At 72.8% G+C, this 56,983-nt stretch carries 50 protein-coding genes (1 of these 50 cut by a window edge); 12 read left to right on the plus strand and 38 right to left on the minus strand.

Annotation, left to right across the window (positions count from 1 at the left end; translation table 11 throughout):
• Window positions 1–289, minus strand: a 289-nt coding sequence (locus tag NYZ98_RS14450) for an endo-1,4-beta-xylanase (RefSeq protein WP_262843268.1), incomplete at its 3' end; no start/stop codon positions are given.
• A gap of 498 nt (window positions 290–787) precedes the next feature.
• Between NYZ98_RS14450 and NYZ98_RS14455 the strand changes: the two genes are divergently transcribed.
• Together NYZ98_RS14455 and NYZ98_RS14460 are read left to right on the plus strand one after the other, a co-directional pair.
• The gene (locus NYZ98_RS14455) at window positions 788–1,120 is read left to right on the plus strand and encodes a YciI family protein (RefSeq protein ID WP_262843269.1); all 333 of its coding nucleotides are present in this window, start codon (window positions 788–790) and stop codon (window positions 1,118–1,120) included.
• A gap of 170 nt (window positions 1,121–1,290) precedes the next feature.
• Window positions 1,291–2,274, plus strand: coding sequence for an NAD(P)H-dependent flavin oxidoreductase (locus NYZ98_RS14460; RefSeq protein ID WP_262843270.1), 984 nt, complete (start codon window positions 1,291–1,293; stop codon window positions 2,272–2,274).
• Window positions 2,275–2,287: 13 nt separating this feature from the next.
• On the opposite strand, the gene NYZ98_RS14465 is transcribed toward NYZ98_RS14460, so the two are convergent.
• Together NYZ98_RS14465 and NYZ98_RS14470 are read right to left on the minus strand one after the other, a co-directional pair.
• On the minus strand, window positions 2,288–3,781 hold the full coding sequence (locus NYZ98_RS14465; RefSeq protein WP_262843271.1) for an arabinofuranosidase catalytic domain-containing protein: 1,494 nt from the start codon (window positions 3,779–3,781) through the stop codon (window positions 2,288–2,290).
• A 181-nt stretch (window positions 3,782–3,962) separates the two neighbouring features.
• Window positions 3,963–4,274 carry a hypothetical protein gene (locus NYZ98_RS14470; RefSeq protein WP_262843272.1) on the minus strand — a complete coding sequence of 104 codons (312 nt, stop codon included), beginning with the start codon at window positions 4,272–4,274 and terminating at the stop codon, window positions 3,963–3,965.
• Between the two features lie 111 nt (window positions 4,275–4,385).
• Between NYZ98_RS14470 and NYZ98_RS14475 the strand changes: the two genes are divergently transcribed.
• Window positions 4,386–5,759, plus strand: a complete 1,374-nt coding sequence (locus NYZ98_RS14475; protein ID WP_262843273.1) for a ricin-type beta-trefoil lectin domain protein — start codon at window positions 4,386–4,388, stop codon at window positions 5,757–5,759.
• A gap of 53 nt (window positions 5,760–5,812) precedes the next feature.
• Entirely contained in the window at window positions 5,813–7,246 is a 1,434-nt protein-coding gene (locus NYZ98_RS14480; protein WP_262843274.1) for an RICIN domain-containing protein, read from the plus strand.
• A 34-nt stretch (window positions 7,247–7,280) separates the two neighbouring features.
• On the opposite strand, the gene NYZ98_RS14485 is transcribed toward NYZ98_RS14480, so the two are convergent.
• Entirely contained in the window at window positions 7,281–9,971 is a 2,691-nt protein-coding gene (locus NYZ98_RS14485; protein WP_262843275.1) for an ATP-binding protein, read from the minus strand.
• Between the two features lie 124 nt (window positions 9,972–10,095).
• On the opposite strand from NYZ98_RS14485, the gene NYZ98_RS14490 reads away from it, so the two are divergent.
• On the plus strand, window positions 10,096–10,515 hold the full coding sequence (locus NYZ98_RS14490) for a hypothetical protein (protein ID WP_262843276.1): 420 nt from the start codon (window positions 10,096–10,098) through the stop codon (window positions 10,513–10,515).
• Window positions 10,516–10,639: 124 nt separating this feature from the next.
• Here NYZ98_RS14490 and NYZ98_RS14495 read toward each other — a convergent pair whose 3' ends face one another.
• From NYZ98_RS14495 to NYZ98_RS14525, 7 genes are all read right to left on the minus strand, one after another.
• Entirely contained in the window at window positions 10,640–11,287 is a 648-nt protein-coding gene (locus tag NYZ98_RS14495; RefSeq protein WP_262843277.1) for a hypothetical protein, read from the minus strand.
• A 128-nt stretch (window positions 11,288–11,415) separates the two neighbouring features.
• Complete coding sequence (locus tag NYZ98_RS14500; protein WP_262843278.1) at window positions 11,416–12,438, minus strand: 2-oxoglutarate and iron-dependent oxygenase domain-containing protein; 1,023 nt, start codon at window positions 12,436–12,438, stop codon at window positions 11,416–11,418.
• The gene (locus NYZ98_RS14505) at window positions 12,435–13,316 is read right to left on the minus strand and encodes an alpha/beta fold hydrolase (RefSeq protein ID WP_262843279.1); all 882 of its coding nucleotides are present in this window, start codon (window positions 13,314–13,316) and stop codon (window positions 12,435–12,437) included. The genes NYZ98_RS14500 and NYZ98_RS14505 overlap by 4 nt, the downstream gene beginning before the upstream one ends.
• Window positions 13,317–13,353: 37 nt before the next feature.
• Window positions 13,354–15,525, minus strand: a complete 2,172-nt coding sequence (locus NYZ98_RS14510; protein WP_262843280.1) for a dipeptide ABC transporter ATP-binding protein — start codon at window positions 15,523–15,525, stop codon at window positions 13,354–13,356.
• Window positions 15,522–16,364 (minus strand): ABC transporter permease, encoded by an 843-nt coding sequence (locus NYZ98_RS14515; RefSeq protein WP_262843281.1) that lies wholly within the window; start codon window positions 16,362–16,364, stop codon window positions 15,522–15,524. Before NYZ98_RS14515 ends, NYZ98_RS14510 begins: the two co-directional genes overlap by 4 nt.
• Window positions 16,361–17,317: an ABC transporter permease gene (locus tag NYZ98_RS14520; protein WP_262843282.1), complete on the minus strand. Its 957-nt coding sequence runs from the start codon at window positions 17,315–17,317 to the stop codon at window positions 16,361–16,363. The genes NYZ98_RS14515 and NYZ98_RS14520 overlap by 4 nt, the downstream gene beginning before the upstream one ends.
• 6 nt (window positions 17,318–17,323) lie before the next feature.
• Window positions 17,324–18,958, minus strand: a complete 1,635-nt coding sequence (locus tag NYZ98_RS14525) for an ABC transporter substrate-binding protein (protein WP_262843283.1) — start codon at window positions 18,956–18,958, stop codon at window positions 17,324–17,326.
• A gap of 521 nt (window positions 18,959–19,479) precedes the next feature.
• Here NYZ98_RS14525 and NYZ98_RS14530 point away from each other — a divergent pair.
• The 3 genes from NYZ98_RS14530 to NYZ98_RS14540 are packed head-to-tail and all read left to right on the plus strand — an operon-like array spanning window position 19,480 to window position 21,745.
• Complete coding sequence (locus NYZ98_RS14530) at window positions 19,480–20,091, plus strand: class I SAM-dependent methyltransferase (RefSeq protein ID WP_262843284.1); 612 nt, start codon at window positions 19,480–19,482, stop codon at window positions 20,089–20,091.
• A complete protein-coding gene (locus NYZ98_RS14535) occupies window positions 20,070–21,236 on the plus strand; it encodes a molybdopterin-dependent oxidoreductase (protein WP_262843285.1) in 1,167 nt (388 codons plus the stop codon). Before NYZ98_RS14530 ends, NYZ98_RS14535 begins: the two co-directional genes overlap by 22 nt.
• Complete coding sequence (locus tag NYZ98_RS14540; RefSeq protein WP_262843286.1) at window positions 21,233–21,745, plus strand: hypothetical protein; 513 nt, start codon at window positions 21,233–21,235, stop codon at window positions 21,743–21,745. Before NYZ98_RS14535 ends, NYZ98_RS14540 begins: the two co-directional genes overlap by 4 nt.
• On the opposite strand, the gene NYZ98_RS14545 is transcribed toward NYZ98_RS14540, so the two are convergent.
• Both NYZ98_RS14545 and NYZ98_RS14550 read right to left on the minus strand, forming a co-directional pair.
• Window positions 21,684–22,451, minus strand: a complete 768-nt coding sequence (locus tag NYZ98_RS14545) for a TIGR04282 family arsenosugar biosynthesis glycosyltransferase (RefSeq protein ID WP_262843287.1) — start codon at window positions 22,449–22,451, stop codon at window positions 21,684–21,686. The genes NYZ98_RS14540 and NYZ98_RS14545 overlap by 62 nt on opposite strands.
• Entirely contained in the window at window positions 22,448–23,104 is a 657-nt protein-coding gene (locus NYZ98_RS14550) for a glycosyltransferase family 2 protein (protein ID WP_262843288.1), read from the minus strand. Before NYZ98_RS14550 ends, NYZ98_RS14545 begins: the two co-directional genes overlap by 4 nt.
• 91 nt (window positions 23,105–23,195) lie before the next feature.
• Here NYZ98_RS14550 and NYZ98_RS14555 point away from each other — a divergent pair, with 91 nt between their 5' ends.
• Window positions 23,196–24,581 carry a hypothetical protein gene (locus NYZ98_RS14555; protein WP_262843289.1) on the plus strand — a complete coding sequence of 462 codons (1,386 nt, stop codon included), beginning with the start codon at window positions 23,196–23,198 and terminating at the stop codon, window positions 24,579–24,581.
• A gap of 106 nt (window positions 24,582–24,687) precedes the next feature.
• Here the strand turns inward: NYZ98_RS14555 and NYZ98_RS14560 are convergent, their stop codons facing one another.
• Both NYZ98_RS14560 and NYZ98_RS14565 read right to left on the minus strand, forming a co-directional pair.
• On the minus strand, window positions 24,688–25,674 hold the full coding sequence (locus tag NYZ98_RS14560; RefSeq protein ID WP_262843290.1) for an NAD-dependent epimerase/dehydratase family protein: 987 nt from the start codon (window positions 25,672–25,674) through the stop codon (window positions 24,688–24,690).
• A 130-nt stretch (window positions 25,675–25,804) separates the two neighbouring features.
• Window positions 25,805–26,806 (minus strand): NAD(P)/FAD-dependent oxidoreductase, encoded by a 1,002-nt coding sequence (locus tag NYZ98_RS14565; RefSeq protein ID WP_262843291.1) that lies wholly within the window; start codon window positions 26,804–26,806, stop codon window positions 25,805–25,807.
• Between the two features lie 263 nt (window positions 26,807–27,069).
• Here NYZ98_RS14565 and NYZ98_RS14570 point away from each other — a divergent pair, with 263 nt between their 5' ends.
• Complete coding sequence (locus NYZ98_RS14570; protein ID WP_262843292.1) at window positions 27,070–28,362, plus strand: ArsB/NhaD family transporter; 1,293 nt, start codon at window positions 27,070–27,072, stop codon at window positions 28,360–28,362.
• A 118-nt stretch (window positions 28,363–28,480) separates the two neighbouring features.
• On the opposite strand, the gene NYZ98_RS14575 is transcribed toward NYZ98_RS14570, so the two are convergent.
• Window positions 28,481–28,879, minus strand: coding sequence for a VOC family protein (locus NYZ98_RS14575; protein WP_262843293.1), 399 nt, complete (start codon window positions 28,877–28,879; stop codon window positions 28,481–28,483).
• Window positions 28,880–28,972: 93 nt separating this feature from the next.
• Here NYZ98_RS14575 and NYZ98_RS14580 point away from each other — a divergent pair, with 93 nt between their 5' ends.
• The gene (locus NYZ98_RS14580; RefSeq protein ID WP_262843294.1) at window positions 28,973–29,965 is read left to right on the plus strand and encodes a helix-turn-helix transcriptional regulator; all 993 of its coding nucleotides are present in this window, start codon (window positions 28,973–28,975) and stop codon (window positions 29,963–29,965) included.
• A 74-nt stretch (window positions 29,966–30,039) separates the two neighbouring features.
• Here the strand turns inward: NYZ98_RS14580 and NYZ98_RS14585 are convergent, their stop codons facing one another.
• From NYZ98_RS14585 to NYZ98_RS14665, 17 genes are all read right to left on the minus strand, one after another.
• Window positions 30,040–31,674, minus strand: coding sequence for a PucR family transcriptional regulator (locus tag NYZ98_RS14585; protein ID WP_262843295.1), 1,635 nt, complete (start codon window positions 31,672–31,674; stop codon window positions 30,040–30,042).
• A 119-nt stretch (window positions 31,675–31,793) separates the two neighbouring features.
• Window positions 31,794–32,918, minus strand: a complete 1,125-nt coding sequence (menC, locus tag NYZ98_RS14590; RefSeq protein ID WP_262843296.1) for an o-succinylbenzoate synthase — start codon at window positions 32,916–32,918, stop codon at window positions 31,794–31,796.
• Window positions 32,919–32,943: 25 nt separating this feature from the next.
• Window positions 32,944–33,735, minus strand: coding sequence for a GNAT family N-acetyltransferase (locus NYZ98_RS14595; protein ID WP_262843297.1), 792 nt, complete (start codon window positions 33,733–33,735; stop codon window positions 32,944–32,946).
• Window positions 33,732–34,856: a M20 family metallopeptidase gene (locus tag NYZ98_RS14600; RefSeq protein ID WP_262843298.1), complete on the minus strand. Its 1,125-nt coding sequence runs from the start codon at window positions 34,854–34,856 to the stop codon at window positions 33,732–33,734. Before NYZ98_RS14600 ends, NYZ98_RS14595 begins: the two co-directional genes overlap by 4 nt.
• Before the next feature lie 2 nt (window positions 34,857–34,858).
• The gene (locus tag NYZ98_RS14605) at window positions 34,859–36,250 is read right to left on the minus strand and encodes a serine hydrolase domain-containing protein (RefSeq protein ID WP_262843299.1); all 1,392 of its coding nucleotides are present in this window, start codon (window positions 36,248–36,250) and stop codon (window positions 34,859–34,861) included.
• On the minus strand, window positions 36,247–37,035 hold the full coding sequence (locus NYZ98_RS14610) for an ABC transporter ATP-binding protein (RefSeq protein ID WP_262843300.1): 789 nt from the start codon (window positions 37,033–37,035) through the stop codon (window positions 36,247–36,249). Before NYZ98_RS14610 ends, NYZ98_RS14605 begins: the two co-directional genes overlap by 4 nt.
• The gene (locus NYZ98_RS14615; protein WP_262843301.1) at window positions 37,032–38,936 is read right to left on the minus strand and encodes a dipeptide/oligopeptide/nickel ABC transporter permease/ATP-binding protein; all 1,905 of its coding nucleotides are present in this window, start codon (window positions 38,934–38,936) and stop codon (window positions 37,032–37,034) included. Before NYZ98_RS14615 ends, NYZ98_RS14610 begins: the two co-directional genes overlap by 4 nt.
• A gap of 1 nt (window position 38,937) precedes the next feature.
• Complete coding sequence (locus NYZ98_RS14620) at window positions 38,938–39,960, minus strand: ABC transporter permease (protein ID WP_262843391.1); 1,023 nt, start codon at window positions 39,958–39,960, stop codon at window positions 38,938–38,940.
• A 2-nt stretch (window positions 39,961–39,962) separates the two neighbouring features.
• Entirely contained in the window at window positions 39,963–41,564 is a 1,602-nt protein-coding gene (locus NYZ98_RS14625) for an ABC transporter substrate-binding protein (RefSeq protein ID WP_262843302.1), read from the minus strand.
• 69 nt (window positions 41,565–41,633) lie between these two features.
• Complete coding sequence (locus tag NYZ98_RS14630; RefSeq protein WP_262843303.1) at window positions 41,634–43,013, minus strand: serine hydrolase domain-containing protein; 1,380 nt, start codon at window positions 43,011–43,013, stop codon at window positions 41,634–41,636.
• Window positions 43,014–43,134: 121 nt separating this feature from the next.
• A complete protein-coding gene (locus NYZ98_RS14635) occupies window positions 43,135–44,097 on the minus strand; it encodes a dipeptidase (RefSeq protein ID WP_262843304.1) in 963 nt (320 codons plus the stop codon).
• A 34-nt stretch (window positions 44,098–44,131) separates the two neighbouring features.
• On the minus strand, window positions 44,132–45,640 hold the full coding sequence (locus NYZ98_RS14640) for an alpha/beta fold hydrolase (protein ID WP_262843305.1): 1,509 nt from the start codon (window positions 45,638–45,640) through the stop codon (window positions 44,132–44,134).
• A 124-nt stretch (window positions 45,641–45,764) separates the two neighbouring features.
• Window positions 45,765–46,124 (minus strand): zinc-binding dehydrogenase, encoded by a 360-nt coding sequence (locus NYZ98_RS14645; RefSeq protein WP_262843306.1) that lies wholly within the window; start codon window positions 46,122–46,124, stop codon window positions 45,765–45,767.
• A 68-nt stretch (window positions 46,125–46,192) separates the two neighbouring features.
• Complete coding sequence (locus tag NYZ98_RS14650) at window positions 46,193–46,705, minus strand: TetR/AcrR family transcriptional regulator (RefSeq protein WP_262843307.1); 513 nt, start codon at window positions 46,703–46,705, stop codon at window positions 46,193–46,195.
• 173 nt (window positions 46,706–46,878) lie between these two features.
• A complete protein-coding gene (locus tag NYZ98_RS14655) occupies window positions 46,879–48,054 on the minus strand; it encodes an epoxide hydrolase family protein (RefSeq protein ID WP_262843308.1) in 1,176 nt (391 codons plus the stop codon).
• 43 nt (window positions 48,055–48,097) lie between these two features.
• Window positions 48,098–50,917, minus strand: coding sequence for a helix-turn-helix transcriptional regulator (locus tag NYZ98_RS14660; RefSeq protein ID WP_262843309.1), 2,820 nt, complete (start codon window positions 50,915–50,917; stop codon window positions 48,098–48,100).
• A gap of 107 nt (window positions 50,918–51,024) precedes the next feature.
• Window positions 51,025–51,729 (minus strand): alpha/beta hydrolase, encoded by a 705-nt coding sequence (locus NYZ98_RS14665; protein ID WP_262843310.1) that lies wholly within the window; start codon window positions 51,727–51,729, stop codon window positions 51,025–51,027.
• A gap of 335 nt (window positions 51,730–52,064) precedes the next feature.
• On the opposite strand from NYZ98_RS14665, the gene NYZ98_RS14670 reads away from it, so the two are divergent.
• The gene (locus tag NYZ98_RS14670) at window positions 52,065–52,481 is read left to right on the plus strand and encodes a nuclear transport factor 2 family protein (protein ID WP_262843311.1); all 417 of its coding nucleotides are present in this window, start codon (window positions 52,065–52,067) and stop codon (window positions 52,479–52,481) included.
• Window positions 52,482–52,507: 26 nt separating this feature from the next.
• On the opposite strand, the gene NYZ98_RS14675 is transcribed toward NYZ98_RS14670, so the two are convergent.
• The 5 genes from NYZ98_RS14675 to NYZ98_RS14695 form a co-directional block, all read right to left on the minus strand.
• A complete protein-coding gene (locus NYZ98_RS14675) occupies window positions 52,508–53,638 on the minus strand; it encodes a low temperature requirement protein A (protein WP_262843312.1) in 1,131 nt (376 codons plus the stop codon).
• A gap of 128 nt (window positions 53,639–53,766) precedes the next feature.
• A complete protein-coding gene (locus NYZ98_RS14680; RefSeq protein WP_262843313.1) occupies window positions 53,767–54,120 on the minus strand; it encodes a spore germination protein GerW family protein in 354 nt (117 codons plus the stop codon).
• Between the two features lie 98 nt (window positions 54,121–54,218).
• Window positions 54,219–55,220, minus strand: a complete 1,002-nt coding sequence (locus tag NYZ98_RS14685) for a LacI family DNA-binding transcriptional regulator (protein ID WP_262843314.1) — start codon at window positions 55,218–55,220, stop codon at window positions 54,219–54,221.
• Between the two features lie 56 nt (window positions 55,221–55,276).
• The gene (locus NYZ98_RS14690) at window positions 55,277–56,161 is read right to left on the minus strand and encodes a carbohydrate ABC transporter permease (RefSeq protein WP_262843315.1); all 885 of its coding nucleotides are present in this window, start codon (window positions 56,159–56,161) and stop codon (window positions 55,277–55,279) included.
• Window positions 56,158–56,983, minus strand: the 3' portion of a protein-coding gene (locus tag NYZ98_RS14695) for a carbohydrate ABC transporter permease (RefSeq protein ID WP_262843392.1). 56 nt of this gene lie beyond the right edge of the window; 826 of the gene's 882 nt are visible here — the last part of the coding sequence; its start codon lies off the right edge, out of view — the gene reads right to left on this strand; it ends in the stop codon at window positions 56,158–56,160. Before NYZ98_RS14695 ends, NYZ98_RS14690 begins: the two co-directional genes overlap by 4 nt.

A 56,983-nucleotide genomic window follows, 5' to 3' on the forward strand; every position in this document is an offset into this window, starting at 1 on the left:
GGCCCCGGTTGGGTTCGGTGGCGTCGATCTTCATCTCGTTCTCGGGCGTCACCATGTTGAACTCACGGTTCGCGATCGTGGTGTACGCCGAATCACCGAGCTTGCCGGCGGAGATCGCGGTGCCGAAGTATCGGCCGCTTTGTGCGGCCGCGGCGCCGAGCGTGCTTTCGGCGGCGGTCGCGGAGTCCGGCGCCGTCAGGACGGTGATCGTGGCCAGGACACCGACGGCGCCGGCGAGCAGGGCCGTGAAGCGCCGCATTCCGGGCGGGCGTTTGACATTCGCGCTCATGAGGGAGCCTCCAACATCTGATCGTGGGACAGCGGAGGAAACGCGAGGGAACGTCCAGCGGGTACGCGGACGTCACGGCAGGCCACCACCTCCGGATGAGGCGGCGGTCGGTCGTTCACCGGCGAAGCGGGTGCGTCGGGCCGTCTGGGGATTCAGTGTGAGAAAGTCGGCGAAATGTGTCAAGCATATGGCCGATATGTTTCGTTGGAGGGGATGTCAATGGCGCTGCTGACGTGCGTGTATCAGATCCGAATATCAAAAACTATCGGAGTGTCCGCTGTTGAGGCCGCGCTTCGCGCCGTTCGGAGGGTCTGGATCGAAAGGTTTCGGAAACATTCGCGGCTCGCGCGGGATGAATGTTTCATCGGCCGGGCCGCCTTGAGGCGCGTCGGCGCGGCCTGAGGCGGCGTACGGATTTCAGGCGCGACGATGAGTTCGGGCACGGTCGGGAGTCGGTATCGGTGAGAACTCCGTACGAACGAGAGGAAGGGTCCTGTCGTGGCGAAATTCGTGACCATCGGATATGGAGACCAGGACGGCTACGACCGCACCGACGCGGCGGTACGTAACCAGGCACACGCGCATGACGCCCGTCTGGTCGAGGGCGGGGCGGTCGCCGGCATCGCCGGTTCGCCTGTGCGGGTGCGCAACCACGACGCGGCCGGCGTGAGTGTGGAGAACGGTCCCTTCATGTCCTCGGCACTCCCGGTGGCCGGGTTCGGGATCATCGAAGCCGCGACCATCGAGGAGGCCGTCGAACTCGTGTCGAAGACCCCATGCGCGGTCGCGCAGGGGGTGGTCGAGGTCTGGCCGTTGCGGGAGTCGTCGTAGACGGTGGCGCGTTCGTGTCGCCGGGCGGGCCAGGGAGCCGGCGGGTTCCCGTCGGAGGCGGCGTTCAGGTGGACCACGGAACGCACCCGCCGACGGGCTCCGCGCCTGTCCGGCGGTCGTGAGGGGACGCGCTCACCCCGACGGCCCGGACATCGGCGATGATGGCGATCATGGCATTCTCGACGGCGTTCACGAAGTTGTTCGGTGTGCGGTACCCGATCGCCCTGGCGCCGATGGGCGGGTCGGCCGGGGGCGCCCTGGCGGCGGCGGTGTCCCTCGGGGGAGGGCTCGGGCTGGTGGGCGGTGGCAACGGGGACCGGGAGTGGCTGGCCCGCGAGCTGCCGCTCGTCGCGGAGGGCATCGATGGTCCGGAAGGCACCGGCGGGAGGCCGTGGGGGATCGGGTTCCTGACCTGGGCGATCGATGCCGGGGCGGTCGAGCGTGCGCTGGAGTACGCCCCTCGAGCGGTGATGTTGTCCTTCGGCGACCCGAGCCCGTTCGCCGGACGCGTCCGCGAGGCCGGGGCCGCGTTGATCATCCAGGTCACCGACCTGGAGGAGGCCAGGCGGGCGGTGGACCTGGGCGCCGACGTCATCGTGGCGCAGGGGACCGAGAGCGGTGGGCACGGCGCCCGGCGCGGACGGTCCACGTTGCCGTTCGTGCCGGTGGTAGTGGACCTGGCGGCACCGGTGCCGGTGCTGGCGGCCGGCGGGATCGCCGACGGCCGCGGCCTGGCCGCCGCCCTAGCCCTGGGGGCCGCAGGGGCGCTCATCGGCACCCGCTTCCAGGCCACGACCGAGGCACTGGTCGCCCCCTCGGTCGCCAGGGCGATCGTCGAGGGACGCGGGGAAGGCACAGAGCGCAGCAACGTGCTCGACATCGCCCGAGGCTCGCCGTGGCCGGCGAAGTACACCGCCCGCACCCTCGGCCACCCCTTCCTTGATCGATGGCGCGGCCGGGAGGCGGAACTCGCGGACGACGCCCAGGCCAAGCAGGCCTACCAGGACGGGGTGGCACGAGGCGAGCTGCCCGCACTGCCGGTGTGGGCCGGGGAGGCCGTCGATCTCATCAACGACCTCCCCTCCGCGGCCGATCTCGTCGGGACCCTCGCCGCGCAGGCCGAGGACGCGCTGGCCCGGGCGGGAAAGGGCTGACCCGGGCCCGTCCCTACGGTGCGATCGACCAGAGCTGGCAGGTGTTGTTCAGCCACATCCACAGTCGCGCCGGGGTGCCGTTGGCCGTCCCGCAGTTCTCGTCGTCGAGCACCATGCCGCTGTTCTCGACCACGAGCTCGTACCGGCCGTTGCCGGCGGGGATGACCGCCCACTGCTGGCAGGTGTTGCCGAGCGGCTGCCACAGGTTGACGGCCGTGCCCAGCGCCAGCCCGCAGTTGACCGCGTCGAGCACCTTGCCCGCGTTGACGTTGGTGATCGTCCACTTATTGGCACCGACGCTGGTGAAGCGCCACTGCTGGCAGGTGTTGCCGAGCGCCTGCCACTGGTCGATCTGCGTGCCGTTCGCCGTGCCGCAGTTGACGGCGTCCAGGACCTTGCCGCTCGTGAGGTTCGTGAGCCGGTAGGTCGCACCGTTCACCGGGAAGGTGACGCTCTTGCCGTAGCCGACGGAGACGACGTTCGCCTGCACGGCGTTCTCGGTGGCGTCGCTCGGATAGCCGCTGGTCATGACGCCTTCGAAGAACGAGCCGACCGAGCCGTTGCTGTTGTCGCCGCCGATGCCGAGGATGATCGCGCCCTGCTTGGTCATCGGCCGGTAGCCCGCCTGGGTCGGCAGCGCCCCGTTGTACCGCGTCGCCAGGCCGCCGGACTGCGCGTTCCCGTCCTTGATGGCGTACGTGGAGGTGCCGTTGTTCTTCAGCGTCGCCGTCACGAACGCGGAGTTCCGGCCGGTGTTCGCGGTCCAGGAGCCGTTGCCGCCGGCGAACAGCCCGTTCTCGAGGTCCGCCGCGACGCGCGGCCCGCCCGCGCACGGGGAGAACCAGCACAGCGTGCCGAAGTAGATCGCGTCCATGTCACCGTTGCCGGTGTCCATGTTGTTGGTCTCGGCGTTGCCGTAGTCGAAGCAGCACCGGTCGTTGACGTGCGTGCCCTCGGTCACCATGTACATGCCCTCGGGCTGGCTGCCGGTGGCGATGCCGTTCGTCGAGTTGTCGCGGTAGCCGTTGCCCGCGGAGATGTAGACGCCGTAGACCTTGTGGCCACCCGCCGTCACGGGCAGCGCCGCCGCGTTCGAGCCCTGGTCGGCGGTGGGATTGGCGCCGCCGCCAGGAGCGATGGTGAGGTCGTTGTGGTGCGACGTCTGGTCGTAGATGCGGACGATCGTGCAGTACGTGCCCGAGCAGAAGGAGTCCTGGGTCGCGGCGTTCGCGTACCCTCCGGCGCTGAGCACGCCGATGGTGGTCGTGGCACCGTCGGACCAGCGCCGCACCTGGTAGAGCGACCCGTTGTAGGAGCCGAAGAGGGCACGGGTGGTGCTGTGGGCGGCGACGCACGGCGTGCCGCCGTTCGCGTAGATGTCGCAGGACAACGTGCCGGCCGCCTGCGCCGTGCCCTGGGCGGCGACCAGCGCCGTGGCGACGAGCGCCGCGAAGGAGGCGACGGTGAGGGCCGTCCGCCGCCAACGGCGCAGAGACCAGAAACCCATGGTGTGCCTTTCGTATGCGGGCGAGGCAGCGCGGTGCCCGGCGGTGACCATCGGGAGAGGTGATTTGTTAGCGCTATCACTTGTTTCTGGGGCTAATTTTTGTTAGCGCTAACACAAATGTCGTACTCGTGTTTCTGCCCGCTGTGTTTCGACCAAAGTGTTATCAACGACGCTGCGGCTGTCAATACCCGGATAAGATCGACTTGTTCTCCTGCCGGACATGGCGACAGGGGGACCCGCCCGCCGGGTGAAGCGTCCAAGCCGGCCGCCCAGCGGTGAAAAGTTCATCGCCCGCCACCGTTCCGGCACCGGGCGCCGCACGGGCCGCCGCACATGAGATGCCATTACTCATCCTGGTGCGCGGCATTGACGATATCTCCGCCACCCGTTCGCGGAAGGTGTTGACGATCCCATTCATAACGCCTACGTTGACGTCGCGAAACATTGAGCCGTTTCGAGTCCGCTCACGCGCGGCGTAGTCGCTCAGGTCCATCAGCGCACCTGACCGGCAGCCCGGCATTTCCGCGATCCCGCCCAACGGCGCCCCGGCCGCCGGCGCGCCGTCAAAAGGCGTGCGCGGTCATCGGAATTGGGAAGGACCATCATGAGGAAACCGCCGGCCCTGCTGTTGATCGCGATCTCGCTCCTCCTAATGTTCGTCGCCGGGCCCGCCTACGCCGCGGTGGCGATCACACCGGGCACGGTGTGGACCGACACATCGGGCGGCGTCATCCAGGCGCACGGCGAGGGGATCACCAAGGTCGGCGGGACGTACTACTGGCTGGGCGAGGACAAGACCGGCGGCGCCCTCTTCCAGAACATCAAGTGCTATTCCTCGACCGACCTGAAGAACTGGACGTTCGTGAGGAACGTCCTGACCAGGCAGGCCAGCGGTGACCTGGGCCCCAATCGGATCGTCGAGCGGCCACACGTCATCTTCAACAGCTCCACGTCCACCTACGTCATGTACATGCACATCGACAACACGAACTACTCCGATCGCCGGGCCGGTGTGGCGACCAGCGCCGGCGTGTGCGGCGACTACACCTACCGGGGCGGCTTCAAGCCGCTCGGTCACGACAGCCTGGACGACAACCTGTTCCTGGACGGCGGCACCGGCTACTTCATGAGCGAGGACAGGACCAGCCAGAAGCTGCAGATCTACCGGCTGTCCGCGGACTTCCTGAGCGTGGCGGCCCTGGTCAAGACGCTGGACCAGTACGAGTCACCGGCGATGATCAAGATAGGCGGCACGTACTACCTGTTCGGCTCGCACCTCACCGGCTGGTCGACGAACGACAACCAGTACACGACGGCCACGTCGATCACCGGCACCTGGAGCGCGTGGCGCGGCTTCGCGCCCTCGGGGACCAACACCTGCAACTCGCAGACCACCTCCATCCTCCCCGTCTCCGGCACCAGCACCACCGGCTACGTCTTCATGGGCGACCGGTGGAACTCCGGCAACCTGGCGGATTCGCGCTACGTCTGGGAGCCGCTGACCATCAGCGGCACGACCGTGTCGATGACCTGCCAGAGCGACTGGACCATCGACACGGCCACCGGCACCATCGGCGGCGGTAGCGGCGGCGGGACGGCCGTGGTCCGGGGCGCGGGCTCGAACCGGTGCCTGGACGTGCCGAACAGCACGACGGCGAACGGCACCCAGGTGGAGATCTGGGACTGCAACGGCGGCGCCAACCAGCAGTGGACCCTCACCTCCGCCGGCCAGCTGCAGGTCTACGGCGGCAAGTGCCTCGACGCGGCCGGCTCCGGCACCGCTCCCGGCACCAAGGTGCAGATCTGGGACTGCACCGGCGGCGCGAACCAGCGGTGGACCCTCAACGCCAACGGCACCATCACCGGCGTCGGGTCGGGACTCTGCCTGGACGTCATCAGCGGCGGCACCGCCAACGGCACCCTGATCGACATCTGGACCTGCAACGGCGGATCCAACCAGCGCTGGACACGCGGCTAGGCACGGCCGGGTCCGCGGTGATCCCCGTCCCATCGACGTGAAGGGCAATGAGGATGAAACGACTCCGGCGGGCGGCCGCCGCCCTCCTGGTCGCGGTCGCCGCGGTCGCGTGGAACGTGGCCGGCCCCACCCCGGCGCTCGCCGCGACCAGCGACTTCCGTGGCGTCAACTGGGCCGACGAACGTGACAACTTCGTCGACGGCACGCTGGTCCTGGGCGGGCTGAGCACGTCGGACGGTTATGCGACGACGCAGGCGAAGGCGGACCGCATCCTGTCCGGTTTCCAGGGCAACCTCGGCGCCAACACCGTCCGGTTCCCGGTCAACTACCCCACCGTGTCCGGGTCGTACTGGAACTCCTACACCGGCGCCATCGACATGGCGGTCGGCAAGGGCATGAAGGTCGTCCTGAGCTACTGGGAGAGCGCCGCCTCCCGCAACGGGTCGGTGGACGACCTCTCCCAGTTCTGGTCGATGTGGCAGACCATCGTCGGCAGGTACGGCGGCACCGGCCTGGTGTACTTCGAGCCGATGAACGAGCCGTACGCTTACAGCGACGCGGACTGGAAGAACCTCGCCGCCGAGTGGCTGAGCAGGTACCCGGGCGTGCCACGGGGCAGGATCATCGTCAGCGGCGCCGGCTACAACCAGCGGCTCATCACGATCGGAAGCGACGGCCGTTTCGACGGCACCCTGATCTCCCGGCACATCTACCAGTTCTTCGACACCGGCCGGACCACCGAGGCCTCCTGGCGCGAGGCGCTGCGCACCAGCGTGGGCGGCTACGCCGGTCGTGTCGTGATCACCGAGTGGGGCGCGCCCATGACCGACGGGCGTGACTACGGCGCCCCCGCCGGAAGTGACGGCTTCGTCGCGTTCATCCGCGGCGTGGCAGCCGAGGCGCGCGCGCTCCAGATCGGCACCGTCTACTGGCCCGGCGTCCGGCCCAACGACCACTACCGCATGCAGACCATCAACGGCAGCGGGACCGACCTCACCCTCTCCACCACGAGCGCGTCCGGCCGCGACCAGCTGCGGTACTCGTGGGGGTTCGACGGCGGCAACCCGACGCCGTACCACCGGATCACCGCCCGGCACAGCGGGAAGGTCATGGATGTGGTCGGCGCGTCCACGGCGGACAGCGCCGAGGTCAAGCAGTATCCGTGGAACGGCGGCGGCAACCAGAAGTGGCAGTTCGCCGACAACGGCGGCGGCTACTACCGGCTGATCAACCAGAACAGCGGCAAGTGCCTGGACGTGGCCGGCGCCTCCACCGCCGACGGCGCGAACATCGTGCAGTACACCTGCGGCTCCGGCACCAACCAGCAGTGGCAGTGGGTCGCCACCGGCGGCTACTTCCAGCTCAGGGCCCGCCACAGCGGCAAGTGCCTGGACGTCGTGGCGGCGAGCACCGCCGACGGGGCCGACATCCACCAGTACACCTGCGGCACCGGCACCAACCAGCAATGGTCGCGCACCCAGTCCTGAACCCAGGAAAGGGCCGCCCGCCGCCGGCGTGGCCTCAGGTTCCGAGTCCGGAATGGTTCCTGAGCTGCCGGCGGGAGCTGATGCCGAGCTTGCGGAAGATGTTGCGCAGGTGGGCGTCGACGGTGCGCGGGCTCAGGAACAGCCGGGCGGCGACCTCGTTGGAGGTGGCACCGGTGGCGACCAGCCGGGCGATGGACGTCTCCTGCTTCGTGAGCCGGTCGTAGGAGTCGCCGGACCGGCTGCGGGCCGTCTCGCCGGTGGCGCGCAGCTCGTCGGCGGCGCGCCGGGCGAACGCCTCGATCCCGGCCCCCGACAGCAGTTCGTGGGCGGCCCGCAGGTGCGGGCGGCAGTCCCGCCGGCGGCCCTCGCGCCGTAGCCATTCCCCGTACAGGAGGTGGGCCCGGGCCCGGTACAGGACCAGCGGGGTCTCGCCGAGGCGCGCGACGGCCTCCTGGTAGTGGTCCTCGACCCCGGTGACCAGCCCCCGCGCGTACGCCGCGACGCCCAGGCCGGTGGCGGTGGCGGTGGCCTCCGCGCGTTCGGTCAGCGATGCCAGGGCGGTGGCGGCGGCGCCGGGCTCGCCACAGCGGACGGCCGCCTCCACCAGCTCGGGCAGGGCGGCGCCGGCGAGGAACAGGTCGCCGTGCGCGACGGCCTGCCGGGCCGCGGCCAGCGCGGCGGGGTGATCGGTCAGGCCGTTGCGCAGCACGGCCGCCGCCCAGTGCACGTTCGCGATCAGGTGTCCCGCGCCGCTTTCCGCCGCGGTCGCCGTGGCCGTCCTGAACAGCTCGGCCGCCTCCGTGGGGCGGCCCCGCACCGCGGCCAGGTGCAGCCGGGGATACAGCACGGCGGGCCCGCCGATCGCGTCGGCGATCGCCTCCTCCTCGGCGACCGCCACGAGCGCCTTCTCCAGGTCGCCGGTCAGCGCGGCGATGGACGCCGTCTGGGCGAGGCCGAGGCGCAGCACGAGGGGCGAGCCCGACGCGCGACCGGTCTTCATCAGCCACTCGGCGATCGCCGCGTGGGTGTGCGGGTCCCACAGTTCGCTCGCGAGCACGCTGGCCAGGGCCGGGCGCCGCGTCCACATCGGGTCGTCGCCGTCGTGGAGCAGTTCCCTGAGCAGGGGGATCGCGGCCCGGTGCCCGTCCGTGGCCAGCAGGACCAGGGCGTCCAGCAGGTCGGGGGAGCGTGACGCCGGCGCGGTGGACCGGGCCTCGGCCAGGACCGTGTCCATCACGCCGCTGGCCCGGCCGACGACCAGGCTCATCTCGAGCGCGTCCAGGAAGATCTCGCGCGACCGGTCCGGGTCCAGGACCGCGAGCCGCCGCGCGGCGCGCAGCATGAACATCGGGCCGTCGCCGTCGTTGTGCCGGACGAACGCGATCCGGCCCCTGAGCAGGTCGACCCGGGCGTGCCGGGGTTCGTCCAGCGCCATGTGCTCGACGGTCGTGAGCAGCCGCGCCGCGGTGTCGGTGGCACCCGCGTCGAGATGGGCCCGCACCGCCGTGAGGGTCCGTTCGATCCGCACCGAGACGTCCAGCGTCAACGCCGCCGCCCGTTCGGCGAAGGCCGCCGCGGCCGACACCCCTCCGCGCGTCTGGGCCCGTGACGCGCAGCGCTCCAGCTCGTCGGCGACGTCGTCGTCGGGTCCCGCGCAGGCCTGGGCACGGTGCCAGGCCCGCCGGTCGGGGTCCACGACCGGATCGGTGACCTCGGCGAGCACCCGGTGGGCGGTGTGGCGCTCACCCGGCTCCGCCGCCCGGTAGACCGCCGACCGGGCAAGCGGGTGGCAGAAGCGGACGCGGGCGGCGAACTCGACCAGCCCGGTGGCGGCCGCGGCGGCGCCGGCCGTCGCCACGTCGATGTCCAGGCGCCGCGCGGCGGCCCACAGCAGGCCGGGGTCGCCGGTCGGGTCGGCGCTCGCGATGGTCATCAGCGACCGGGCTCCTGCGGGCAGGCCGGCCAGCCGGGCCTGGAAGCCGTGCTCGACGCGGGTCGGCACCGCCGGGGTGTCCGGCGGGACGAAGCCACCGGCCCGGGGCAGTTCGAGCAGCGCCAGCGGGTTCCCCCGGGCCTCGGCGATGATCCGGTCGCGCACCTGCTCGTCGAGCGTGAGGTGGCTCTCGGTCAGCAACGCCCGTGCGTCCACGTCGCGCAACCCGCCGAGGAGCAGGCCCGGCAGCGCGTCCAGTTCGCTCGCGGCGCCGGGCGACCGGACGGCGAACACCATGCCCACCGGTTCGGCGCCGATCCGCCGGGCGACGAAGGCCAGCGCCGTCAGCGAGGCGGCGTCCAGCCACTGCGCGTCGTCGACCAGGCACATCAGCGGGCCCTCGCGGGCGGCGGCCGACAGCAGGTCCAGTGTCGCCAGGCCGGCCCTGAACAGGTCCGGCGTACCGTCGGCCAGCCCGAACGCGACCTGGAGCGCCTCGCGGTGCCGGACCGGCAGTTCGGCGAGACGGCCCATCATCGGCAGGCACAGCTGATGCAGGACGGCGAACGGCAGCTCCGCCTCGAACTGCGCCCCCGACACCTCGACCGGCCGCAGGTCCGGCGCGGCCCGCCGGGCGTGGTCCAGCAGGGCGCTCTTGCCGATGCCCGCTTCGCCGCGCAGGACCAGCGCCTCGCCCCGGCCCGCGCGCGCGGCCTCGGTCACCTCACCGACGCGCCGTAGCTCGTCCCGCCGGCCGAGGAGCCGATCGGGGAGCCGCGCCGGCGTGGACATAGGCGAACGTTAGCCGATCACGCCGGAGTAGGTGATTCTCACCGACGCGAGCGATCGGGCCCTGGTGCGAACGTGAAGGCCAGCACAGCAGGGTACGAGCCGCCATCGACGCAGGAGATCACCGATGACCATCATGGACGCCCCACTCGCCGGCGGGACCGCTCGCCGGCTCGACCTGATCGGGCGGGGACTGCTCGCCATCGCCTCGGTCGCCACCGTCGGCGCGTTCGTCGAGGGCTGCACGGTCGTGGCCGCCGCCGGCGACGACCGGATCTGGGTGGACTTCTGGCGCACGACCGCCTACCTGGTCTTCGCGGGACTGTTCGCCATGCTCGCCCTGGCGCCGCGGACGCGCTGGGGGGTGTGGGAGCTGGTCTTCGTCCAGAAGGTCTCGCTCGTGGTCTTCGGCGCGCTGGTCGGCGACGTCAACGAGGCATCCCGGGCCACCCTGGTCGATCTCGGTTTGGTGGTCGTCCTCGCGGTGTCCTACCCGCTGTGCCGCGGCTGGTACACCTGGCGGTCGAGGGCGGTCGCGCCTGAGTGAGGTCACGCCGAAGGGCCGGCGAGCGGGCCCGGACCGTCAGGTGAGGGTCTGCCTGGAGAGTGGCACGCGTCGCAGGCGAAAGCCCGGCTCCGCATCGCGGAACCGGGCTTCGCGCGGCCTCGGCTCAGAGGGCGCCGCTCTCGATCGCCGCCTTCAGCCCCGCCTGCGTCGCCTTGTGCGACGAGACGCCGCTCTCCAGGGCGACGTCGATCAGGGAGGTGTCGGTGTCGAAGATGAGCTGCTCGGTGATCTGCGTCTTGTTGCCGCTCAGCTTCTTGAAGACGATCTTCTGGTGGGTGAAGACGCTGGGCAGCGACCAGGTGTCGGTCTCGTAGCGCAGGCCCTTGACGTCGATCCGCTGCTGGGCGTGCGTGTAGTTGGTCACGATCGCGCCCTCGAACGGGATGTCCTCGATCGCGGTGAAGTTGTTGTAGGTCTTGCCGCCCGCGACCCCGGTCTTGTGGGTGACGATCCGCTTCAGGAACGAGTGCAGACCGAGGTGATTCTTGAAGTTCGAGTAGACGGGAAAGACGTGCGTGATCGGGGCGTTGATCACGATGGAGATGGTGCCCTTGGCCCGGCTCCGCCCCGATCCGGGAGCGGGGGGCGGCGGTGTCACGGTGAACTTGTAGGTGTCCAGCGCCGTCTTCCACGCGGCGGCGAGCTGGGCGTCGGTCGGCGGGGTGTCGGCATGGGCGGCCACGGGCACGGCCACCAGAACGAGGGCCGCGGCGGACGCCTGCACGGCGAGAAGTCGGAGGAGATTCTTCACGTATACCTCAACGAGAGGGACAAAAGGGGACGAGTGATCTTCTATCGCATCTGACCATGATCCGTGACACTTTTGCCGCATAAGTGAAGAATTCCAGCCCGCCGGACCACCTGTGGCGCGGGCATCGTCTAGGCCTCCGCGAGTTCCGCGACGTAGGGGCGGCCTTCGCGCCAGGCCGCGATCTGGTCCGGCCTGCCGAAGACCTGGAGGTACTCCTCCACCTGTCCCTTAGCCTGGTCCCACAACAGGGTGGGCTCGTGATCGGTGCCCTCGTCGCCGACGAACGGGGCGAGGGGCTCGATCACCGTGTCGAGGCTGGGGTGCCAGAAGACGCCGGTGGAGCGCCGGGTCACGGTGCCTCCGGCGACGACGCGGTGCCGTCCCGGGCGGAGCCGCCCGTTGGTCCACTTCGCCAGGATGTGGCCGGAGAACACCTGCAGGGCGCCGGGCACGATGGGCACCGGGATCCAGCCGCCGTCGGGTGCCTGACCCTGCAGCCCCGCGTAGTCGCCGCGCTGGTGCAGGACGGTCAGCGCCGAGCCGTCGGCGTGCTCCAGCAGCAGCAGCTTGTCCTCGTCCCGCTCGCTGTCGTCATGGGTCCAGGTCGGGTAGTCGTTGACGACGAAGCTCGTGTAGTACGGCCGTCCCGAGATCGGGAACGTGGAGAGCGGGACGCCGAGCACGCGGGCGTACAGTTCGAGGACCCGCTCGGCCACCCCCACCGACGCGTCGTGGTAGAGGCCGGCCACCTCCTTCAGGCCCGGTTCCTGCGGCGGCCAGACGTTCGCGTGCGCGTACAGACCCGCGTACTCCTCCGGCAGCCCGGCCGCGCGGGCGTCGTCGGCCGAGTCGAACTGGCCGATGTTGAAACGCTCCAGCTCCAGCCGGCCGAAGTCGTCGGGCCACTGCCGCCAGCCCCGGTAGGGGTGACCCGTCGGGCTGGCCAGTCCGGCCTTCTCCCGCCTGGGCAGGGCGAGGATCCGGCCGATGCGGTCATGGAAGTCGTCGATCAGCTCCTCGGGAACGCCGTGGTTGACGACCTGGATGATCCCGACCTGCTCGGCCGCCTCACGGGCGGAGGCGAGGAGCTCCTCGGGGGCGTCGGCGGACAGGGCCAGTCCCAGGTCGATGACGGGGATGCGGGCGGTCATGCGGTACTCCTTCGGGGGTCGTCGAGCAGTTCGCGCAGTAGTCCGGCGAGTTCCTTCTCGCCCGCCGTCACGATCCGGGCGTCCGGAGCGCGCCGCCGCAGCTCCGCGACGGCCGCCTCGCTGAGGAGGCCGCCCGTCTCGGGCCTGACGAGCACGATCGGGACCCGGCGGCCGGCGAGGGCAGTGAGCTGGTCCCACAGGGTCGCGTCGTCGAGCCGCGCCGCCGCGTCGCCCGGCAGGTGGCCCAGGTGGTGACGCCAGGTCCAGGTCCCTTCCGGACCCCTGAGGGTCTCGTACCGGACGTCGGTGACCAGGTCCTCCTCCGGCGCCCCCGGCCGGGCCGCGCGCAGCGCCTCCAGCGCCTCCTCCTGCGAGGAGTAGGGCCCGGGTTCGGGGCCGGGGGCCGGCGGTGAGCCCGGCAGGGTGTCCAGCAGGACCAGGGCGCGCACCAGCTCGGGCGAGCGTACGGTGAGCGCGATCGCGGTCAGCGCGCCGAGTCCGGCACCGGCCACGACCTTGGAATTCGGGGCGAACGAGTGGACGGCCTCGCGCACCGCGGGGGCGAGCAGGCGCGGCGAGTAGACGCCGTTGCCCCGCCAGCCCGATCGGCCGTGGCCGGGCAGGTCCAGCGCGAGCGCGGGCCGGTCCAGGAGGATCAGCAGCCGGTCGAAGGACCGGGCGCTGCGGCGCGCGTCGTGCAGCAGGACCGTCTCGGCGGGACCGGCGCCCCAGGTGACACCGCTGACGTGGCCGCCGCTGACGGTGGTCACCCACCGGCGCTGGACGAGGTGGGGGTCGGGCGCGGAGGCCCTGAGGCTCTCGGCGAGTTCGGGAAGCGGTGCGAATTCATGATCGGGTACGGCGAGTTTCGATGACAAGGTGCCTCCAGGAGAGGGTCGGCCGGTGGTGGCGTCGCTATGCCGGGGAGTCCTCCTTCTGTTTCGCCGGGTCCGGGGCGGCGCCGGTCGCCGCCCCGGGGGTGCCCCGGGGGAGGTCGCCGGTGCCGAGATGGCAGCGGATCGTGTGGCCGCTCCCCTCGGTCCGCACCGGCGGGTCCTCGGTGTCGCACAGCCCGTCGATCCGCTGCGGGCAGCGGGCCGCGAACCGGCAGCCGGTCGCGCCGGAACGTCCCGGCGGGACCGTGCCGGGGTCCCCGCCGGGTTCGCCCAGGCGGGCGAGGGACGCGGCGACGAGCGAGGCGGTGTAGGGGTGGTGGGGGCCGTGGAGCACCTGACCGGCGGGCCCCTCCTCCACGATCTGTCCCCGGTACATGACCGCCACGCGGTCGGCCAGGTACCCCACGACCGCGAGGTCGTGCGAGATGAACAGATAGGACGTCCCGGACGTCCGCTGCCGGTCGGCCAGCAGCCGAAGGACGCCCGCCTGCACGCTCACGTCCAGGGCCGAGACCGGTTCGTCGCACACCACGAGGCCGGGGTCGCCGGCGAAGGCGCGGGCGATGGCGACCCGCTGCTTCTGGCCGCCGGAGAGGCGCCCGGGGCGGGAGTCCAGCAGGTGGGCCGCAAGGCCGGCGCGGGCGCCCAGCTCCTGCGGGCTCGACGAGCCGCGCAGGCTGCGCAGCGCCCTGGCCAGGATCGCGCGCACCGTGTGGCTCGGGTTCAGTGACGCGTCGGGGCTCTGGAAGACCATCTGGACGCGCCGCCTGGCCCGCGCGTCACGCCGTCCCACGCCGGCCGGCAGCACCTGCCCGTCCAGCCGGATCGTCCCGGGCCCCCGGGTGCCGAGCCCGGTGACGGCGCGCGCCAGCGTGGTCTTGCCGCTGCCGGACTCGCCGACCAGGCCAAGCACCTCGCCGTGCCCGATGGTCAGGTCGACGTCGTCCACGACGGTCGTCCTGCCGTATCTCCTGGTCAGGCCGCGCACCTCGAGCAACGGCCCGCCGGGGACGGCCTCGCCCGGCGGAGTGCCGGCCTCCGCCAGGGAAGGCGCCGCGACGTCCACCGGAGTGCCGGCCTCCGCCAGGGAAGGCGCCGCGACGTCCACCGGAGTGCCGGGCCCCGTCCGGGAGGGCGCCGCGACGTCCACCGGGACCGGCCGGTCCGGCAGCCGGTCGACGTGATGGCAGCGGACCTCGTGCTCCGCCCCGGCCGCTTCGGGCAGGGGCGCGCTTTCGGCGCAGAGGTCGTCGGCGAAGGCGCAGCGGGGAGCGAACGGGCATCCGGTGACCTGCTCGCCGGGGACGGGAGGATGCCCGGGGATGGCGGTGAGCGCGCGGGCGTGCCGGGATTCGCCGAGCCGGGGGACCGCGGCGAGCAGCGCCGCGGTGTAGGGGTGCCGAGGCCGGGTCAGCACGTCCCGCGCCGGGCCCTCCTCCGCCATGCGCCCCGCGTACAGCACGCCCACCCGGTCGCACAGGCGGCCGACCAGGCCCAGGTCGTGGCTGATCAGCACGACGGCGGCGCCGATCTCCGAGCGCAGCCCCCAGATGAGGTCAAGGATCTCGCGTTCGACCGTCGCGTCCAGGCCCGTGGTCGGCTCGTCGAGGACGAGCAGGCGGGGCCGGGCCGTGAGGGCGGCGGCGATGACGACACGCTGCTGCTGGCCGCCGGAGAGCTGGTGGGGGTAGCGACGCGCGATCGACACCGGGTCGGGCAGCCGCACGCGGGCCAGGAGCCTCGGCACCTCCGCGCGCGCGGCGGCACGGCTCAGCCCCCGCAGCCGGAAGATCTCCGCCAGTTGCGCGCCGACGCGCATCGTCGGATCCAGCGAGCCGCCGGCGTCCTGGTGGACGACGGCCAGGGACGCGGCCCGCCACGACCTGAGGTCGGCGGGCGCGAGGTCGAGCACCTCGACGCCGTCGACCCGGACCCGCCCGCCGGTGACGGCACCGTTCCGGGGCAGGTGGCGGCCGAGTGCCCGGCTCAGCGTCGTCTTGCCGCATCCGGACTCGCCCACGATGCCGTAGGTCTCGCCCGGCGCGACGTGGAACGACACCCCGTCCACCGCCGTGGCCGCGCCGCGTCCTGTCCGGTAGGCGACCGAGAGCCCTTCGACGCTCAGGCCCGCCGTACCTCCGTTCCCGGCGGCCGGCCCTTCGACGCCGCCCCCGTTCCCCGCGGTCGTCATGAGGCCTCCCAGCGACCGCGGAGCGAGTCGGCGGCCAGCGCGACGCCCACGACTAGCGAGGCGATGGCCAGCGCGGGCGCGAGCACGGTCCAGGGGGCGAGCTGCAGCCAGAGCCGGTTGTCCGAGACCGAGGCCCCCCAGTCGGGCGAGCCCGGCGGCTGGCCGAGGCCGAGGAACGACAGCGTGGCCGCCGCGAAGATGGCGTCGCCGAACCGTGAGGTCGCCTCGACGAGGACCGTCGTGACGACATTGGGGAAGATCTCCCGGACCATCAGCGACCAGGACGGCTCGCCGCGCAGCCGGGCCGCCTCGACGTAGGACCTCTCCCGCTCGACGAGCGTCGCCGCCCGGACGCTGCGGGCCACGATGGGCACGAAGGACCCCGCGATGACCAGCACCAGGACGGTCACCGAACGGCCCGCGAGCGCCACGAAGAGCACCGCCGCGATGATCGCCGGGAAGACCACGAGCGCGTCGAGCACCCGCATGACGATCTCGTCGGCGAGGCCGCCGCGACTTCCCGCGACCAGGCCCACCAGGGTCCCGGCGACCACGGCGAGCGCGGTCGCGGGCGGGGCGACCAGCAGCACGGGACGGGCCCCCGCGAGCATCCGCGAGAAGGTGTCCCGGCCGAACTGGTCGGTGCCCAGCCAGTGGCCCGCGCCGGGCGCCGCGAAACGGTGCAGGGGGTCCTGGAGTTCGGGGTCGTAGGGCGCCAGGTGCGGCCAGAACAGGGCCACGACCACCCAGGCGGCCACGATCGCGGTGCCGGCGGCGAGGGCGACGGGGACGCGCGGCCGCGTGGCACGACGCGGCGCGAGGACGGTGGCCGCGCTCACGAGGCGCCCGCCCCGAGACGGACCCGCGGATCCAGGAGCCGGTAGGCCAGGTCGGCGGCCAGGACGATCAGCATGTACAGCACGCCGAGCACCATCGCCGTGGCCTGCAGGGTGGGCAGGTCCTTCTCGACCGCCGACCGCAGCAGCAGGGCGCCGACGCCGGGGTAGTTGTACAGCAGCTCGACGGCGACCAGGCCGCCCAGCAGGAACTGCAGCTGCACCCCGAGCGCGCTGGTGGCGGGGATCGTGGAGTTGCGCAGCACGTGCCGGCGGACGACCTGGCCCCGGGTGAAGCCGCGCAGTTCGATGGCCTGGGCGTACGGGCTCTCCACGGCGTTCACCGTGCTCGCCCGGACGTGCCGGGCGACGTAGCCCGTGCACAGCAGGACCAGGGAGAGCGCGGGGAGCAGCAGGTGCCCGAGCCGGGTGAGCGGGGACGCGCCGTCCGGGGCCTGCGCGGAGGCGGGGAACCAGCGCAGCCGCACCGCGAACACGACCAGCAGGATCACCCCCGTCACGAACTCGGGGATGGCGCCCAGGGTCAGGCCGGCGACGCTGATGATCCGGTCGGCGGGCCGGTCGTGGTTGACGCCGGCCACCAGCCCGAGCGTCAGCGCGACCGGCACCAGCAGCGCGAACGCCAGCGCCCCGAGGATCAGAGAGTCCCCGAGCCGCGTGAGCACGAGGTCGCGGACCGGCACGCGCAGCAGGGTGGAGTCGCCCCACTGGCCGGTGACGAAGCCCCGCAGCCAGCCGAAGTAGCGGGTCATGATCGGGCGGTCCAGCCCGAGTTCGGCCCGCAGCCGGGCCACCGCGGCGTCGCCGGCCTCGCGGCCGAGGATCGTCCGGGCGACGTCGCCGGGGATGAGTTCCGTCGCCGTGAAGATGAGCACGGACACGGCGAGCAGGGTGAGCGGGATCGCCGCCAGGCGCCGGAGCAGGAATCGTCTCATGCCGGCCTACAGCTGGGAGACCGAGGTGAAGTCGACATAACTGGCCGGATGCGCCGCGATTCCGGTGAAGCGCCTGCCGTTGTAGGCCCGGACCGTGCCGCTCCAGACCGTGATGATCACGGGGGCGTCCTCGTTGAGCGCCTTGGCGATGATCTCGGCCTGCGCCTTGCGCTCGGCGTCGCCGGTGGCCGCGTCGTACGCCTTCGCCGCCGCGTCCAGGGCGGGGTTGGCGTACTTGGAGCCGTTCCACACGCCGCCGCTCTTGACCATGGGGATGATGAACTGGCTGGGCACCGCGCGACCGGCCCAGCCCACGAGGTTGGCGTCGGTGAACAGCCACGGCGTGTCCTTGGCCTGGTCGCCCCCGTAGAATTCCGCGGACGTGCGCTGGTCGAGAACGACCTCGATGCCGACCTGTTTGAGCTGGTTCTGGATGGTCAGGGCGTAGTCCTTGCTGGGCGGGTCGTAGGTCAGGGTGAACGACAGCTTCCGCCCGCCGAGCAGCGCCGCGACCTTCGCCGGGTCCTTCGCCCGCTGGGCGATGTCCTTCGGGGCGGCGGGGAACAGCGAGGCGAGCAGGTGGTCGTTGCCCAGGGCCCCGACGCCGTCGTAGACGGTGGCGTTCACCCCGGGCCGGTCCAGGGCGTACGCGATCGCCTGCCGCACCTGTCCGTCGTCGAAGGGCGGCTTGTCGACGCGCAGGGTGAAGGCGGTGAGCCCGGTGCCGGCCACCTGGTCGACGGTGATGTCGGCGAGGCCTTTGAGCGGGCCCGTCAGGGAGGCCCGGCTGAGGATCTGGACGTCGATCTCGCCGCTCTGCAGCGCCAGCAGATCCGCCTGGTCGTCGGCGTAGAACTTGATCTCCACGCCGTCGAGGTAGGGCCTGCCCGGTTCCCAGTACTTCGGATTGCGCGTGAACGTGGCCCCCGCGGACGGGTCGTAGGACTCCAGCAGGAACGGGCCGGTGCCGATCGGCTTCTCGGTGAAGCCGCCCTTGTAGTCCTTCTTGAGGATCAGCGTGTTGTAGTTGCCGGCCGAGACCAGGTACGGGAAGTCGGAGAAGGCGCGTTCCAGCGTGAACACGACCGTCGTGGCGTCCCGCACGCTGACGCCCCCCTTGGCGAGGACGGTGTCGAACGCCGAGAGCGCGGCGGACTTGCCGTCCGGGTCGAGGAGCCGGTCGAAGGAGGCCTTGACCGTCTCGGCGTCCAAGGGAGTGCCGTCGGAGAAGGTCACGCCCTGCCGTAGCGTGAAGGCCCACTTCTTGCCGCCTTCCTCGGCGGCCCACTTCTCGGCCAGGCGCGGCACCAGCTTGAAATCCCTGTCGAGCCAGATCAGGTAGTCCGCCACGAGCTGGACGATGGCGATCGCGGAACCGTCGTACATCGTGAGCGGGTCCACGGCGGTCGGCGGCGGGGGAGAACCGGCGCGCAGGGTCCCGCCGCGCTTGGGCGCCGTGGGAGTGGCGGCCACGGGGGCCTGTACGGTCCCGCTCGTGCCGCCTTCCCCCGCGCAGGCGGCCAGCAGGCCGGCCAGCGCGGCACCGCCCGCTCCGCCGAGGAACAGGCGCCGGGACAGCTCGCCGCCGAGACGACCCGAGGGGGAGAGGGCGAAGGTGGTCCGCTCGGAGGGTGCCGGCATCGGGGGATCTCCTCGTGTTCACGGGTGAGGAATCGTGCAACCCGGCCACATCGGAGCGACCGTATTCATACTATTCAGGTAGGGATAATAGGTTGTCAACACGCGCGAGGGCCTGATCCCGGCGGCGCGGTCCGAGCGGGCCGGGGATGGGCGGCCCGTGTTCGGGGTGCGATCTGGAAAAGAATGCCCATCACCCGGACCCAGGTGAATCGGTGGAGAATGGACCGGAAAGAATATCGCCCCGCGCGGCAAGGACATTGATTTCCCCGCCGGCCCGAAATCCCGATCGCGCCCACGATGACATGTCCTCGCAGGTCAGAAACCCGTTGAATGCGTCAGAGCGGCACGTCACAAAGTCGTAAGGGTCGATGAATGCCGTTCCGCTGTAGCGTCGGGACCGTGATCGATCATCTCTCCCCGAATCGCCCGCCGGAATCACCCGCGGCGACCGGCCGGCCCCGCGGCGGCCATTGTTCTCACGGCCGTCCGGCCACCGGCGACGGCGAGCGCGGGGACGCCGCGTGATCGGCGCCTTCTACGAGGACGCCTTGATGGGAGGGGACGTGGACGTCGAGTACTCCGACGGACGGGTCAGGCCCCTGGCCGCCGAGCGGTGGCTGCGGCCCATCGAGGGGGACGGGGAACTGCTGGCCAGGTGCGGCGGGCCGACGCTCGACGTCGGCTCGGGCCCCGGCCGGCTGACGGCGGCCCTGGCTCGGATGGGCGTGCCGGTCCTCGGCATCGACATCACCCCGCTGGCGGTGACGCTGACGCGGCGCTCCGGCGCTCCGGCGCTGCGCAGAAGCGTCTTCGAGCGGCTGCCCGGCACCGGCCGCTGGGCCGTGGCGCTGCTGGCCGACGGGAACATCGGGATCGGCGGCGACCCGGGGACCCTGCTGCGCCGGCTGCGCGAGCTGGTGCGGCCCGGCGGCGCGGTGATCGCGGAGCTGGCGCCGCCCGGGTCGCCGAGCGGAGTGGAACGGGTGCGGCTGCGCCGCGACGGGCAGGCGGCCGACTGGTTCCCCTGGGCGACGGTCTCCGCCGACGACGTCGGACCGCTCGCCCGGAGCTGCGGCTTCCCGTCATCGGGCCTGTGGAGTGAGGCGGGACGATGGTTCGCCACCCTGACGTGAAGGGCCTGAGCGCCCGGGCCGAAGGGTTCGTGCGAGGCGTGTCCGCGCGTTTCGGCAGCGGGCTGCACTCCGAGGGGGTGGCCGCGCGGCTCGGCGTGTGGCTCGGCGTCAGCTTCACGGTCGCCTTCGCCACCGGACTGGTCAGCCACTTCATGCAGCATCCCCCCGGCTGGCTGCTGTGGCCGTCCCGGCCGGTCAACCTGTACCGGGTCACCCAGGGCCTGCACGTCATCGGCGGGCTGGCGGCGATCCCGCTGCTGCTGGCCAAGCTGTGGACCGTCTACCCGAAGTTGTTCCAGTGGCCGCCCTTCCGGTCGGCCGCGCACGCGGTGGAACGCGCGCTCGTGCTCGTGCTCGTCGGCGGCTCGCTGTTCCAGCTCGTCACCGGGCTGCTGAACATCTCCTACGCCTACCTGTGGCCGTTCTCCTTCACCACCGCGCACTACTGGACGGCCTACCTCGTCTACGGCGCCCTGGTCATCCACGTGGCCAACGAGTGGGCGAAGGTGCGCGCCGCGCTGTGGACGCGGGAGCGGGTGGAGCCGGACGCCGCGGCCAGGCGCCGGTTCCTCGGCACGGTGGCCGCCGCGTCCGGGCTCACCGTCCTGGTCACGGTGGGGGAGACGTACGCGCCCCTGGCCCCGCTGGCCGTGCTCGCTCCGCGTGACCCGCGCACCGGCCCGCAGGGGATCCCGGTGAACAAGTCGGCGCTCGCGGCGGGCGTGACCGGGATCATCCTCGACCCGGGCTACCGGCTCACGGTGACCGGCGCGGTCCGCGCCGAGCTGTCGCTGGCCTACGCCGACCTGGTACGGCTGCCGCAGCACACCGTGCGGCTGCCGATCTCCTGCGTGGAGGGCTGGAGCGCGGACGCCGAGTGGACCGGGATACGCCTGCGCGACCTGCTCGCCCTGGTGGGCGCGGCCCCGGACGCCACGGTCGAGGTCGAGTCGCTGGAACGCGGCGGCGCCTACCGGACCAGCGAGGTGCGCCCGCCGCACTGGAGCGACCCGCTCACCCTGCTGGCCCTGCGGCTCAACGGCTCGCCGCTCGCCCCCGACCACGGCTTCCCGCTGCGCCTCATCGCGCCCGACCGGCCCGGGGTGCTGCAGACCAAATGGGTCACCAAGGTGGTGGTGTCATGAACGAGCCCGCCGAGCCCGCCGAGCCCGCCGAGCCCGCGGTCGTGCGCGAGACGGCCGTGCCCTCCCGCCGGGGGTGGTGGCGTCTTGCGGCGTACGGCGCCGGCGGTGTCCTGGTCGCCGTCGGCCTCACCGGCCTGCTGGTGGACGCCCGCCGCACCGACCCGCTCGGCTGGGCCTTGTGGTTCGGCGGCCTGGTCGCGGCGCACGACGGCGTCGTGCTGCCGTTGGCGCTCGCGGCCGGCGCGCTGGCGGGGGCGGTGCGCGAGCCCTACCGGTTCTGGGTCCGCGCGGCGCTGGGCGTGGCGGCCGTGCTCTCCCTGGTGGCGCTGCCCATGGTGCTGGGCATCGGCCGGCGGGCCGACGACCCGTCGCTGCTGCCGCGGGACTACGGTCGCGGCCTGCTCCTGGTCCTCGCGGTGATCGCGGTCGCCGCCGCGACGGCCGTGCTCACGGTCCGGCTGAGACGGCGGCGTCGCGGACCGTCATCGCCTGCGGCTTCTGAGGAGTGAGCACGGCCCTCGGGTCCGGCGGACCCGCCGGCCGGGACTCCGCGCCGGCGTCACCCTCCCCGGCGTGACCGGCGGCCATGCTCCCGCGTACGGCGGCCAGCGTCGCCGCGAACCGGGTGGCGGGCGCCCGCGCGGCGACGTGGCAGGCGTCGGCGAAGGTGTCGACGTCGCGCAGTTCGGGGAGGAAGGCCGTGGTCAGCCCGGCCTGACGCAGCCGCCCGAGCTGGGCCGCCCCGGTGCCCGGTTGCGACATGGGCACGCCGAGCAGCAGCGCGGGGTCGGGGCGGCGCAGGCCGAGCAGCCAGAAGCCGCCGTCCTCGGCGGGGCCGTACACCGCGTCATGCCAGGTCAGCGCGTCGGAGGCGGCGTGGAGCAGGGACGGGGTGAGCTGGGGGGTGTCCATCCCGACGAGCACGGTCGGCACGGGGTGCAGCCGGTGGGCGTCGGTGAAGGCGGCCGCGAGCCGCTCGTCCAGGCCGCGTCCCCGTTGCGGGATCACCGTGAAACCGGGAGGCAGCCAGGGCCCCGGCAGCCCTTGGAGGGCGAGGACCCGATACGGCGCGCGCGTCGCCGCGACCGTGCGCAGGGTGTCCTCCAGGGCGGCGGCCGCGAGCCGGGCGGCCTGTTCCCCGGTGCAGGGCGGGCAGAGCCGGGTCTTCACCCGGCCGGGTAGCGGTTCCTTGGCGATGACCAGGATCTGCGTCACGCGGTCTCCCTGATGACCCGGCGCATGTCGCCGATGGCGCGGACGGTGCCGCGTACCGTCCCGGTGACCTTGGAGCGGCCCGCGCGCGGCAGGTAGTCCACCTCCGCCTCGCCGATCCGCAGACCGGCCGCCGCGGCGCGCAGCACCATCTCCAGCGGGTAGCCGAACCTGCGGTCGCGCAGCGCTAGGGCGATGAGCCCGGTACGGCGCGCGGCGCGCATCGGGCCGAGATCGTGCAGCGCGGCCCCGGTGCGGCGGCGCAGCCGGTGGGCCAGCAGGGCGTTGGCGGCGCGCGCGTGCGGCGGCCAGGCGCCCGCCGACCGGGCGATCCGCCGGCCGAGCATCAGGTCGGCGTCGCCGGCCTCCACCGGCCCGGTCACCCTGGACAGCTGCCGGGGGTCGAGGGAGGCGTCGGCGTCCATGAAGGCGACGATGTCGGAGGTCGCGGCCAGCAGCCCGGCGTGGCAGGCGGCGCCGAACCCGCGCCGGGGCTCCACGATCACCCGGGCCCCGAGGCCGGTGGCGATCTTCACCGAGTCGTCCGACGACCCGTTGTCCACCACGATGGGCCGGCAGCCGGCCGGCATGCGCTCCAGGACCCAGGGAAGCGCGGCCTCCTCGTCGAGGCAGGGCAGCACCACGTCGATCTCCATGGGTCCGACGCTAGGGCAGCGCGGGCCTGAAGATTCTTACGGTGCGGTGACGCCCTCTTCGAAAAGCCCAGCTCAGAACTACTGTTACGGTGTGGCGCAAAGATCGGGCCTGGGAACGGCCGCCCCTGCCGCCCAGTCGCGGGAGACGGGCGGAAGGGCCGGCCGCGGGGCGCTCGCCGGATGGGCGGCGCTGGTCGCCGGCTGTTTCGCGGTGGGCGCGGTCCTGCACGGGCTGGGCGTGCTGCGGATCGACCACCTGCCGCCGCTGCACGCGCACTTCCGGGTGCTCACGGTCACGCTGCTGCCCGCGGCCGCCTTCGCGGTGGTCGCCGTACGGAACCTGCCGCGGTGGGTGGGCCGGGGCGGTTTCCGGCGGGCCCTGTTCATCGCTTACGGGTTCGCGCTGGCATGGACGTTCCTGCTGGCGATCTCGGCCGACGGGCCGGCCGCGCCGCTCACGCACCCCCAGGAGTACCTGGCGGTGCTGCCCTCGGTGGGCCAGGATCCGCTCGGCTGGCTGGCGGGCTTCACTGAGCGGCTGCCGGGGTACCCGACGCACGTGCGGGGGCATCCGCCGCTGCCGGTGCTGGTGGTCTGGGCGTCGGCCGCGGTGGGTCTGGGCGGGCCGTTGTGGGCCGCGATCGAGGTGATCCTCGTCGGATGCTCGGCGACGGTGGCGATCGGGCTGACCGTGCGCCGCCTGGCGGGGGAGGCGGCGGCCCGGCGGGCGTTGCCGTACCTCGCCCTCACCCCGGTCTCGGTCTGGATCGCCACCACGATGGACGCCTTCTTCGCCGGTGTCGGCGCGTGGGGCGTCGCGCTCCTGCTGCTCGGCCGGGGCACCACGGCGAGGACGTGGTGCGCGGCGGGGGCGGGGGTGCTGCTCGGCGCCCTGCCGTACCTGAGCTACGGGCTGGTGCCCTACCTGGTGATCCCGGTGACCGCCGCCCTGCTGGTACGGCTGCCGCGCCAGGCGGTGCTCGCCGCCCTGGCCGGCGCGGCGGCGGTGACCTGCGCGTTCGCGATAGCCGGTTTCTCCTGGCTCGCCGGGGTGGCGGCCACCCACGCGCAGTGGGCCGGCGACCCGGGCGCGGCCCGCCCCTACCTGTACTTCCTGGTGGCGAACGTGGGCGTCCTCGCCCTGGTCACCGGGCCGGCCACCACCGCGGGCCTCGTCCGCGCGGGGCGCCATCTCCTCCGCTGCCCGGCCGGCGGGCGCGTCCCCCTGCCTGGGATCGTGTCCGCCGTGCCGGACCTGGCACGCCGCCACGGCGCCGCGGCCGTCGTGGCCGCGGCCCTGGTGGCGGTGCTGGCGCTGGACGTCAGCGGGGTGACGCGGGGCGAGGTGGAGCGCATCTGGGTGCCGTTCGCCGTGTGGATCGGCCTGGCGGCGGCGTACGCGCCCGGGCGCCGCACGCTCGCCGCCCAGGTGGTCACCGGCCTGCTGCTGCAGGGGCTGGTCCTCTCCCCCTGGTGACGGGCTCGGAAGCGACCGTCAGACCGGCACCAGGAGGGATCGCCGGGCCGTCACCGGGGGATCGTCAGGCGGGCACGGGATCGCCAGGCGGGCGCCGGGGGGATCGTCAGGCCAGGGGGGCGCCGGCGAACTCCTTCATGCCCTCGGCGAAGCCCACGCTCGCCCGGAAGCCCAGCTCCGCCGCGGCCCGGCCGGGCGCGGCCATGATGTGCCGGACGTCGCCGAGCCGGTACTCGCCGGTGACCACCGGATCCGGGCCGCCCCGCTCGGCGGCCAGCGCGACGGCCATCTCGCCGACCGTGCGCGGCTCACCGCTGGCGATGTTGTACGCGGCCAGGACGCCCGGCGCGCCGCCGGACAGGGCGGCGGCGTTCGCCCAGGCGACGTCGCGGACGTGCACGAAGTCACGCCGTTGCCCGCCGTCCTCGAACACCTTCGGCGCACGGCCGGCCGCCAGCGCGGACCGGAAGATCGCGGCCACGCCGGAGTACGGCGTGTCCCTGGGCATCCTCGGCCCGTACACGTTGTGGTAGCGCAGCGCGACCGCGGTGCCCCCGGTCTCCCTGGCCCAGTTGGCGCTCAGGTGTTCCTGGGCGAGCTTGGTGGTGGCGTATGCGTTGCGCGGGTCGGCGGGCGCGTCCTCGGCGATGGCGGCGGACGCCACCGGGGAGCCGCACGCGGGACAGCGGGGTTCGAACAGCCCCCGTGACAGGTCCGCCGCAGCGCGCGGACCCGGCCGTACCCGCCCGTGCGCGGGGCACTCGTACGCCCCTTCCCCGTAGACGACCATCGAGGACGCCAGCACCAGCCGTCCCACGCCGTGCCCGGCCATCGCCGCCAGCAGCACGGCCGTGCCGTGGGCGTTGACCGACGTGTACTCGGGCAGGTCGGCGACGTCGACGCCGAGCCCCACCTTGGCCGCCTGGTGGACCACCGCCTCCATTCCGGGCAGCGCCCGGCCGAGCGCGGCGGCGTCGCGCACGTCCTGCCCGCCGCGCAGGTCGAAACTCCTCACCTCATGCCCGGCCTCCTCCAGCGCCTCGACGACATGACTTCCGATGAACCCGGCCGAACCGGTCACGAGTACCCTCACCCGGCCGACGGTAGGCCCCCTCCCACCGGCTGCGGCGAAACCACCCGGGACCGTTCGCGAGCCGTAAGAACCGGCGGCCGGCGCGGCCGGGCGGGTGCCCGGCATCGGCCGGTGGGGTGCGCCGGGTGGCTCACGCGGCGGCCGTGCCCGGGCGCGCCCCGGCGAGGGCCGCGTCGGTGTCGGCGGTCACCAGGTCGGCGTTGATGTGCGCCCCCGCCAGGGCGCCGGCCGCGGCGGCCCCGCCGACCTGCGCGGACAGGTCGGTGGCGTTGCCCGCCACCCACACGCCCGGCACGGAGGTGCTTCCCGCCGGGCCGGTGACGAAGTGGCGGCCCATGCCCTTGGGCAGGTCCGCCATCGGCAGGGCAAGACCGGTGACGCCGTCGGTGCGGGCCAGCATGGTGGTGGCGACCGCGATCACACGGCGGGGCACGATCCGCCCGTCGGCCAGCCGTACGCCCGTGATGCCCTTCTCGTCGGACTCGACCCCGGCCACCGGCGTGTCCACGACCCGGACGCCGCGTGCGGCGAAACGCGCGCGGGTGTCCTCGTCCAGGCCGGTGCCGCGGGTGAAGTAGACCAGGTCGTCGGTCAGCTGCCGGAACAGCAGCGCGTGGTGGACGGAGGCCGGGCCCACGGCCAGGATCCCGATGGGTTCGTCGCGCACCTCCCAGCCGTGGCAGTACGGGCAGTGCACGACGCCGTGTCCCCAGTGCCGGGCCAGCCCCGGGACGTCGGGCAGCTGATCGCGCAGCCCGGTGGCGACCAGTATCCGCCGCGTGCGCAGGACGCCGCCGCCGGCCAGGGTGACGGTGAAGCGAGGGTCGCTCCCGGCGGGGGAGGCGGCCGGGACGGCGGAGGTCACCTCGCCGGCCATGATCCGCCCGCCGTAGCGGGTCACGTTCTCGCGGCCGATGCTCAGCAGCTCCGCCGGTGCGATGCCTTCCAGGCCGAGCAGGCCGTGCACGCCGTCGGCCGGCGCGTTGCGGGGTGTGCCGCCGTCGACCACGATGACCGAGCGGCGGGAGCGGGCGAGCATCAGCGCGCCGTTCAGCCCGGCGGCGCCGCCGCCGATCACCACGGCGTCGACGGTCTCAGGAGGCGGTTCGTCGGTCGGGTATCCGGTGGTCATGGTCGTGGCCCTTCGTGTGGCTGAGAGAACTGCGCTGTCTACGACACTAAGCACCGTTTGCGATTGACGCATTCCCTCTTGCGTATGACGCAAGGAACGACCGTGCCGCCGTCGGCCGATCGTCAGCTCTCACGTTGTTGATAGGCTCGTCGGCAGGTGAGCCGGGAAGTCTGGTCGGCAGTTCCGCCGTCGACCTCGCAGGAGCCCGCCGTGTGTCCTCGTGACCCCCTCACCGTCCTTTCCACCGGCACCTCCGGCTCCGCGTGAGCCCGCAGGCCTGGCTGTCGGTCGCGGTCTTCCTCGGCGCGTACGCGCTGATCGCCACCGAGCGCGTCCACCGGGTGGCCGCCGCCCTCGGTGGTGCCGCCCTCATGCTGCTGATCCATGCCACCGACGCCGGCGCAGCGTTCTTCTCCGAGACAAGCGGCGTGGACTGGAACGTCATCTTCCTGCTGATGGGCATGATGGTCATCGTCGGCGTGCTCAAGCGCACCGGCGTGTTCGCGTACCTGGCGATCTGGGCGGCCAAGAGGGCGCGGGGCCGGCCGTACCGGCTGATGGTGCTGCTGGTGATCATCACCGCGGCGGCCTCGGCGCTGCTGGACAACGTCACCACGGTGCTGCTGGTCGCGCCGGTGACGTTCCTGGTGTGTGAACGACTGGCGCTGCCGGTGGTGCCCTATCTGATCGCCGAGGCGATGGCCTCCAACATCGGCGGTACGTCCACGCTGGTGGGCGATCCGCCCAACATCATCATCGCGAGCCGGGGGGGCCTGTCGTTCAACGACTTCCTGGTCCACATGGCGCCCATGGTGGTCATCTTGATGGTGGCGTTCATCGGGCTGTGCCGGGTGATGTTCCGCAAGGCGTTCGTCTACGACCCTGAGCGCGTCGCCGAGATCATGCGGCTCGACGAACGGGAGGCGATCACCGACCGCACCCTGCTGTGGCAGGGCCTGGCCGTGCTCGGCCTGGTGCTGGCCGGCTTCGTGCTGCACCCGATCCTGCACTACGAGCCGTCGGTGGTGGCGATCCTGGGCGCGGGGATCTTGGTGGCCGCCACCAAGGTGACCACCGAGCAGGCCATCGAAGAGGTGGAATGGGAGACGCTGATCTTCTTCATGGGGTTGTTCGTCATGGTCGGCGCCCTGGTGGAGACCGGTGTCATCGGGCGCGTCGCCGAACTGGCGGTCACCGCCACCGACGGGCGGCTCGGGCTCGCCACCATGGTGATCCTCTGGGCGTCGGCCGCGCTGTCGGCGATCGTGGACAACATCCCGTACGTGGCGACGATGAGCCCGATCGTGGCCGACCTGGTGCAGGCGAACGGCGGCGGTCAGCACGCCCGAGTGCTGTGGTGGGCGCTGGCCTTCGGCGCCGACCTGGGCGGCAACGCCACCGCCGTGGGCGCCGCGGCCAACGTGGTCGTGCTGGGCATCGCCGCCAGGAACGGCCATCCGATCAGCTTCTGGACCTTCACCAAGTACGGGCTGATCGTCACCCTCGTCACCGTCACGCTGGTGACGCCCTACCTGTGGCTCCGCTACCTGACCTGAGACCACCGGCCGCCGCGAACGGCTCGCCCCGCGCGGCCCGGATCACGCGCCGGCAGGTGGTGGGCGCCTTGGCCGGCCGGAGGGCGTGATCCTGACGATCCGGTGGACGGGCCCGTCGTCAGCGGGTGAACTTCGCGATGGCGTCGGGGGTGACGGGGGTGAAGAAGTTGACGAGGTTGCCGTCAGGGTCGCGGAACAGCAGGGAGCGGTTGCCCCAGGGCATCGTGGTGGGCCGGTTGACGAAGTCCTCCACCAGGCCGGCCAGCTTCTCGTACACCACGTCCACGTCGTCGACGAGGAACTCGATGATGACGCTGTGGTTGTCGGCGGGGCGGGCCGAGCCCGGCGCGAACAAAGGGACGGTGCGGGTGGCGGCGATCGCGAGGGTGGCCGAGGCGGTCCTGATCTCGGCGAAATCCTCGTTGGCCCAGCTCGCCTCCACTCCGGTGACGCGCTCGTAGAACCCGGCGAGGCGGGCGACGTCGCCGGTGATGAGGCGGATCGAGATGAAGTCCATGGTGCTCTCCTGGCCGGTCGGCGGTGGTGGTGACCACACGCTACGACCGATACTGGACACAATCCGCCCACTATCTGCGGCAGACTTCCAGGCATGTCCCGACCCACCGCCCGCGTGCTCGCCCTGCTGGAGCTCCTGCAGTCCGGAGACGTCAGGACCAGGGCCGAACTGGCCGATCGGCTGGAGGTCGACGAGCGCACGGTGCGCCGCTACGTCGGCCATCTGGTCGACCTCGACGTGCCGGTCGAGTCGGTGCGCGGACGCTACGGCGGCTACCGGCTCGCCCCCGGCTTCCGTATGCCTCCGCTCATGCTGACCGACGACGAGGCGCTCGCCGTGCTCCTCGGCCTGGTCGCGGGCCGGCGGGCCGGCCTGATGACGGCCACCGGCACCGCGAGCGAGACCGCGGCGGCCAAGGTCCGGCGCGTGCTGCCCGACCGGCTCGGCCGCAGGCTCGACGCCGTCCTCGGCACCCTGGTCTTCACGACCCCGCCGGGCGAGCCGGCCGCCCCCGAGACGGTCGTCCTGCTCTCCATCGCCGACGCGGTACGCCACCACCGGCCGATCGCGGTCCGGTACACCGCCGCCGACGGCCGGCGCAGCCACCGCACCCTGCACCCCTACGGGCTCGTCGCCCACGCGGGCAGGTGGTACGTGACGGGCGCGGATCCGGCGATCGGCGAGGACCGGACCTTCCGGCTGGATCGCATCACCAGCGCCAGGACCCTGCCCGGCTCGTTCGACCCGCCCGCCGAGCTCGATCCGGCGCGGCGCGTCCTCGCGGGGCTCGCCGCGACCCCGTACCGGCACGAGGTGACGCTGCTGATCCAGGGGACGGCCGAGCGGATCCGCACCCGGCTCCCGGCCGGCGTCGCGCGCGTGGAAGAGCCGCCGGGCGCGGACTCCCCGGCCGGGCAGTGGTCGCGCGTCGAACTGCGCGTGGAACGGCTCGACTGGCTGCCCGGCGTGCTCGCCTCGCTGGACCTGCCCTTCGTCGTCGAGCGGCCGGCCGAACTGCGCGACCTGGTGGCGGCGCTCGCCGACCGGCTCCTGCGCTCGGCCCGGCGGGACTCGCCTCGCCCATGACAGATCGCCTCGCCCATGACGGATCGCCTCGCCCATGGCGCGAATCGCCTCGCCCATGAGGCGGATCTACGGGTTCAGCGTGGCGCCAGGATGCGCAGTTGCAGCATCGCCGCGAACCGCTGCTCGGGGTCGTCCAGGTCGATCTCGCCCACCTCGGTGACACGCCTGAGCCGGTAGCGCAGGGTGTTGGCGTGGATGAACAGGGCGCCGGCCGCCTTGGCCACGTCGCCGTGGGCGTCCAGCCAGGCCTCCAGGGACTCGACCAGGCCGGCGCCGTTCCGCTCGTCGTACTCCATCAGGCGGGCGATCGCGCCGCCCGGCCGCTCGTCGCGCGCGGCCGCGAGGTCACGCAGTTCCAGGATCAGGGCGAGCGTCTGCACGTCATCGAGCCGGGCCACCCGGAGGGTGGTGTGCCCCTCCCGCATCACCCGGAGCACCCGGTCGGCCTGGGCCCTGCCGCGGACGATCCCGCTGATCTCCGATTCCGCGGGGCCCACCGCCACGATCGCGCGAAGGCCGCCGCCGACCCGGTCCACGAAGTCGGACGCCAGCCGGACGGCGCGCTGTTCGGGGGCGCCCGTCGAGACGACCACGGGCAGCAGGCCGTAGACCGTGCCGCCGACGGTCCCCATCGCCGAGGACGGCACCGTCACCGACAGGTGGACCGACAGCGCGTCCGCGAGCCGTTCGAGGTCGGCGGCCCTGCTCTGGTCGGCGCGGGCGTGATCGTCGTCGGCCAGCAGGCCCGCGCTGACGATGACGAGGCGGCGACCGGCCAGGCCGAGCCGCACGAGCGCGTCCCGTGCCCCGGCGCCCCCTTCGAGTACCGTCCCGATCAGGTCGGTGCGCAGCCGTCGCTGGACGTCGGCGCCGGCGCGGATCCGCAGCAGGTGCAGCGCGACGAGCTTGGAGACGTCGAGCAGCGCCTGCGTGCGCTCGGCGTCGATGTCGCCGTCCATGGCCGCCCAGATCGAGCCGAGGATCTCGTCGCCGGCGCGGACCGCGATGGCGACGCGCTGCACCGTCATCCCCTCGTACCCCAGGTCCTCCGGCGTGACGACGACCGGCCGCTGGGAGCGGTACAGGTCGCGGAAGACGCCCAGTTCCGTCAGCCGCGTGGCGTACCGCTCGGGCACCTGACGGCCGATGACCGTCTCCACGCGGGAGGGGTCGGCCTCGTCCTGGCGGCCGGAGAAGGCGAGCACCCGGGAGTTGCGGTCCTCGATGGTGATGGGGGCGTTCAGCAGCGCGGCCACGGCGTTGGCCACCGCGAACAGGTCACCGGAGGGGAGCCCGCCGAGCGACTCGTGGCCGGTGACACCGATGTCCCCCTCGGCGAGCATCGCCCGCATGAGGGCCGTGAGCTGCGCCCACGTGGCACCCCGGCGCAGGCCGATCACCGCCACGCCGCTCTCCTGGACCGCCTCCCGCACCTCGGCCGTCAGGGTCACCGGGGCCCGGACGACGAGCCCCACCGCGCCGTGGCCGCCGAGTGAGCGGAGCAGGCCCGGCAGCGTGCCGCCGGCCGGGTCGACGCCGACCCCGAGCACGAGCGAGCGCGGCGGCGGCACGGGTTCGTCCAGCGGGTCGAAGATGACGAGCCCGCTGATCTCTCCGGGCCGGCCGACGTCGCCGGCGACCAGTTCGAGGAGCGTCGTCCCGAGGTCGTCCAGCACTCGCCCGAGGCTGGCACGCGGACGCTGGCTCACGCCCGGCAGTATAGGCGGCCGGCCCCACGCCCGATCCGGCCTGGTCACACGGAGGTCCTCACCTCGCCCGCCGGTGATCGGAAGGGCGTCAGCACCGCGCGGACGCGGCCCGCCGACGGTCAGAAGGCGATCCACTCGGTCGACGTCGTCACCGCGTCGAGCAGGTCAGGGATGGGCGTGACCCCGAGCCCAGGGCCGGTCGGCACGGCGATGTGACCGTCCTCGATGACGATCGGCTCCGTGATGTCGGTTTTGTAGAAGCGGTCGGAGGCGGAGACGTCCCCCGGCAGCGTGAATCCCGGCAGGGCGGCCAGGGCCACGTTCGCCGCCCGGCCGATGCCCGTCTCCAGCATCCCCCCGCACCAGACCGCGAGCCCGTGGGCCGCGGCCAGGTCGTGGATCTTCCGGGCCTCCAGGTAGCCGCCGACCCGGCCGGGCTTGATGTTGATGATCTGGCAGGCGCCGAGCGTGATCGCCGCGGCGGCGGTCTGCGCGGAGACGATGGACTCGTCCAGGCAGATCGGCGTCGCCATCCGCCGTGCCAGCTCAGCGTGCCCGAGGACGTCCTCCTCCTCCAGCGGCTGCTCGATCAGGAGCAGGTCGAACTCGTCGAGCCTCGCCAGGTGGCGCGCGTCGCGCAGCGTGTAGGCCGTGTTGGCGTCGACCTGGAGCGGCACGTCCGCGCCGAACCGCTCGCGTACGGCGGCCACCGGGACCAGGTCCCACCCCGGTTCGATCTTCAGCTTGATCCGCATGTACCCCGCGTCCAGGTAGCCCTCGACGACCTCCAGCAGGTGCGGGACCGTGTCGTGGATGCCCACGGAGACGCCGCTGGGGACCCGGTCGGCGACCGCGCCGAGCTCGCGGCCGAACGAGCGGCCGAGCGCGCGGAGCTCGGCGTCCAGGACCGCCATCTCCACGGCCGCCTTGGCCATGCGGTGCCCCTTGAACGGGTGGAGCAGGCCGGCGACGGCCGCCGCGCCCGAGCGCGCGACCGCGTCACGTCCCTCGGCCGAGGCCAGCTTCGGGAGCAGGAAGCGCCGCAGCACGTCCGCCTGGGAGTCGGCGTACTCGCTCGAGTAGAGCGGGTCGGTCATCGCGACGCACTCGCCCCAGCCTTCGGCGTCGTCCGTCACGGCCTTGAGGATGAGGATGTCGCGCCCGGTCTGCGTGCCGAACGAGGTCCGGAACGGTGACACGAGCGGCATCGAGATACGGCGAAGTTCGACTCCGCGGAGCTTCATGACTTTTCTCCGGATCTGTTCGATGTCACGGTCGGGCGAGCTCGACGAGGTAGCCGAAGCCGGCGTCGAAGTCGACGACGCGGCCGCCGGAGGCCATCAGCGGCTCCAGCTCGTCGCGGAGCCGGAGGCGCCAGGCCGCCGCGGCGGCGGCGTCGCCGGCCCGCAGGGCCTCGATGTCGGCCGGCGCCGCGACCTTCCGGTACGGCGCGCCGCCGATCGGGCGCTCGAACGGCGTCCCGGAGCAGGCGGCGAGGGCGCGCGGCGACAGCAGGTCCCAGCGCACCAGAAGCCGGTCGGTGTCGTCGCCACCGTTGATCGCGTCGTGCATCACGCCGTAGAAGTTGGTGAGGTACTCCACGGGGAGCGCCCCCAGCTTGACGATGTTGAAGTAGGCGTTGCGGCTGACCAGCGGATCGAAGGTCCACTCGATCGTGACGATGCCGCGGGCGAGCGCCCACGCCCGCTGGTGCAGCTTGATCGCCCGCCCGACGCCGCGGCCGGCCAGCCCCGGCGCCACCCCGGCGATGTGGCTGTGCAGGGTGCGTGCCGCCGGCTCCGCGTGGAAGCCGATGCACACGCCGACGAGCCGGTCCCCGGCGTAGGCGCCGGTGACGTAGTTGCCCGCCTTCGTCAGCGCGCGGAGGAACTCGACGGTGATGAGCGGGTTCTCCGGCCGGCCCCAGATGCCCACGAGCAGGTCGATCACGGCGCGGGCCTCGTGCAGGTCCCGTACCTCCCGGATCACCACCGCCGCCTTCGCGGCCCACCTCGCCGCGTCCTCCGCCGCCAGGTCGAGGGAAGAAGCCTCGATGCTCACGCCCCGTCCTCCCGAAGTTCGGCGACCAGCTCGCGCACCAGCACGGTGCGGTCCAGCAGTCTGGCGACGACGACGTGCTCGTCGTCGGCGTGGGCGCCGCCGCCCACCGCTCCCAGGCCGTCGAGCGTCGGGGTCCCGACGCCCGCGGTGAAGTTGCCGTCCGAGGCGCCGCCCACGCTCGCGCCGGACACCGGCGGCAGACCGAGCCGCGCCGCGAGGGCGATGGCCCGTTCGAGCAGCGAGCGGCTCGCCGACTCCTCCAGCGGCGGCCGGTTGACACCGCCCCTGATCTCGATCACCGCGCCGGGGACGGTCGGCGTCAGATCGCGCAGCTCGCGGTCGACCCGCAGCTGCTCGTCGTGGCTTCGCGCGCGCACGTCCACGGCGAACGACCCGGAGGCGGGCACCGTGTTCGTCGTGGTGCCCGCCGCGATCACGGTCGGCGTGACGGACGTGCCGGCCGCCGGATCACTCAGGGCGCTCGCCGCGATCGCGAGGTGGGCCAGTTCGAGCGTGGTGTTGACGCCCTTCTCCGGCTCCAGCCCGGCGTGCGCCGCGCGGCCGGTGACCCCGACCTCGTACAGCGACACGCCTTTGCGCGCCACCTTGAGCGCGCCGCCGGCGGCCGATCCCTCCAGCACGAGCACCGCCTTGGAGCGGCGGGCCTCCTGCTCGATCAGCGCGCGCGAGCTGGGCGACCCGATCTCCTCGTCCCCGGTCACCAGCAGGGTGACGCCGGCGCGCACGGGCAGGCCGGCGACGGCGTGGATCGCCATGACCAGGCCGGTGAGCATGTCGAAGCAGCCCGGGCCGCGCAGCACGCCGCCGGCGATCCCGTACGGGTGGGTCGCCAGGGTGCCGAGCGGCCAGACGGTGTCGTGGTGGGCCAGGAGCAGCACCTGGCGGTCGCCGTCGCCGAAGCGCCACCGCAGGTGCGCGCACCCGTCGATGGTGATCCGCTCCGGTTCGGCGCCGAGCCGCGCGGCGCCGACGCGGGCGACCAGATCGGCCGACCTCGCGACCGCGGCCTGGTCGGAGGAGGGCGACTCGCACTCGACGAGTTCCCTGAGGTCGGCGAGGAACGTGTCGAGGCCGAGGGAGCCATGTGAGATGCCGGGCACGGTCAGCCGAGCTTCTTCGGGGTCGCGCGGGCGCCGTAGTGGACGTACTCCTCGCCCGAGGGCAGCGAGTAGAACGTCACCGGCGCCCACGACTCCATGCCTTCGGGACGGACCGCGTACACGCCCTGCGAGACCGGGATCATCTCGTAGGTCTCGACGGGGGTGACCTCGAGTTCGGCCAGCGGGCCCATCACCGTGACACGCAGGCTCGGCTTGCCGTCGTCCTCGAACACCTCCATGCGCACCGACTCGCGCTCGTAGGTGCCGGCGTACGGCGCCACGTCGGTCGCGGACGGCTCGGCGGGCGGCTCGAACGGCTCGGGCAGCCGCACGCCGGTGAGCTCGCCGAAGATCTCGTCGTAGAGGTCGATGTAGAGGTCGTGGGTGTGGCCGCCGTTGGTGTTGAGCGAGACCGCGACGCCGGCCTCCGGCAGGATGCGCAGGAACGCCGCCTGCCCGATGGTGTTGCCGTCGTGCCCGTAGGCCCGGTGGCCGTGCCAGTCGCAGCGGAACCAGCCAAGACCCCACGAGTCGCCGAGCAGGTGCTTCTCGGGGCAGTCGGTCTGGTAGGCCGACATCGCCTCGGCGCTCTCCGGCGTCAGCACCCGCGTGCCGTCGGCGGCGGCCCCGCCGGACATGTGCATGCGGGCGAAGGCGAGCACGTCGGTGACGGTCGCCGTGATCAGGCCGGCCGGGCCGACCGCGCGGGGCAGGCCCCACACGGGCGCGGGCACCGTGCCGTCGGCGCCCTTGACGTGGCCCATCGCGTGCGCGAAGACCATGGCCTCCTCGGGCAGGGTCGAGGTGTGGGTCAGGCCGAGCGGGGCGAAGAGCATCTCCCTGATCGCCGCGTCCCAGGTCTGGCCGGTGACGACCTCGATGATCCGGCCGAGCACGGAGTATCCGGCGTTGCAGTAGGACCAGGTGGCGCCGATCGGGTGGTTCTGCGCGGAGTCGGCCACCAGCGTGACGTACTTCTCCAGCGCGTCGTCACCGCGGCCGGTGTCGGTGAACAGGTCGCCGTCGATGCCGCTGGTGTGGGTGAGCAGGTGCCAGACGCTCACCGCCGCGGTGGCCTCGGGGTCGCGCAGCCGGAACTCCGGCAGGACCTCCACGACCGGGGTGCGGAGGGTGAACCGGCCCTCGTCGACGAGCCGCATGACGACGGTCGCGGTCCACACCTTGGAGATCGAGCCGATCTGCCAGACCGAGTCCGTACCGGCGGGCTGACCGGTGCCGGTGTGCAGGACGCCCGTCGCGGCGGTGACGAGCTCGTCGTCCGCGCCGTCGGCGCCGAGCCGGAGGATGCCCAGCTGGGCGCCCGGGATGCCGTGCTTCGCCGCGAGTTCGTCGAGGCGGTTCTGCCAGTGGACCTGGTCGATGGTGGTGGTCACGTCTGCTCCTTCAGGGCCGAGGTGGGGGCGGGCCGCCCGTTTCCCGATGAGGTGCGGCGCACGGCTCCGGGCAGGGCGGCGAGAAGATGGCGGGTGTAGTCGTGCTGTGGCGCGCCGAGCACTCGCGCGGTCGGGCCGTACTCGACGATCTCTCCGGCGTACAGCACCGCCACGTGGTCGGCGACGTAGCGGACGACCGCCAGGTTGTGGGAGATGAACAACATGGACAGGCCCAGTTCGCGGCGCATGTCCCGGACGAGGTTGAGCACGGCGCCCTGCACCGAGACGTCCAGCGCCGAGGTGATCTCGTCGGCGAGGATCACCTCGGGCCGGGCGGCGAGCGCCCGGGCCAGCGCGACCCGCTGACGCTGGCCGCCGGAGAGCCGCACGGGAAGGTCGTCGGCGCGTGAGGCGTCCAGGTGGACCAGCGCGAGCAGGCGCGCGATCTCCGCACGCCGTGCCTCCTTGCCGAGGCGTTCCCGCATGGCCTCCGCGATGCTCTCGCCCACGGTCATCCGCGGGTCGAGCGAGGAGTACGGGTCCTGGAAGACCATCTGCACCGGGCGCGCGCGGCCCCGGTTCGGCACCGGCCGCCCGTCCAGCAGGATCTCGCCGGTCGTCACGGGCGCCAGGCCGACGGCGGCCCGCGCCAGCGTCGACTTCCCCGAGCCCGACTCGCCGACCAGGCCCACGACCTCGCCGCCGGCGACGTCGAGGCTGACGTCCTTCAGCACGGTGTGCGAGCCGTAGCGCACCGAGACGCCGCGGAAGCTGAGCAGGCTCATACGGTGACCTCCGCGCTGTCGGCGGGAAGCGGCCACCCGGCCTTGTGGCAGGCCACGCGGTTGCCCGCCGCGTCGGCCTGGAGCGGGGGTTCGACGGCGCGGCAGTGGTCGTCGGCGAGCGGGCAGCGTGCCGCGAAGGCACAGCCGGCCGGGACGTCGGAGGGGTCGACCGGCGTGCCGGGGATGACGGCGAGCGGCCGCGTCAGGTCGGTCTCCATGTCCGGCACGGCCGCGACCAGCGCCCGCGTGTACGGGTGCCGGGCGAGGGTCCCGAGGTCGCGGGCCGGCAGTTCCTCGACGATGAGGCCGGCGTACATCACCAGCACCCGGTCGCACACCTCCGTCACCACCGAGACGTCGTGACTGATGAGCAGGAGGGCGGCACCGGTGTCGCCGCGCACCTCGCCGAGGAGCGCGAGGACCTGCCGCTGGACCGTGACGTCCAGGGCGGTGGTCGGCTCGTCGGCGATGATGAGCCGCGGCGTCCCCATCAGGCCCATGCCGATCATCGCCCGCTGGCGCATCCCCCCGGAGAACTCGAAGGGGTACTGCCGCGCGCGCCGCTCGGGCTCGCGGAGCTTGACCGCGTGGAGGCGGTCGACCGCGCGGGCGAAGGCCGCCCTGCGGCCCAGCCCCTGGTGGAAGCGGCCCACCTCGGCCAGTTGCGGCCCGACCCGGTGGGCCGGGTTGAAGGACGTCATGGGGTCCTGGAAGACGACGACCAGCGACGTGCCGAGGCGTTTGCGCAACGACGCGGGATCGTCGGCGGCCATGAGGTCCTCTCCGGCGAAGACCAGGTGGTTGGCGTCGACGCGGACCGGCTCCTCGATGAGCCGGGCCACGGCCAGCGCCGTCACCGACTTGCCCGAGCCGGACTCGCCGACCACGCCGACGGCCTCGCCGTCCCGGATGGCGAACGTGACGCCCCGCACCGCGTGGATCGGGCGCCGGGCGCCGGGGATCGTCACCCGCAGGCCGTCCACCGACAGGACCGTGCCGGGCTCGGGGTCCGGCGCCGCGACCGCGGGCCCGGCGGACTCGCCGGCGGCGCCGCGGACCGCGCGGACGCGCGCCACGCCGGGGATCACGTCGATGCCGAAGGCGGCCGCGAAGGCCTCGCCGGTGAGGTTGAACGCCAGGCCCGCGAGGACGACGGCGATGCCCGGCCCGAGCGCGGCGAGGGGGTGGACGTAGATGCCGTTGAGCCCGTCCTGCATGAGCTTGCCCCAGTCGTAGGACGGGGCCTGGACGCCCAGCCCGAGGAACGAGAGCCCGGAGAACGTGAGCAGCACCCCGCCCGCGGCCATGGTCGCGTTCACGATCAGCGGTTCGGCGATGTTCGGCAGGGCGTGGCGGACCAGGATGCGGAATTTGCTCACGCCCGCGATACGGGCGGCGGCGATGTAGTCCCGCTCCGAGACGCCGGACAGGAGCGTGTGGCACAGCCGGGCGAACGCGGGCGCCCCGGCGAGGCCCACCGCCAGCGCCGCCCCCCGCGCGCCGACGCCGAAGACGACGGCGAAGAACAGGACGAGCAGCAGGCCGGGGAAGGCGACCAGCACGTTGACCGCCGAGGTGATGAAGCGGGCCACCCGCCGTCCGGTCAGCATCGGCGCGGCGCCGAGGACGACGCCCAGCACCATGCCGATCGCCGTCGCCGCCAGGGCCAGCGTGATCGAGAGCCGGGTGGCCACCAGCACCCGGAAGAACAGGTCCCTGCCGAGGTTGTCGGTGCCGATCCAGTGCTCGCCTGAGGGGCCGGCGAGCAGGTCACCGGTGTCGATGACCGTGGCACGGCCGTCCCACAGGACCGGTCCGAACACCGCGACCAGCAAGACGACGGTGAGGAGGCCGAAACCGGCGAAGCCGACGGGCCTGAGCAGGACGCGTGCCGCGCGCATCTCAGCTTTCTCCGATCGTCGAACGCGGGTCGAGCAGCGCGAGCACCACGTCGACGAGGGTGTTGATCAGCAGGACGCCGACGCCGTAGATCAGGACGGTCCCCTGCACCAGCGGGTAGTCCTTCGACACGATCGAGGAGACGATCGTGGAGCCGAGCCCCGGCCAGGCGAAGACGTTCTCCACCAGCACGGTCCCGGCCACGAGCGAGCTCAGCAGCAGGCCGCCGAGCGTCAGGCTCGCCGTCACGGCGTTCGGCAGGGCGTGCACGAGCTGGACCCGCCACGGCGTGAGCCGCTTGGCCCGCGCGGTGCGGATGTAGTCGGCCTCCATCACGGCGAGCATCTCCACGCGGACGATGCGCGACAGCACCGCGCAGGGGCCGATCGCCAGCGCGAGCACCGGGAGCACGTAGGAGTCCGGGCCGGCGCGGCCCGCCACCGGGAACAGGTGGGTCTGCACCGCCAGCAGGTAGACGAGCCCGACGCCGACCAGGAAGTCGGGGATCGCCCCGAGCACGACGTTGGTCCCGGTGAACGCCAGCTCCGTACGCCGCCCCTTACCGCGGCGGGTGATCACCGCCATCACGACGCCCACGGGCACGGCGACGAGCACCGAGAGCAGGAACGCCGCCACCGCGAGCTGGGCCGTCGCGGGCAGACGCTGGGCGATCGTCTCGCCCACGGGCAGCCGGGTCGAGATCGAGACGCCCAGCTCCCCGCGGAGCAGGTTTCCGAGGAAACCGGCGTACTGCCGCCAGAGCGGGTCGAGCAGGCCGAGGTCCCGTGTGCGGGCCAGCACCAGCTCCGCGGGAGCGGTCGGTCCGAGCGCGGCCCGCACCGGATCGCCCGGGACCAGGTGGATCATCAGGAACGAGGCGGTCACCAGGACCCAGAGCGAGACCAGCAGGCGTCCCGCCCGCCGCAGCGCGAAGCGGAGCCATCTGTGCGACCACAGATCGCCCGCCCGGCCGCGCAGGCCCCGCGCGGCCGAGGGCGGGACGGCCGCCGGCGTCCAGCCCCCCATCGTCACCCGAGCATCCGGATGCTGGTCGGGACGATGCTGCCGACGATGGAGAGCTTCGCGCCCTTGAGGAAGGTCGGGATCACGTTGTTGGCGAACGGCACCACGTCCGCGGCCTTGTAGAGCGCCTGCTCGGCCGCGAACCAGTCCGCGCACCCGTCGGCGCCCTTGGCGCTCATCGCCTTGGTGGCCAGGGTGAGGTAGTCGGCGTTCTCGATGGCGGCGAAGTTCGTGCCCTTCGGGGCCGTGGTGCCGGAGAGGAACGGAATGAGCTGGTCGGGGGTACTGACGTTGAGCGGCACCCAGGCGATGTCCCAGTCACCGGTGCTGAAGAGCGCGGCGGAGACCTGGGTCGGGTTCAGCTGGGTGACCTTGGCGTCGATCCCCACCGCCTTCCAGGCCGCCAGGGCGAGTTCCGCGGCGGCGCTTCCGCCGCTTCCGAGCGTGTTGCCGTAGATGAGGGAGACCGAGAGCCTCTTTCCGCCCTTGGCGCGGACGCCGTCCGAGCCCTTCGCCCAACCGGCGGCGTCCAGGGCGGCCCCCGCGGCGGCGGCGTCGAACGACGGCACGTGGCCGGTCACGGCGTCGCCGACGCAGCCCGTCGGCTCCAGGACGGCCAGCTGGGTCGCGGCGGCGCCCTTGCCGGAGGTCAGCGCCACCTGAAGCTGCTTGAGATCGAGCGCCTGGGTCAGCGCCATGCGGACCGCCTTGTCGGAGGTGAGGTGGCCGGACGCGTGGTTGTACCACTGCTCACCGACCACCGTCTGCGTGCCCACGGAGGCCAGCCCCGCCGCGGCGAGGCGGCCGGCGTCGGGGCCGGCGATCGTGACGGCGTTGACGGTGCCGGCGAGCAGTTCGTTGCCGGCGGTGGTCTCGTTCGCGACGATCTTGACGGTCACCTTGGCCGGCATTCCCTGCTCGGCGGTGGTGGCGCCGCCCGGCCCCCACGTGTAGCCCTTGCGGAGCTCGTAGGTGTAGTGGTCCGACGGGACCGCCTCGGTGAGGACGTAGGGGCCGGTGCCGCTGGTGCCGGCCTTGAGGGTGGCGCGGTCCTTCATGCCGGCGTCGCACACCATCGGCAGGTTCGCGAACGAGTTCAGCGCGAACGGGGCCGGTGCGGCCAGTTTGACGGTGACCGTCGAGCCTGAGGCCGAGGCGGTCGCGCCGGCGGGGATGAAGACCCCGAGGAACGGGCTCTTGTTGGCCGGGGCCTCCACATAGGTGATGTTGTCCACCACGGTCTTGGCCGTGAACGCCGTGCCGTCGGAGCAGGTGACGCCGTCCTTGAGCGTGAAGGTGAGCGTGGTGTCGCCGACGGTCCAGGACGCGGCCAGCTGCGGGAGGATCTTGCCGTCATCGGCGACGGCCACCAGCTTGTCGTAGGCGTACTGCGTCATGCCGAACAGGGTGCTGTCGACCGAACCCTGCGGGTCCAGGGCGCCCGGGTCCGAGGAGCCGTCCATGGTGAAGGTCTTGCCGTTGACGTAGGCGGCGGCACCCGGCGAGGCGGAGTCGGACGTGCCGCCGCCGCCACAGGCGGCGAGACCGGCCGTACCGGTCAGTGCCAGGGCGAGCGCCGCGAGGGTCCTCGTGCGTATGGGGGACATGCGGTTCCTTTTCTGGGGGGTGAGCGGGATCCGCCCGGGCTCTCGGACACGGGCGAACCGCCCGGGCTCTCAGGCGCGGGCGACCACACGGCCGTAGTGGATGTACTTCGCCCGGTCCGTCGCGTCGCGTCCGATGAAGGCGAAGATGAGGTGGATGCCGTGCGTCGGTTCGAGAGAGATCAGCGAGTCGCCCTCGAAGTGCACGAGCCGGCTGCGCTCGGGCCTCCCGCCGATCTCGGCGATGACGTCCTTGGGCACCCGGTCGAGCCAGATCGCGCCCTCGGCGTCCTGGCTGACGGTGATGTCGTAGATCGTGTCCGCGTAGTGGCCCAGGTAGGGCGCCGGGTCGATCGTCTGCGGCTCGGCGGGCGGCACCGGACGGCCCGGCAGGGTGACGCCGGTGAGCTCCTTGAGCAGGTACGCCGGCACGTCGTTGAAGATGCCGAAGAAGTCGCCGCCGTTGGTCAGCAGCGCGATCGCGACGCCGTGCTCGGGGACGAACCTGAGGAAGGCCACCTGGCCGATGGTCCCGCCGTCGTGGCCGATCACGGTGTGGCCGTCGTGCTCGTCCATCTCCCAGCCCAGGCCCCACGAGCCGCCCATGCCGCTGAGCCGGGGCACCTTCACCTGCGGGCGCCGCATCGCGGCCACGGTCTCCGGCCTGAGCACGACCGAGCCGTCGGGCGCCGTGCCGCCCGCCAGGTGCATGGCGACGAAGCCGAGCAGGTCGCGGGGGGTCATGGCGAGCATCGACCCGGCGGGGCCGTTGGACTTCGCGAGCGCCCAGACCGGCGCGGGCGCCAGGGAACCGTCCTCGCCGGGCACGTGGCCGACGGCGGCCCGGTGCAGGATCGCCTCGTAGGGGCTCGGGGAGACGTGGGTGAGGCCGAGCGGGGCGGCCAGGCGCTCGACCAGCACCTCGTCGAAGGGCTTGCCGCGCAGCACCTCGACCAGGCGGCCGAGCACCACGAAGCCGGTGTTGTTGTAGGAGAAGACCTCGCCCGGCTCGAAGAGCTGCGGGATGTCATGGAGCGAGGTGACGTACTTCTCGATGGCGTCGTCGCCTCGGCCGGTGTCGGTGAAGATGTCGCCCTCGAAGCCGGCGACGTGGCACAGCAGCTGGCGGGTGGTGATCGTGTCGGCGGCGGCCTCGTCACCGATGGTGAACTCCGGCAGGTAGGCGCGCAGCGGCTTGTCGAGGTCCACCAGGCCGTCGTCCACGAGCTGCATGACCAGGGCGCTGGTCCAGAGCTTGGTGATCGACCCGATCTGGAAGACCGAGTCGGTCGTCGCCTCGACACCGGTGGCCTGGCTGAGGACACCGGCGGCGGCGGTGAGCACCCGGCCTCCGGCGAGGACGGCGACCGAGGCGCCGGGCACGCCGCGCTCGGCCACGATCCGGGCGAAGTGCTCGTCGAGCCAGCTCTGGACACTTTCCGGCGACATCATGTGCTGAGGCTAAGGGGCGGGCCCGCTGCCGTACTCGTCCGATCGGACAACCTTGCCCGTCGCGGTCATCCGATCGGACAAGCCCGCCCCGCGCCCCTTCGGGTGAGCCGCCCGCACCGCGTCATTTCCAGACCTGACCGGCCACCCGCCGGAAGTTGCCGCCCAGGATGCCGCGCACGGCCTCGTCCGGGTAGCCGCGCCCGACCAGCTCCCGCTCGATCAGCAGCGTGACCTCCGGCTCGACGAACCGGATCACGCCCCAGCGGGTGTACTCCTCGGGGAACAGGTCGGGGTTGGCCTCGAGGTCCACCTGCAGGTCGTCGGCGTCGAAGGAGAAGTCGCTGCCGATGCCGACGTGCTCGGGCCCGACCAGTTCGACGGCGTAGTCGATGTGGGCGACGAAGGCGTCGAGGGTCGCGGTGTTCGGGCCGAGGAAGATCCCGACGCCGGGGATGCCGATGACGCCGCCGGTCGCGGCGCACTCGCGCGCCTGCTCGTCGGTGACGTTGCGGACGTGGTCCCACAGCCCGCGCATCGCGGAATGGGAGTAGATCATCGGCTGCTCGGAGACCGCCGAGAGGTCGAGCCCGGTACGCGTGCCGCAGTGCGAGCCGTCGACCAGCATGCCGACCTCGTTCATCCGCCTGACCAGGTCGCGGCCGTACGCCGTCAGGCCGGTGTCGGTCGTGTCCAGGCAGCCGCCGCCGGCGGCGTTGCCGTTGTTGTAACTCGGCAGCAGCGACTTCACGCCCAGGTCGTAGAAGGTGCCCACCATGTCGAGGTCACCGGCGAGCGGGTTGGAGTCCTCCAGGTCGAACGCCACCACGACACGGTCGCCGGGGACCGCGGCGTCGATCTCCCCGATGGTCGTCGCGATCTCCAGGGCGGGGTGGGCCTCGATCGAGCGGGTGAAATGGTCGATATAGGAGAGCGCGTCCTCGCGTGAGTGCGGCGCGTAGCCGACGTTGACGCTCACGTACGCGCCGCCCGGCCGGCGGTACCGCAGGAGGTCGCTGACGTCGGCGTCGAGGGTGAGGGGCAGGCAGGTGTGCTGCTCCCAGAAGGCGCGGCTCGCTGTGGTCATGGCGACATCCTGGCCCATCCCCGGACGGGCGCGTCTACCCGAGGGCGGGGTCGTCCCGCCGGAACTCCGCCCGCCAGAGCCGCGGATCCTGGAGTTCCTCCAGCCGGACCAGGGAGAGGCCGCCGGTGGCGAAGGACTCCATTTCGGCGCGGGTGAGCGGCCACGGCGGCCCGTCCTCGTCGCCGTCATCGGCGTCCCTGGCGGCCATGACGGTGATGAGCGTGCCGCCCGGCCCGACCAGGCGGCGGACGGCGGCGACGGCCTCGCGGCGCAGGCTCACCGGCAGGGCCTGGACGGTGAAGATCTCCACCACCAGGTCGAAGGCGGCGATCCATTCGGCGGGCGGGGCGAGCAGGTCGGCGGTGCGGTAGCGCACCGGCGAGGCGGGGTGGCGGGCCTTTGCGGTCCGGATCGCGGTCCCGGAGATGTCGAAGGCGTCGGTGTCGAAGCCGAGGCCGGCGACGTACTCGGAGTCCGCGCCCAGCCCGCAGCCGATCACCAGCGCGCGTCGTCCCGCGCCGGTGAGCGCCTTGGCCGAGGCCCACTCCCGGAGCGGTTCGCGCGGGCCCTCGCGGTCCCACGGCATCGGCACCTCCCCGGCGTCCGCGGCGGCGTACAGCCGCTCGAACCATCCCGTCGGGTCGTCGCCGGCCAGGGCCTTGGTGGCGAGCACGTCGGCCTGCCGGCCCCAGCCGCCGGAGGTGTGCCACAGGATCGCCGGGACGACCACGTCCCACGCCGCGCGGGGCAGTTCGTGGCCGACCGCCGCGAGGGGCAGCAGCCGCGCGCCCGGGATCTCCCTGGCCAGGGCGCGGCCGTGGCCGAGCGGGAACAAGGGGTCCTCGGCGCCGTGCAGGACCAGCGTCGGCACCGAGATCTCGCCCAGCCGCGCGCGCCACCGGCCGGGGCCGCCGATCATGTGGTGGTTCTTCATCGCCGACTCGACGCCGGTCGTGCGGCCGACCGCCCGGGTGGCGACGGCGCGCACCTCGGCCTCCTCGAACGGGCGGCCGGGCGCCGCGCAGGACCGGCAGCCGGCCACGATGTGGTCGACGACGGCGTCGCGGTCCGACCAGTCCGGTTCCGGCGGCGCGGCGGCGAAGGCGGCCCGGAGCGCGTCCGTCATGCCCGGCAGGTCGGGGTCGCCCGGCCCGCCGCTCGTGCTGATCAGGGTCAGCGACGCCACCCGCTCGGCGTGGTCCAGCCCGATGACCTGGGCCATCCCGCCGCCCATCGAGATGCCCACGATGTGCGCCCGCGACACGCCGAGCCCGTCCAGCACGCCGAGCGCGTCCGCGATCAGGTCGTGCCCGGTGTACGCCGGGGCGCCCGCCGGGTACCGGGCCGACCGCCCGGTGTCCCGGTGGTCGTACCGGATGACATAGCGGGATCCGGCGGCCAGCCGCTCGCAGAACTCCGGCTCCCACCAGTCCATCGAGGCCGTCGCGCCCGCGATCAGCAGCACCGCCGGGTCACCCGGCTCACCGAACGCCTCCACGCACAGGTCCACCCCGTTGACCCGGAGCATCTTCTCGTTGGTCACACCGGCGACCCTAGTTCGCCGCACCGACAGATCCACGGCCGGATCGCCCGGACGTCCACGGGGTGAAGGACCTCCCGGTCACCTGGGACGCGTGACCGCCCTCGGCGCCGGGGTGGTCCGGCGTTCACGGCAGCAGGATCACCTTTCCGCTGACCGTGCGGGACTCGGCGAGGGCCAGCGCGGCGGCCGCCTCGCCGAGGGGGAAGCGAGCGGCGATGGCGGGCTTCAGGGTCCCGTCGGCGACCAGGGCGAACAGGCCGGCCGCCCTCAGCGCGTCGTGGTGGCGGGGGGAGGCTCCTTCGATGACCCGGATCCCGGCGTGCCGCGCGAGCTGGATGAGGGTTCCGCCCACGCCGCCGCCGGCGCCGTGCACGAGGATCGTCTGGCCGGATCGGACGCGCGCCGACCGGTGCAGCATCTGCCACGCGGTCACTCCGTTGACCAGGACGGCCTCCGCGTCGGCCGGGTCGACACCGGCCGGCACCACGACAAGTTACTGACTGATCAGTCACATCTGGGGCGAAAAAACGGCCGCCGTGACCCGGCGGCGCGTCAGTGGCTGATTCCGGCGCTCACCGTGCGCGCCCAGCTTTCGTCGACGGCCCCGAGGTCGGCCTGGACGATGAGGTGGCAGAGCTGGCCGTAGGCGAGGAAGCGCTGCACCGCGCCCGGGTCCGCGCCGGACACCCGTGAGACGGCCCGCACGACCCTCGCGACCCCCCGTCGGACGGCGTCCCGGATCTCCGGGACGTCGCAGGCGCTCTGCGCGTGCACCTGCAACATGATCAGGTTCCGGTCGCGGATCAGGTTCACGTACGCGGCCGACATCGCGGCCAGCACGTCGTCGGGGGCGGCGGGCCCCACGGCCTCGCCGCCCCTGACGAGGGTGGCGGTGACCTGGTCGTAGCAGTGGTCGACCGTCGCGACGAACAGGCCGAGCTTGCCGGGGAACAGGCGGAACACATAAGCGGGCGACACCCCGGCCGCCTCGGCGACCTCGGAGACGGGGGTGGCGTGGTAGCCGGCGTGCGCGAACGCCGCGACGGCACGGGACACGATCTTCACGCGCTGGTCCTCGGCGGTGGAGCGTGACCCGCCGGCGGGCCGAACCGGACTCGGTGCCATGTGACTGATTGAGCACTCACAAATGTGCGTCTGTCAAGCCGCCGGGGCCGCTTGGGCGTGGATCCCGGCGGCGCTCTCACCACCGCGGGGCCGCCGGCGCCGTGCCGGTGCGCTCAGCCCGTCACCGGCGTCCGGTAGGGACGGAAGAACGCGCGCAGCTCCTCCGCGTACAGCTCGGGCACCTCGAACGGCGCGAAGTGCCCGCCGTGCGGGGGCTCGGTCACGCGCGCGACGTTCGCCGTGCGCTCCAGCCACGCCCGGGGCGGCCGGACGACGTCACCGGCAAAGATCGAGAAACCGGACGGGACCTCGACCCGGCGGGCGAGCTGCTCCGGGGCGATCGCGGCGTTCGCGTGGTACATGCGCATCGACGAGCCGATCGTCCCGGTGAGCCAGTAGATCGTGATGTTCGTGAGGATCTCGTCCTTGGTGAAGCGCTTCTCGACGTCGCCGTCACCGTCGCTCCACGACCGGAGCTTCTCCACGATCCACGCGGCCAGCCCGGCGGGTGAGTCGTTGAGCCCGAAGGCCGCGGTCTGCGGCTTGGTGCGGTGCATGGCCGCGTAGGCGCCCTCGTCCCGGCCCCAGGCCGCGGCGCCGGCGATCCAATCGCGCTCCTCGGGCTCCAGGTCCGCCGGGTCGCCGTGGTGGATCGGCAGGCCCGCGTCGGTGCGGTGGACGGCCACGACCCGCTCGGGGTGGTCGAGCGCGAGGTAGCGGCTCACGTGGCTGCCGATGTCCCCGCCCGCGGCACCGAACCGGGGGTATCCGAGGACGTCCATGAGCCCGGCCCACAGCCCGGCCACGGCGATGGAGTCCAGGGGCGGGCCGACGGGAGGGTCGGAGTACCCGAAGCCCGGCACGTCGGGCACCACGACGTCGAACGCGTCGGCGGGATCGGCGCCGTGCGCGCCGGGGTCGATCAGGAGCGGGATGACCTTCTGGTACCGCCAGAAGGAGTCCGGCCAGCCGTGGGTGAGGACCAGCGGCAGCACCGGCCCCGCCGGCGCGACGGCCCTGGCGTGCACGAAGTGGATCCCGAGGCCGCCCACGGCGACGCGGAAACGGGGGAGCCGCGCGAGGGCCGCCTCCTGGGCCGGCCAGTCGAACCCGTCCGCCCAGTAGGCCAGGAGCTCGCGCAGGTAGGCGAGGTCGGTCCCGAGCGCCCACCCGGCGTCCTCGGGCGCGTCGGGCCAGCGGGTCGCGCGCACCCGCGCCCGGAGGTCCTCGATCGCCGCCGAGGTGGCCCGAGGAGCGAACGGTTCGGGGCGGGGCGGGGCGTCCGTCATGGGCCGCATGCTACTGAACCACCCCGGCCCGCCCTCGCGCGGGTCAGCCGGGTGGCGGGTCGGTGAGGGCGTCGCGGAGTGCGGCGCGGGAGGTGATGCCGAGTTTGGGGAACACCTGGTAGAGGTGGGTGGAGACGGTGCGGGGCGACAGGAACAGGCGCTCGGCGATCTGCTTGTTGGTGTGACCGGCGGCGGCGAGCAGGGCGATCTGGCGTTGCTGCGGGGTCAGGGAGGCCAGCCCCTGGTCGGCGGTGGTGCTGATCGTGACGCCGGTGGCCCGCAGCTCCTGGTCGGCTCGGGCGGTCCAGGGGCGGGCGCCCAGGCGCCCGAAGAGCGCCGAGGCGGCGGACAGGTGCCGGCGGGCGTGGGTGGTGTTCCTGGTGCGGCGCAGGTGGGCGCCGTAGATGAGGTGGATGCGGGCCAGGTCGAACGGCCAGCGGTCGTTGCCCGGCTCGTCGATCGCCCGCTCGAGGGTGGCGGCGTCGGCGCCGGGCTCGGTGAGGGCGGCACAGGCGAGGACGACCAGGCGCAGCCGGGGGGAGACCCGGTCGAGGCGGGCCTCGCGAGCGGCGGCGACGTGCGCGGCGGCCTCGGCGCGCCGGCCGGTGTGGATGGCGGCCTCGACGAGGTCGAGGAACACCCACAGCGCGTGGGGGGCGCAGGGGGCGAGGACGCCGGGCGGGCTGACCGCCGAGGCGTTCTGGAAGGCGGTCTCGAAGTCGGCGTGGGCCAGGGCGGTGAGGCCGAGGATGTGCGCGGCGTAGGTCGTGACGATGCCGGCGCGGCGGGGCGCGGCCCAGGCGCTCATGTCGTCAGCGATCGCCGTGGCCGTGGGGGCGTCACCACGGGCGGCGGCCAGCAGGGCCGAGGTGAGCCGGCCCGGCCAGGTCAGGAGCCGGTAGCCGTGGGCGTCGCACAGCCGCAGTCCCTCGTCGGCCAGCAGTTGTGCCCGCTCCCACTGGCCGGTGTGGAAGGCGTCCTGGGCGAGCAGGAACAGCGCCTCGATGGCGGAGGTGACCGCGCCGCCCTCGCGGCCGTGCCGTACGGCGCGCCGGAGCGGCTCGCGGCAGTGGGACAGACGGTCGAGGTAGGCGACGGCGATGCCCGTGCGGATGATCCGGGCGGGGCTGACCTGCCGGTCCAGTCCCGCGACCGAGGCGTCCACCCGGGCGAGCATGGCCGGGGTGAGGCGGGCCGGGTCGCCGAACGTCTCGGCCAGGATCGCCAGGAGTTCGGGTGGGCGGGGGAGGAGCCGGTCGACGGCGGTGCGCAGGGGGGCCCACAGCTCGGCCCGGCCGCCGAAGAAGCAGATCATCAGCAGGGTGTAGAGCGCCTCGACCAGGACCTTGTCGTGGGCGTCGCGGGGGTCGTCCAGGTCGTCGACGGCGGCGGTCAGCAGCCGGTGGGCGGCGTCGATGTCGCCTTCGCCGTGCAGGAGGTGGTAGGCGCCGGCGACGGCGGTGGACAGCGGCCCGCCGGGGCCGGGGTGGGCGCGGCGGGCCTGGTCCAGCAGGCGGGGCGCGTCGCGCAGGTCACCGGTCACGATGGACCCCAGGTACGCGGCCTCGGCCAGCCGCCCGCTGCGGTCGGCGCCGGAGGGGCTCAGCTCGGCGGCGCGCAGCAGTTCGGTGACCGCGCCGACGGAGTCGCCGCGCCGCAGGTTGGTGTGGGCGACGTCCTGCAGCAGCGACGCGACCCGCTCGTCCGGCTCCTCGGTGGCCTCGGCCAGGTGCCAGGCGTGCCGCTCGGGCCGGTCGGCGAGCCGGGCGGCGAGTTCGGCGTGCGCGCGGCGGCGTTGCCCGCTGGTCGACAGCTCCACCACCGCCGACCGGATGAGCGGGTGACGGAACGACAGCCGTTCGGTGGTCTCGTCGGCCCGCACCAGGCCCGCGCGTTCGGCGGGCGCCAGGCCCTCCCCGGGATGGTCGGCGGCGATCTTGTGCACGAGCCGCAGGTCGCCGGTGCCGTCCAGCACCGCCAGCAGCAGCAGGTCGAAGGTGGTCGGCGGGAGTCCACGGATCCGGGAGGCGAACACCGACTGGAGCCGCCGGCCGAGCGGCAGCGTCGCGGGCAGTGCCCCGGAGACCGTGTGCCTCGGGTCGGTCAGGGCGACCGGGAGCTCCAGCAGGGCCAGCGGGTTGCCCATCGCGTCGGCCAGCAGCCGCCGCCGCACCCGCGGCGTCATCGCCGGATAGCGGCTGACCAGCAGCGAGGTCGCCGCCTGCTCCGTCAGCGGCTCCACCTGCGCGACGGGAAAGTCCCCCTGGTCGAAGAAGGTGGGCTCGCCGGTACGGCACGCCGCCAGCAGCGCCACCCGGTGACCGGTCAGGCGGCGCGCCACCATGCCGAGCACGAGCGCGCTCGCCCGGTCCAGCCACGGCAGATCGTCCACCACCAGCAGCAGCGGCCCCTGGCCCGCGGTGTGCCGCAGCAACGCCAGCACCGCTCCGGCGATGAGCAGCCGCCCGGGTGGCGGGCCCTGCCCCAGGGACAGCGCCACGCCCAACGCCTGCGCGTGCATGGGAAGCAGTCGCGGAAGGTCGCCCAGGCACGGCTCGATGAGCTGGTGGAGGGCGGCGAAGCTCACCTCGGCCTCGAACTCGGCCCCGGTCGCCCGCAGCACCCGCACCCCGCGGGCGTCCGCCCGCGTGGCCGCGTGGTCCAGCAGGGCGGTCTTGCCGACCCCGGCCTCGCCCGCCAGCAGCAGCACACCACCGGCGCCCTCGGCGATCCGGCCGACGAACAGCCGCAGGCGCTCGCTTTCCCGGTCCCGGCCGATCAGGTCCGTCCGCCGCCCGGCGGGGGGCGGACCCGCCCGCTCGTGCTCCGCGCCGCGCGCCTCCACGCTCCGACCTTCCCCCACGCGCCACGCCCTGTCCAGCCGGGCTCCCGTGCTCCAGCCGGGCTCCCGTGCGAAGCCGTCGCTGGGAGCCCGGTCCGTTCCGTCGCCGGGAGCCCGGCCGCGCTGCTCTACGGCCGGCCGGTGGAGGCGGCGGCCTGGGCGATGACGGCGGCGACCGCGGCCGGGTTGGACACGTACACCGCGTGGCTCCCCGCGGTCTCGGTGACGACCGAACCGGCCCGTTCGGACATGGCGCGCTGGGCCGGCGGCGGGATCATCCGGTCGTCGGTGGCGACCAGGTACCACGACGGCTTGACCCGCCAGGCCGGTTCGGAGACGACGCCGCCCAGGGCGTCCAGGCCCCAGGGGAGCTGGGAGTCGGCCATGAACGCGGCCTGCGCAGGGGGGAGGTCGGCCGCGAAGGACGCGGCGAACTTCTCCCGGTCCAGGAACAGGAACCCGTCCTTGGGCGGCAGGATCGGCGGCACCGGCGCGCCCGGCGGCGGGTCGGCGATCAGCGTGTTGACCGACTCGCCCTTGTCGGGGGCGAACGCCGCGATGTAGGCCAGCGCGACCACGCTGGGGTGGTTGCCGGCCTCGGTGATCACGACGCCACCGTAGGAGTGACCCACCAGCACGGCCGGGCCGTCGAGGCCGTCGAGGACCTGGTGGGTCGCGGTCACGTCGCCGGCCAGCGACACGGTCGGGTTCTGCACGACGGCGACCCGGTAGCCGTCCGCGGTCAGGTGCTCGTAGACCCCCTGCCAGCCGGACCCGTCGACGAACCCGCCGTGGACCAACACGATGTTCTTCACTTCCGGACCTGCGTTCACCGCACTGCCTCCTTCGCCCGCGAGCCCCGCCCGCGAGCACGGTCGGTACGTCCGAGACGCTAGAACGGCCGGTCCGACTGCCGATTGCGTCAAATGACGTAGATAGCCGCCCTCGTCCGCATGCGGCCACGACCACTCCGACGACCACGGCAGGACGATCACGGCCCCGGGCCCCGACGACCACGGCTAAGACGACCACGGCCCCGAGGGTCACGGCCAGGACGGTCACGGCCCTCAGGGTTCCGACGGTACCGCTCCCGTGGTCCGGCACCGGTCCTGGCTACCATCGGTCGTGCGAGCCGGCGACATTCCTTCTGGTCATTGGGGGCCGACGGGTGGACAGCGCGACCGATCCAGAAGCGGACATCCGTGCCCGGATCCAGCGGCACTGGGACGCCTCCGAACGCGGGGACGTCGAGACCGAGCACGCCATCTACGCCGCGGACGCGGTCCTGGACTACCCGCAGTCGGGCGAGCGCTTCACCGGCCGGTCGAAGATCCAGGCCCAGCGCGGCGGGCACCCGGCGGAACGCCACTTCACCGTCCGCCGGATCACGGGCGGTGGCGGCCTCTGGGTGAGCGAGTGCGTGATCACCTACGACGGGGTGCCCACCTACTCGATCAGCGTCATGGAGCTCACCGACGGTCTCGTGACCCACGAGACCCAGTACTTCGCCGACCCCTTCCCCGCCCTTCCTGCCCGCGCCACCCTGGCCGACCCCATCCCACCCCCCGACCGTCGACCCGACTGACCCGCCGGGCCCGATTTCGGGGAGGCTCAGGGTCGTGTTCGGTGGAAGTGCCAGTGGCGGCCCTCGGAGCGGCCCTCCAGGAGGAGCATTCCCGACAGGACGACGACCAGCGCGGCCACCTGGGCGAGGGCGCTGAGGGTTCCGAGGGGGACGGTGGCCAGGGCCGCGAGCGCGGCGACCGCCCGGAAGCGGATCCGCCCGATGCGGAGCATCCGCCGGAACGCCGCTTCTGACAGCAGGTACACCGCCAGGCCGCCGGCCAGGAACGCCGCCTGGGGCACTTCGAGGTGGCCGGAGGCGTGGCCGACCGCCTTCTTCATGCCGGCCGCCACCGCGACGATGCCGAGCAGCAGCCCGAGGTAGGCCCAGCCGTAGGCGTTGAACGCGGCCCAGACCCGCTGCCGTGGCCCGGCCGCGTCGAGGGCGGCCTCGGCCCGCGCGTCGTCGCCGCCGAAGTAGACCCACCACATCATGTACGCGATCGACAGGCCGAGGGAGGCGACCAGCACCACCGGCAGGTCCAGTTCGACCCCGGACGCCCCTACCCCGATGGCCACCAGCGACTCGCCGAGGGCGATGATGATGATCAGGCCGTGCCGCTCCACGAAGTGCGACGGCGAGATGGTGAACCGGTCGATCGGGTCGATGTACGGGGCCGCCCGCTGGAGCAGGACGGCCAGCAGCCACAGGCCCCACCGCCACCCGCCCGGGGCGAACGCGCCGACCAGGATGATCGTCGCGCTCGCCAGGTTCAGCGGCGCCAGCGTACGGAACGCCCGGACCATCTCGCGGCCGCCGGCGAACGCGAACAGCCCGGTGTGCACGGCGATGGCCGTGAAGTACCCGAGCCCGAACGCCCACCCGGTCGAGGTGAACGCGCCGGGGATGGCCAGTGCGATGACGAGGAAGCCGCCCATGCCGACCAGCATGAGCGCCCGCCTGGCCGGGCTGTCGGGGACGATCGCGTTGGTCAGCCAGGCGTACCCGCCGTACATCCACATGATCATCGCCAGCACCAGCACGACCTCGGCGACGCCGGTCCAGGTCAGATGGCCGGCCAGCACGGCGGACAACTGGGTCGCCGCGAACACGAAGACCAGGTCGAAGAAGAGCTCGAGGGTGCTCACTCTCGCCGCGGGCACCGAGGCGGCGGCCATGTCGGTCCTCTCCGTCTCGCCAGACCCGGTCAGGATGGGGTGAATCTTGGCACAGTCATCGGCCGGACGGGCCGCCGCCCCCGGCCCGGGTCCTCACGGGGCCGGGGCGCGCGGCGGCGTACCGGCGGTCACGACCTGCGGCGGGCCCGAAGGCGCACGAACGCGCGCAGGGTGAGCAGCGCGACGACGGCCACGACCTGCCCGCCCAGGATGATCTTGTTGTAGTCGATCACGGGCTGCCAGCGGACCTGGCCGTCCTTGATGATGAAGACCCCCACCGGGGTCGCCCCCGCGCCGAACCCGCCGCCGGAGCCCTCGCCCGCCTTCTCGCCGCCCTCCTGCCTGCCGCCCCCGGCGCCGCCGCCCCCGCCGACGCGGGCCACGGGGATGACCGTCACCCCGTCCTGCGTGATCGGCGCGCCGAAGACGCGGGTGACGGTGGCGGAGTCGCGTACCTTGTCGATCATTCCGATGACGTCCATGTTCGCCCTTCGTCACGTGACGGCCGCGGCCGTCGTCCGGTAACGGCCATCGTCCAGTAAAGCGCCGCCCGCCGCGCGCGGCGGCCATGGGGGCGGGGTCAGGTGGACTCCCGGGTGATCAGGCGGGTGGGCAGGACCACCGACGGGACGTGGCCGGCGCCGTCTATGAGGGCCAGGAGCAGCCGCACGGTCTCCTCGGCGACCTGGGCGAGCGGCTGGCGGATCGTGGTCAGCGGGGGATGGGTGGAGACGGCCACCGAGGAGTCGTCGAACCCGCCCACCGCGACGTCGCCGGGCACCCGGCGTCCGGCGGCGCGGAGCGCGGCCAGGGCGCCCGCGGCCATCAGGTCGGAGGCCACGAACACCGCGTCGAGATCGGGGACGCGCTCGAGCAACCGGGCCATGGCGCCCTCCCCGCCGGCCTGGGTCCAGTCGCCGTGCTCGATGAGCTTCTTGGACGCCTTGCGGCCCAGCACGTCGGCGAACCCCTCCAGGCGCTGGATGCCGCCGGGGGTGTCCATCGGGCCGGTGATGGTGGCGATCTTCCTGCGGCCGCGTTCGATCAGGTGCCGGGTCATCTGCCTGGCCCCCTCGCGGTCGTCGGCCGCGGCGTAGGGGATCACCTGCTCCCTGCCGATGACCGCTCCCAGCGCGACCGTGGGGACCGCGATGTCCACCAGGGAGTCGATCATGCGGTCGCCGGCGTGCGTGGACAGCAGGAACACGCCGTCGGCGTGGCCGCCGCGCACGTAGCGGACCACCCGGTCGCGGTCGCCGTCGTCCCCGGCCACCATCATGACCAGCGAGATGTCCCGGTCCGCCAGGCGCCGCACCGCCGTGCGGATGGTCACGCTGTAGTTGGGGTCCTCGAACAGCTTCTCGTGGGGTTCCGACAGCACCATCACGACCGACCCGGTGCGCTGCGTCACCAGGCTGCGGGCGTTGCGGTTGACGATGTATCCGGTCTCGGCGATGGCGCGGCGCACGGCGGCGTGGGCGACCGTGCTGACGTACCGGTTGTCGTTGAGCACCCGGGAGACCGTCCCCCGGGACACGCCTGCCGCCGCCGCGACATCGTGGATGGTCGGACGTTTCGTCATGCCCCTATTGTTCCCTCGACGTGGGCTCGCCATGGTCTCGCGGCGCCGCCCTGGCCCTAGCTTTTCACGGCGCCGCCGGACAGGTCGGTGCGCCAGTAGCGCTGCATGGTCAGGAACAACGCGATCAGCGGGACCAGCGACAGCATCGTGCCCGTGATGATCAGGTTGTACAGCGAGGGCTGGTTGGCCCCGGCGGCCAGCAGTGTGTACAGGCCGACCGTCAGGGGGAACTTGTGGTCGTCGCCCAGCATGATGAACGGCAGCAGGAAGTTGTTCCAGATCGCGACGAACTGGAACAGGAAGATCGTCACCATCCCGGGGGTCAGCATCGGCAGGGCCACCTGGCGGAACAGGCGCCACTCGCCCGCGCCGTCCAGCCGGCCCGCCTCCAGCAGCGAGCCGGGGATCGCGGCCTGGGTGTAGATCCTGGCCAGGTAGATGCCGTACGGGTGCAGGATCTGGGGCAGCAGCACCGCCCAGTAGGTGTCGGCCAGGCCGATCTCGGAGAACAGCAGGTACTGGGGGATCGCCAGTACGACGGACGGCACCAGGATGCCGCCGATGAGCAGGTTGAAGATGAGGTCCCGGCCGGGGAAGGCGTACTTGGCCAGGGTGTACCCCGAGATCGTGGACACCGCGGTGGACAGCACGGCGCCGCCTCCGGCGTACACGACCGTGTTGAGCAGCCAGAGCCAGAACACGCCGTCGCGGTAGGCGAACAGGTCGGTGAGGTTGGACAGCAGGCCGGTGCCGGGGGCGAAGGTCGGGGTGGAGAACAGTTCGGCCTTGGACTTGGTGGCCGCGACGACCACCCAGCCGACCGGGAACAGGGTGTAGATCGCGCCGAGCACGAGCACGGCGGTCGGCGCGATCCCGAACGGCCGGCGCGTCGCGGCACGGGCGTGGCCCTCGGGCCTGGTCAGGGTGGTCACGGCCGTCACGTCTCTCCGAAGGCGCGGTTCTTCACCACGCGCAGGAAACCGAATGACAGGACAAGGGAGATGGCGGCGATCACCATGGACGTCGCCGCGGCGGAGTACAGGTCGCCGGTGACGAACGCGTCGCGGTAGATCTTCATCAGCGGGCTCCAGGTCGAGCTGATCGTGTTCGTGAGCGGCCGCAGCGTGGTCGGCTCGGTGAAGACCTGGATGGTCGCGATGACGGAGAACACGCCGGTCAGGATGATCGCCGGGATCAGCATCGGGATCTTGATCTTCAGCGCGATCTGCAGTTCGCCCGCGCCGTCGATCCTGGCCGCCTCGTAGTAGTCGCGGGGCACGGCGCGCAACGTCGTGTACAGCACGAGCATGTTGAAGCCGGTGCCGCCCCAGACCGCCACGTTGGCCATCGAGAACGTCACCGCGCCCGCGCTCAGGAAGGGCCGGTCGCCGAACGGGCTGAGGCTGGGCAGGTAGAGGAAGCCCCACATCAGCGTCGCCGCGACGCCTGGCACCGCGTACGGGAGGAAGATGGAGATCCGGGTGAACCGGGCGAGGTGGACGTGCTTGGTGTCGAGCATCAGGGCGAACAGCAGGGCGAATCCCAGCATGACCGCCAGCACGAGCGCGCCGTAGCCGATCACCCGCAGCCAGCCCGCCCACAGTTCGCCGTCACCGATGGCCGCGGCGTAGTTGTCGAGCCCGGCGAAGATCTCCTTGCGGGCCCCCCTGCCCAGCCCGAGGCCGGAGACCTTGGTCCGCCGCACGCTCAGGTACGCGGTGTACCCGATCGGCACCGCCATGAACAGGACGAACAGCACGATG

It is taken from the genome of Sphaerisporangium corydalis, assembly GCF_025506355.1.
Lineage (GTDB): Bacteria > Actinomycetota > Actinomycetes > Streptosporangiales > Streptosporangiaceae > Sphaerisporangium > Sphaerisporangium corydalis.

What these genes read in the sequence shown, in the direction of transcription:
- NYZ98_RS14630 (WP_262843303.1), bottom strand. Translation starts at nt 43,013, where the DNA reads ATGATGTCGCCGGAAAGTGTCCAGAGCTGGCTCGACGAGCACTTCGCC.
- NYZ98_RS14520 (WP_262843282.1), bottom strand. Translation starts at nt 17,317, where the DNA reads ATGAGACGATTCCTGCTCCGGCGCCTGGCGGCGATCCCGCTCACCCTG.
- NYZ98_RS14615 (WP_262843301.1), bottom strand. Translation starts at nt 38,936, where the DNA reads ATGCGCGCGGCACGCGTCCTGCTCAGGCCCGTCGGCTTCGCCGGTTTC.
- NYZ98_RS14525 (WP_262843283.1), bottom strand. Translation starts at nt 18,958, where the DNA reads ATGCCGGCACCCTCCGAGCGGACCACCTTCGCCCTCTCCCCCTCGGGT.
- NYZ98_RS14490 (WP_262843276.1), top strand. Translation starts at nt 10,096, where the DNA reads ATGACCATCATGGACGCCCCACTCGCCGGCGGGACCGCTCGCCGGCTC.
- NYZ98_RS14620 (WP_262843391.1), bottom strand. Translation starts at nt 39,960, where the DNA reads ATGGGGGGCTGGACGCCGGCGGCCGTCCCGCCCTCGGCCGCGCGGGGC.
- NYZ98_RS14500 (WP_262843278.1), bottom strand. Translation starts at nt 12,438, where the DNA reads ATGACCGCCCGCATCCCCGTCATCGACCTGGGACTGGCCCTGTCCGCC.
- NYZ98_RS14540 (WP_262843286.1), top strand. Translation starts at nt 21,233, where the DNA reads ATGAACGAGCCCGCCGAGCCCGCCGAGCCCGCCGAGCCCGCGGTCGTG.
- NYZ98_RS14475 (WP_262843273.1), top strand. Translation starts at nt 4,386, where the DNA reads ATGAGGAAACCGCCGGCCCTGCTGTTGATCGCGATCTCGCTCCTCCTA.
- NYZ98_RS14460 (WP_262843270.1), top strand. Translation starts at nt 1,291, where the DNA reads ATGGCATTCTCGACGGCGTTCACGAAGTTGTTCGGTGTGCGGTACCCG.
- NYZ98_RS14680 (WP_262843313.1), bottom strand. Translation starts at nt 54,120, where the DNA reads ATGGACGTCATCGGAATGATCGACAAGGTACGCGACTCCGCCACCGTC.
- NYZ98_RS14470 (WP_262843272.1), bottom strand. Translation starts at nt 4,274, where the DNA reads ATGGACCTGAGCGACTACGCCGCGCGTGAGCGGACTCGAAACGGCTCA.
- NYZ98_RS14465 (WP_262843271.1), bottom strand. Translation starts at nt 3,781, where the DNA reads ATGGGTTTCTGGTCTCTGCGCCGTTGGCGGCGGACGGCCCTCACCGTC.
- NYZ98_RS14635 (WP_262843304.1), bottom strand. Translation starts at nt 44,097, where the DNA reads ATGACCACAGCGAGCCGCGCCTTCTGGGAGCAGCACACCTGCCTGCCC.
- NYZ98_RS14575 (WP_262843293.1), bottom strand. Translation starts at nt 28,879, where the DNA reads ATGGACTTCATCTCGATCCGCCTCATCACCGGCGACGTCGCCCGCCTC.
- NYZ98_RS14610 (WP_262843300.1), bottom strand. Translation starts at nt 37,035, where the DNA reads ATGAGCCTGCTCAGCTTCCGCGGCGTCTCGGTGCGCTACGGCTCGCAC.
- NYZ98_RS14625 (WP_262843302.1), bottom strand. Translation starts at nt 41,564, where the DNA reads ATGTCCCCCATACGCACGAGGACCCTCGCGGCGCTCGCCCTGGCACTG.
- NYZ98_RS14550 (WP_262843288.1), bottom strand. Translation starts at nt 23,104, where the DNA reads ATGGAGATCGACGTGGTGCTGCCCTGCCTCGACGAGGAGGCCGCGCTT.
- NYZ98_RS14480 (WP_262843274.1), top strand. Translation starts at nt 5,813, where the DNA reads ATGAAACGACTCCGGCGGGCGGCCGCCGCCCTCCTGGTCGCGGTCGCC.
- NYZ98_RS14485 (WP_262843275.1), bottom strand. Translation starts at nt 9,971, where the DNA reads ATGTCCACGCCGGCGCGGCTCCCCGATCGGCTCCTCGGCCGGCGGGAC.
- menC (WP_262843296.1), bottom strand. Translation starts at nt 32,918, where the DNA reads ATGAAGCTCCGCGGAGTCGAACTTCGCCGTATCTCGATGCCGCTCGTG.
- NYZ98_RS14655 (WP_262843308.1), bottom strand. Translation starts at nt 48,054, where the DNA reads ATGACGGACGCCCCGCCCCGCCCCGAACCGTTCGCTCCTCGGGCCACC.
- NYZ98_RS14565 (WP_262843291.1), bottom strand. Translation starts at nt 26,806, where the DNA reads ATGACCACCGGATACCCGACCGACGAACCGCCTCCTGAGACCGTCGAC.
- NYZ98_RS14675 (WP_262843312.1), bottom strand. Translation starts at nt 53,638, where the DNA reads ATGGCCGCCGCCTCGGTGCCCGCGGCGAGAGTGAGCACCCTCGAGCTC.
- NYZ98_RS14580 (WP_262843294.1), top strand. Translation starts at nt 28,973, where the DNA reads ATGTCCCGACCCACCGCCCGCGTGCTCGCCCTGCTGGAGCTCCTGCAG.
- NYZ98_RS14685 (WP_262843314.1), bottom strand. Translation starts at nt 55,220, where the DNA reads ATGACGAAACGTCCGACCATCCACGATGTCGCGGCGGCGGCAGGCGTG.
- NYZ98_RS14510 (WP_262843280.1), bottom strand. Translation starts at nt 15,525, where the DNA reads ATGACGACCGCGGGGAACGGGGGCGGCGTCGAAGGGCCGGCCGCCGGG.
- NYZ98_RS14535 (WP_262843285.1), top strand. Translation starts at nt 20,070, where the DNA reads ATGGTTCGCCACCCTGACGTGAAGGGCCTGAGCGCCCGGGCCGAAGGG.